The sequence below is a fragment of the Rathayibacter sp. AY1H3 genome (assembly GCF_002932015.1).
In genome coordinates, this window is record NZ_PSUU01000029.1 from 1 (window position 1) to 49,690 (window position 49,690).

Sequence of the window (49,690 nt, forward strand, 5' to 3'; positions counted from 1 at the left end):
GGTCCGGGTGACGGTGTCGGCGAAGCGCGTCGAGGCCGACAGGTAGGCCTGCACCTGCGCCGCCGAGAGGTCGGGGTAGAGGAGGGTTCTCGGGGGCGGTGCAGGAGGAGCGCTGCGGGACGCTCCTCCCCCGGCCCGTCGCGCGGGGGCGCTCCGGGCCGGGTGGAGAGGCGATCAGCTCGCGAAGGTCCAGGTGAGCGGGAGCGAGGCGGACAGGCCCTGGTAGGCGTTGGTGGCCGACGAGTCGAGGGTCACGGCGATGGAGAAGGGGGTGGAGGTGCCGGGGGTGACCGGGGCGGTGTTGAGGGTCTTGACGGCGGAGCCGGCGAGGGTCGCGGCGGTGCCCGTGAAGACGGTGGTCCCGCCGGAGGTGATCACGACGTTGAGCTTGCCGCAGAAGTCGGTGGCGGAGCCGGAGGCGCCGGCCGCGACGTTGTTGCTCTGCGAGCAGGTGGCGCCGGGGGTCAGCGTGAAGGTGTTGGCGGCGACGGTGCCGGTGTTCTTCAGCGTGATCGCGGTGGTGACGGTCTGGCCGGGGACCATCGTGGTCGATCCGCCGAACTTGTTGATGGTCGCGCAGGTCGCGGTGTTGGTGCTGATCGAGCCGCCGTCGGTGCTGAGGCAGGTGATGGGGCTGGCGCCGGTCGACTTCTCCTCCATGACGAGCGAGCCGGAGGCGGCGGTGTTGCCGGTGTTGGAGATGCTCGCGACGAAGCCGGACAGGGTGCCGGACATTGAGACGGAGAGGAGAGCGGCGGCGGCGATGCTCGTCGCGATGGCGAGGGGAGCGAAGCGGACGCGCTTGGACTTGGCGGTGTGGGTCGACATGGCAGGACTCCTGATCGGGTGGGGCGGGCTGATGCTGAAGGGGGAGGGTCCGGCTGGTGGTCCGCCGAACTCGATTGACCGCTAAGTTACTTGACGACCAAGATACATTGCAATCGTTCTTTCACCCCCTGTCCGGGTGACAGGCCGGGACCCCCGAGGGCGACCCGTACGATGACCCCAGCCCTACCCCGAGAAGGACGAATGACCACCGAGAGACCGACCCCGCGCGACGTCGACCAGGACGCGCCCGCCGTGCAGCTGCGGCAGTCGCTCCGCCTGCTCGAGAACGCGCAGCGGCACCTCCGCGCGAGCATCGCCGCGGGCGTGGGCGTGGGCATCTCGGAGCTCACCGCGCTCGAGGTCCTCGGCGAGTCGCCCGACCTCACGCCGAAGTGGCTGGGCCTCGAGCTCTCCCTCTCGACGGGCGCCGTGACCGCGCTCCTCGACCGGCTGGCGACCGCCGGCCACGTCGACCGGCTCGCCAACCCGCAGGACCGCCGCAGCGTCCTCCTGCGCCTCACCGCCTCCGGGGAGCAGCTGCTCGCGCAGGTGGACGAGCGCTACGACGAGGTCAGCGCGGAGGTGCTGAAGGCCTCCCCCGGGCTGAACGGCATGGCGGACGACCTGGCGCGTGCCGCCGCGGTCATCACCGCGCACACGATCCGCTGATCCGCGCCAGTCGCTAGGAGTCCAGCGCCCGGGTCAGGGTCCAGACGTTGCGCCCCTCCGAGCGCTCGTGCTCGAACGTGGTCGTCAGAGCCTGGATGAGAGCGAGCCCGCGGCCCGACTCCGCGAAGACGTCCGGCATCTCCCGCGGCCCCGTGCCGATGTCCGGCGGATCGGCCGTGTCGACCAGCTCCGCGTGGATCGCGTCTCCCTCGACGCGCACGACGAGGCGGCAGACGATCGTCGTCGTCGACGTCGCGTGCTGGATGACGTTGTCGACCAGCTCGACCAGCGCCGTCTCGACGGCCATGCGGTCGCGGGCCGGCAGGTCCGGCCGCTCGCCCCAGAGCCCGGCGAGCATCTCGTGGACGACCTCGGTGTCGTCCGGGGGCGTGCGGAACCCGACGCTGCGCTCAGTCACGGTACGCGTCGCCGGCCGTGTCGAAGAGGGTGAGCACCCGGTCCAGATTGGACAGCTGCAGCACCATCACGACCTGCTCGCTGGGCGCCGCGATCCGCAGGTCGCCGCCCGCCTGCCGCGCGGTCTTGAGAGCGCCGACCAGGGCGCCGAGGCCGGAGGAGTCCATGAACGTCACCGCGCTGAGCTCGACGACGATGCGGGGGCTGCCCTCGTCGATCGCCCGGCGGACGGCCGAGCGCAGCTCCGGAGCCGAGGCCGCGTTGAGCCGCCCCTCCCCCCGCAGCACGGCGATGTCGGGGGCGATCGTCTCGGTCGTGAACGTCATGCGGGGTCCTTCTCGGCGGAGCGGTCGGCGCCCGTGCGGGTCAGCACGAGGGCGGTGATGTCGTCGGACGCGGAGCCGGAGGCGGCGAGCGCCCTCAGCGCCTGCAGGAACTCGGCGGTGTCGGCGGAGTCGCGGGCGAGGTCGACCGCGCGCGCCAGGGACTGCAGGGTCCCGTCGTAGAGGTCGAGGACGCCGTCGGTGAAGGCCAGGAGCGAGTCGCCGACCGCGAGCTCCACGGTCTGGGTGATCCAGCCGCCGTCCTCCGCGATGCCCAGCGGGAGGCCCAGTGCCGCGAGCCGCTGGAACGAGCCGTCGGCGCGGAGGAGGACGGTGAGCCCGTGGCCCGCGTCGACGAAGTCGATCCGGCCGGACGCGGTGTCGAGGCGCCCGTGGAAGAGGGTCGCGAAGGTCTCGGTGGCCGTGAAGTCGTCGTGCAGCTGGGCGCTCACCGCGCTGACGACCGCGTCGGGGTCGCCGCCCAGGCGCGCCCGGAACGCGGAGCGGATCGACGCGGCCACGATCGCCGCCGCCGTCCCCTTGCCCATCACGTCCACGAGGGTCAGGTCGACCGTCTCGTCGTCGCCGCGCCAGCTGTAGAAGTCGCCGGTGATCGTCCACCGCGGCAGCGAGAGCCCCGAGAGCTCGTAGCCGGCGGGGTGGTGGAGGGAGGAGGGAGCCATCTGCGTCTGCATGTCGGCGGCGCGGTCGCGCTCCGCCGTGTCGCGCAGCTCCCGCTCGACCCACTCGCCGAACTCCTCGAGCAGCTGCCGCTCGTCCGGGGTGAGGCTCCGGGGCACGAAGTCGATGAGGCAGAGGGTGCCCAGCTGCAGGTCGCCCTCGACCGACAGCGGCCGCCCGGCGTAGAAGCGGACGTGCGGGTACCCCGCGACGTGCTCGTGCCCGGCCCACGCCTCGTCGGCGCCGAGGTCCGGCACGACGAAGGTGGTGCGCTTCTCGAGCGTCGCGTCGCAGAAGGTGCCGGCGCGCGGGTAGGCGAGCACGGCGTCCGGACGCTGCGGGGACTTCGTGAACAGCGTGGTGTCGTCGAGGAAGTGGATCTCGGCCACGGGCACGCGGAACAGCTCCTCGGCCATCCGTGTGATCCGGTCGAAGCGCTCCTCCGGAGCCGACCCCATCATCTCGAGCGCCTCGAGCGCCACCAGCCGCGGATCCTGCTCGGCCTCGATCATCCGTGCCCCCTTCCCCCTGCGCGCCGCGCCGGGACTCCCCGGAGCGCACACGCACCTCCGACCGTATCGCCCCGCTTGACGGGTGGGGGACCTTAGGCGCCTCTGTACCCCTCACGGGGTACGGCTGTCGCAGATCGCGCGGTCGGGAGCGTCGGCGGTGGCCGATCCCGGCCGTCCTCGCCTCCGCCTCTTGCCGCCGGACGGAGCGGACCCCTACTCTTCACCCGACGCTCCCCCGGCGACCCGCGAGCACCCGAAGCCCGCAGGCTCGTGGGCGTCGCCTCAGGAGCGCCCGTGCCCACCCAGCCGCGTCCCCTCCGCCGATCGCGCGCGGAGACGAACCGACCCTCTCGATCCGACGCGCCCCGGCGCGGGAGCCCGCTCGCTGCGGCGCTCCTGCTCGTGACCGCCCTGATCCTCCCGCTCGCCGCCGCGCCGACAGCGTCCGCCGTCGACTCGGCGGGCGACGAGTACGACGCGATGCGCCTCGCCCTCGTCGCCGATCTGACGGGCACGATCCCGGGAAGCGGGAGCGTCGGCGGCCTCGCCGCGGCGAAGGGCCGCCTCGTCGCCGAGGCCGAGGGCTACTGGTCGACGCTCGAGACCGACGGCGGCGAGCCCTGGCCCGACCTGGTCACGGGCACCTCGGCGGTGGAGGTGTGGGCCGCCTACAAGCGGGTCACCGTCCTCGCGACCGCGCTGAAGACCCCCGGCACCGCCCTCAGCGGCGACCCGGCGCTCCTCCGCGACGTCGTCACGACCGCCGACTGGCTCTCGGCGAACCGCTACAACCGCTCCACCACCGGCACCTCCCGCTGGTGGGAGCAGCAGATCGGCATCCCGCTCGAGCTGAACAGCATCACCGCCCTCCTCTACCCCGACCTCTCGGCGGCGCAGGTGCAGGCCTACCTGTCGGCCTCGACGCGCTTCGCCGACACCGTCACCCGGACCGGCGCCAACCGCGTCTGGACGGCGGCGGTCATCGCCGGGCGGGCGGTGCTGCTGAAGCAGCCGGCGAAGATCGCGGAGGCGGCCGCCGGCATCGACCCGGCGCTGCGGACGGTGGCGTCCGGCGACGGCTTCCACGCCGACGGCTCCTTCGTGCAGCACAGCGTCTTCGCCTACAGCGGCGGGTACGGGCTCTCGATGCTCGACACCCTCGACGACCTCTACGCGCTGCTCGACGGCTCCCGCTGGGAGATCACGAGCCCGGAGGGGCTCGGCGTGTACGACCGGCTCGCCTCCTCCTTCGCCCCCGTCACCTGGTGCGGCGCCGTGATGTCGACGGTCCGCGGCCGCGAGACGGCGCGGGCGGAGTCGGAGGACGGCGACGTCGGCGTCCAGCTGCAGGCGGCGGTGCTGCGCCTCGCCGACAGCGCCCCTCCCTCGGCCAGGACACGGACGAACGCGCTGGCGAAGAGCTGGCTGGCCTGCAACTCCGGCAGCCCCGTGAGCATCGAGACGGCCGGATCCGTCAGCGACGTCGTGCGCGCGCGGCTCGTCCTCGCCGACACGGGCCTGATCGCGACCCCGATCGGCTCGGGCGTCCGGGCCTTCGCCGGGATGGACCGCTTCACGCGGACCACGGCGACCTCGGGCTTCGCCGTCGGCCTGTCGAGCACGCGGATCGCGCGCTACGAGTCGCTCAACGGCGAGAACCGCAGCGGCTGGTACACCGGCGACGGCGCGACCTCGCTCCACCTGGGCAGCGGGCGCCAGTACGACGACGGCTACTGGGCCACGGCGAACCCGTACCGGATGCCCGGCACCACCGAGGACACGATCGTCCGGAGCGCGGGCGAGGGCGCGTCGTCCCGCCCGACGACGACCTTCACCGGGAGCCTCGAGAGCCCGTCGCGGCGGACGGGGATCGCGGCGCTCGACTTCGACGCGGCGTCGGTGAGCCTGGTCGCGAAGAAGGCCTGGTTCACCTTCGACGACGAGATCCTCGCGCTCGGCTCCGGGATCACGGCGACCGACATGTCCGGGACCGGCTGGGACGGGGCGCGCCGGCGCGCGGAGACGGTGATCGACGACCGCCGCGACGTCGCTCCCGATGCGAGGCTCCGCGTCGACGGCGTCCTCCGCGGTGCGGAGGCGACCGCCACGAGCACCGCCCGCTGGGCCTCGATCACCGGCTCCGCGGAGTCGGTGGGCTACGTCTTCCCGTCGCCGATCGCCCTGACCGCGCAGGGACGGACCCGCACCGGAGCCTGGAGCGCCGTGAGCGCCGCCGGTCCGACGGCGCCGGTGACCGGCCACTACTACTCCCTCACGACGAGCCACGGCACGAACCCGACCGGCGCCTCCTACGCGTACACGGTCCTCCCCGGCGCCTCCGAGGCGGCGACCGCCGCGTACGCGGCGGACCCGGACGTGACCGTGCTCAGCAACACACCCCAGCTGAGCGCCGCCCGCGACCGCTCGACCGGCACCGTGAGCGCCGTGTCGTGGAAGGCCGGGACCACGAGCCCCGTCCTCGTCGGAGGCACCCGGGTCGCGAGCATCACCGGCGCCGGACTGGTCTCGATCCGGGAGGACGCGGACACGGTGACCGTCTCGACCGTCGACCCGACGCAGGTCTCGACGAGCGCGCTCACCGTGACGCTCGCGCGGCCGACCGCGGGCACGGTGTCCTCGAGCGCCGCCCTGAGCGTGACGAGCAGGACGAGCACCGCGACGACGATCACGTTCCGGCCGAGCGGGCTGAAGGGAGCGACGGCGTCCATCGTGCTCGCGAAGAGGGCCGCCACTCCGGTGCCGACGGCCACGCCCACGCCGACCGCCACCGCCGCGCCGACCTCGACGCCGACCGCCACCGCGACTCCGCTCGCCGCCGTCGGGGCCGGCACCCACCAGAACGGCTCGCCGGCCGTCGCCGTCACGGGCACCTGGTCCACGACCTCCTCCTCCGCGGACAGCGGCGGAGGCGTCTCCTTCTCGTCGACAGGGGGCGCCTCCGCCACCCTCCGCTTCACCGGCACCGGAGTCTCGTGGGTGAGCCGCCGGTCCAGCACGTCCGGGATCGACGAGGTCCGCCTCGACGGCGTCCTCGTGGCCTCGGTCGACCGCTACAGCGCCACCACCCGCTCCGCCCAGACCGTCTGGACCAGCGGGACCCTGCCCGCCGGCACCCACACCGTCACGATCACCCGCGGCAGCACACGGAATCCGGCGGCGACCGGGGGCAACCTGATCCACGACGCCTTCGTCGTGAGGGGCTGACGGCCCGGCTATCACCGGCCGCGGTGCCTGGCCAGGCCCTCGCCCGGCGGCGGGCGGGCCCGTAGCGTCGCCCGGACCGATCGACCCGCCGGGGTCACGACGAGAGGACGCGCCATGAGCAGCACGAGCGACATGATCCGGAGCCACCCCGAGGAGCTGCGCGGCGTCGATCCGGAGGTCCTGGCCGAGTGCATCGACGCGTGCGGCGCCTGCGCGCTCACCTGCACCGCCTGCGCCGACGCGTGCCTCGGCGAGGAGTCGGTCGCCGAGCTGGTCCACTGCATCCGCACCGACCTCGCCTGCGCCGACGTGTGCGCCGCGACCGGCGCCGTGCTCTCGCGCCGCGGCGTCGTCGGATCCGCGGCCGTCCGCGCCCTCGTCGAGGCCTGCCTCCTGGCCTGCCGCGCCTGCGCCGACGACTGCGAGCAGCACGCCGAAATGCACGAGCACTGCCGGATCTGCGCCGAGGCCTGCCGCCGCTGCGAGCAGGCGTGCGAGAGGCTGCTCGCGCAGCTCTGAGCGCGGGCGCCACCGCGGGACACCTCCCCCACCGGACTCGACGGGCGGCTGTCAACCGTCCTGCCCTGAGCGTCCGGCGCTCCTACGGTCGGTGGCGAGCACGGCGTCGTCGGGGCTCGGAGCGATCGCAGGCGGTCCTTCCGTCCCCGACGATCCGCAGACGCTCGAGATGGAGGACGACCGTGGCCCAGACCAGCACCGAGCGCGACCGCACCGCGCCCGACCCCGACGACTCCCGCAAGCCCGACGGACCGACCGAGGTCACCAAGCGCTCCTGGGGCTACGTCCTCAAGAAGACGCTCCGCGAGTTCGGCGCCGACCAGTGCACCGACATCGCGGCCGGCCTCACCTACTACGCCGTCCTCGCGCTGTTCCCCGGGCTGCTCGCGATCGTCTCGATCCTCGGCCTCTTCGGCCAGGCCGAGACGACGACCTCGACGGTCCTCGACCTGCTCGGCGGTTTCGTCTCCGCCGACGTCCTCGACACGGTCCGCGGCCCCCTGCAGGAGCTCACCTCGGCCCCCGCCGCCGGACTGGCCTTCGTCACCGGTGTCCTCGGCGCCCTCTGGTCCGCCTCCGGCTACGTCGGCGCCTTCGGGCGCGGGATGAACCGCGTCTACGAGATCGACGAGGGCCGCCCGATCTGGAAGCTGCGCCCCACGATGCTCGCCGTCACCCTCGTGACGGTCCTCCTGCTCGTGATCGCCGGGCTGATCCTCGTGCTCAGCGGACCCGTCGCGCAGACCATCGGCGACGCCGTCGGCCTCGGCGAGGTCGCCCTGACCGTGTGGAGCATCGCCAAGTGGCCGGTGCTGATCGCGATCATGGTCGTCATCGTCGCGGTCCTCTACCACTGGTCGCCGAACGTGCGGCAGCCGAAGTTCCGCTGGACCAGCATGGGCTCGATCCTCGCCCTCGTCGTCTGGGCGCTGGCCTCGGCCGGCTTCGCGTTCTACGTCGCCAACTTCAGCAACTACAACAAGACCTACGGCGCGCTCGGCGGCGTGATCGTCTTCCTCCTCTGGCTCTGGATCACGAACCTCGCCCTGCTCTTCGGGGCCGAGTTCGACGCCGAGCTCGAGCGCGGCCGCCAGCTGCAGGCGGGCATCGAAGCCGAGGAGCACATCCAGCTGCCGCCCCGCGACACCCGGCAGAGCGAGAAGAAGGCGGAGAAGCACGCCGAGGACGTCGCCGACGGCCGCGAGCTCCGCGAGAGCGCCGGGCGCCCCGAGCGGTGATCCCGATCGGGCGGGACCTCCCGGCCCATTAGGGGCACCGCCTTCCCAGGGCAACCCTCTTGAGGCCCCGCGGGCGGCGCGCGGAGGCTGGACGCATGCGGAAACTGCACTACTCCAGCGGCCACCTCCTCGTCGGCGACCTGACCTGCAAGGCGGTCCTCCGATACGCCCGGGCCCTCGCGGACGTCAACAAGTCGGACGTCGTCTCGGTGCCTGTCCTGACCGAGGGCGGCGGCCGCGCCTACGCCCACCTGCTGATCGGGCCGGCGAGCCAGCTCTGGTCGCTGCCGATCGACAGCAGCGAGGTGGAGGAGCCGGACGACGCGGAGGTCATCGCCCACATCGAGCTCGAGACGCGCCGCATGCAGCCGGCCCGTCCCTCGTGGAGCGAGGAGATGACGGACATCCCGCCGCTGGACTTCCTCGAGTACACGGACATCGCCGACCTCGAGGACGCCCGGCGCGACCCGACGGACTAGGCCGCCGCCGGCTCCTCGGTGGAGCGGGAGTCGCTGAGGGACAGCGAGCCGATCGTCGCGATCACGCCGACGAGGACCGCCACGACCAGGAAGGCGACCCGCTCACCCGCGAAGAAGCTCCGGACGAGGTCCGCGCTCCACGCGCCCGCCGGGAGGGTGGTCGCCACCAGTGCGGCGATCAGCGTGCCGACGACGGCCGTGCCGATGCTGGTGCCGATCTCCTGGGCCGTGTCGTTGAGCGCCGCACCGATCGACGTGCGGTTCGCGGGCATCGCCTCGACGAGGGCGACGGCGCAGATGGTCATGATCGTCCGCAGGCCCACCGTCATCACGACCATCATCACGGCGATCGCGAGGTAGCCCCGGTCCACCGCCCAGGACATCCCGAGCAGCGCGCCGACCAGGAGCCCGGTGCCGATCAGGCAGGCCGCGCGGTGCCCCAGCTTCGCGGCGAGGCGCTCGGTGACCGGAGTGGCGGCGAGCATCGTGACGATGACGGGCAGGTTCGCGAGGCCGGCGCGCACCGGGCTCCAGCCGTAGGCGTACTGGAAGTGCAGGATCAGGCCGAACAGGACGCTCGCGAAGGCGACCGAGGCGCCGAGCTGCGTGAGCGCCGCTCCCCGCGCGGGGCCGGCGCGGAAGACCGCGAGGTCGATCATGGGCGAGACGGCGCGGCGCTCGCGGACGACGAATCCCGCGACGGCGGCGACGGTGCCCGCGGCGCAGGCGATCGTGAGGAGCGACAGCCAGCCGTTCTCGACTCCGCTGGTGAGCGTGTAGCAGCCGAGCCCCACCGCGGCGACGGTGAGGGCGGTCCCCGGCAGGTCGAGCCGACCGGAGGTGAGGTCGGCGCGCTGGTCCGCGGGGACTCCGAGGCGCACGCCGATCCAGCCCAGCAGCGCGATCGGGGCGTTGACGACGAGCAGCCACTGCCAGCTGACGGTGCTGAGGATCGAGCCGCCGAGGAGGGGGCCGAGGACCATGCCGGACATCCCGACGATCATCACGATCGTGATCGACCGCATGCGGAGCCTCTCGTCGTCGAAGAGCCGGAACACCAGCGACATCGTGACGGGCGCCATGGCGGCCGCGGCGCAGCCGAGCGCCGCGCGGAGGGCGATCAGCTGGCCGATGTCGGTGACGAGGACGACGGCGAGGCTGATCAGCCCGAACGCGGCGAGGCCGGTGAGGAGCACGCGGCGGCGGCCGAACCGGTCGGCGGCGGACCCGGCTGTCAGCAGCAGCCCGCCGAAGGTCAGGGAGTAGGCACCGGTCACCCACTGCAGTCCGGCGGTCGACCCGTCGAGTGAGCGTCCGATCGTCGGGAGGGCGATCGAGAGCAGCGTGTTGTCGACCATCTCGACGAAGAACGCGAGGCAGAGAGCGGCGAGCGGGAGTGCCGCGGAGCGGAGGGAGGTGTGAGCGCGGGACTCGGCGGAGGTGGTCGTCGGAGCGGACATCGAGGCGCCTTCCCATCGAACGCCGTTCGACTCTCGTACGGCGTTCGATAGTATGGAACGCTGTTCGGTAAGATGCAAGCCATGCCTGCAGATCGCCCGACGGAGACCGCTGCCGCGCCCTCCCCCGCCCGGGGCCGCCGCCGAGCGTCGCACTCGCTCGACACCGTGCTGGCCGAGGCGATCGCGATCCTCGACGAGTCCGGGGAGTCGGCCCTCACGTTCCGCGCGCTCGCGGCCCGACTCGGCGGCGGCGTGGCGAGCATCTACTGGTACGTCGGCAGCCGCGACGAGCTGCTGGAGCGGGCGACCGACGAGGTCATGGGTCGGGTCCTCGCAGACAGCGAGCCGCTCACCCACGGGCCGGACCCGATCGACAACGTCCGCGCCGTCGCACTGGCCCTCTTCGACGAGTGCGTCCGCCGACCCTGGTTCGGCCTCTACATGCTCCGCACGACCGGGGTGCAGCCCAACTCGATGGCGATGTACGAGCGCCTCGGGCAGCAGCTCATGGCTCTCGACCTGACGCCCCGGCAGCGGTTCCACGCCGTGTCGTCCATCGTCAGCTACGTCGTCGGAGTCGCGGCCGACCTGGCGCAGCCGCCGCCCCGCGAGTTCCTCGAGAGCGGGATGGAGAGGGGCGAGTTCCTCGAGCACCTGGCCGACCGCTGGCGCGCCCTCGATCCGGAGGAGTTCCCCTTCGGCCACCACGCGGCCGACGTCATGGCGACGCACGACGACCTCGACGTGTTCCGCTCCGGCCTCGACCTGCTGCTGGCCGGGCTCCGGCTGCAGGCGGGGCGGGGCTGAGGCCGGGTCAGCTCCCCGAGGTCCGCCGGATCGCGACCACGGTAACGTCGTCCGCCAGCAGCCCCTCGGCCGCCACGCGGGTGACGCCGGTGACCGCGGCGGCGGCGGTCGCAGGGGCGGCGACGGCCGCGTCGGCCACCCGGTCGAGGGCGGCGAGGGAGCCGTCGAAGAGGTCCAGCACGCCGTCGCTGCAGATCAGCAGCAGGTCGCCGGGGTGGAGCCGGAGGCCGGTCGGCTCCCACTCCTGCGTGCCGAGGAGGCCGAGCGGCAGATGGGCGGAGGGGATGCGCTCGCGCGAGCCGTCGGCGCGGCAGACGATCCCGAGTCCGTGCCCGGCGTCGACGAGCGCGATGTCGCCGGTCGAGGCGCCGAGCCGCAGGTGGAGGAGCGTGACGAACGCGTCGTTCGCCGACAGGTCCGGCTCGACGACCCGGTCGATGAGCGCCATCGTCGCCGCGGGGCCGAGAGCGGGAGGAGTGACGCGCAGGGCGGCGCGGACCGTGGCCGCGATCATCGCGGCGCCGACCCCCTTGCCCATCACGTCGGCGACGGTGACGGCGAGCCCGTCGGGCGTGCAGCGCCAGTCGAAGAAGTCGCCGCTCACCGTCCCGCTCGGCACGCAGGCGCCGGCGACGTCGTAGCCCGGGAGGTCCGGGACCGAGCGGGGCTCGAGCCGCCGCTGCACCCTCTCGCCGTCGGCGAGCTCCTGCCGCGAGCGGGCGGCGCCGGCGGTGAGCATCTGCGCGACCTGCTCGCCGCTGAGCGACGCCATGCTGAACGACACCACGACCAGCAGCACCAGCGTGATCAGCGTGGTGGTCGGGGTCCCGAACCAGGTCGCGAACAGCTCGCTGCGCAGCCCCGCGGCCAGGAACACGGCGAACCGGAGCGCGTAGTAGAGGGAGAGGGCGCCGGAGCTGAGCAGCAGCGGCCAGCGCGTGCGCGAGCGTCCGGCGCCGAGCAGCGCGATCTCGCGGGTCGACAGGCCGATGAGGAGCGCCATCGAGGCGAGGTAGAGCGGCCCTCCCGACCAGTCGTTGACGGCGGGCGAGTCGAGGCTGGACACGCCCGTCACCACCACGGTCGGAGCGACCACCAGCCACCACGGCGTCGGTCGGCCGAGGAGGGAGCGGCTCGCCGCCCAGACCGCGGCGGCGCCGGCCACGATGAGCCCGTTGCCGAGCGGATTCGCCCACACCTGGTCGGCCGTGCCGTCGCGGAGGTAGGCGAGCGAGCCGCCCATGAACAGCGCGAGCGCCGTGCACCACCAGAAGCTGAAGGACGAGCGCGTCGACCGGTAGGTGACCAGCGCGAACAGCAGGAAGAGGGTGAGGGCGGTGACCCCGAAGGCGACGCGGAGGGTCGTGGCATCGAGCAAGGCGGGTCCGTGGCCCTTCCAGGAGACCGAGCGGCGGAGCGGCGGACGGGCGCCGTGATCAAGGGGATCCTGGCACGGCGCGCGGGCCGCTCGGGGCGCGCCGTGGAGGCCGGCCCCGGGGATCCGCGGCAGTGCGGCCCGTCCGCCCACCCGACGGGGGGAGCAGGAGGGGGGGCTCGCACGTTCGAGGAGAGACCACCGCCCTCGCGCTCGATACAGCATCGCGTGTACCGTCGCTCCCGTGCTCGCCACCGCGACCCTCACCCACTCTGCTGCTCTCGCGCGCCTCGGATCCGCCCTGGCCGACGAGACGCGGTCCCGGATCCTGCTCGCGCTGCGAGAGGCTCCGGCCGTCCCCTCCGACCTCGCGGACGCGCTCGGGGTCTCGCGGCAGGTGATGTCGAATCAGCTCACGTGCCTGCGCGGATGCGGGCTGGTCGAGGCCGTGAAGGACGGCCGGTACACCTGGTACCGGCTGGCCGAGACCCGGATCGCCGGGGCGCTCGACCACCTGCTCCGCCTGGCCCTGGTCGTCGATCCGGACTGCTGCTCCGGCGACGACTGCCGCTGCGCATGACCGCCCTGCGCGCTCCGCTCCTCCCCGCCCGCCGCCGCGTGCTGCAGAGGCGCATCCGCTGGATCGTCGGCGCGACGATCGGCTACAACGTGGTGGAGGGGATCGTGGCCCTCGCCGCCGGGACGGTCGCCTCGTCCACCGCGCTCGTCGCCTTCGGCCTCGACTCCGTGGTGGAGGTGCTCTCCGCCGCGGCCGTCGCCTGGCAGTTCTCGGGCCGCGATCCGGAGGCGCGCGAGCGCACCGCGCTGCGGGTGATCGCCGTCTCGTTCCTCGGCCTGGCCGCGTTCGTCGCCGTCGACTCGGTCCGGGCGCTGCTCGGATTCTCGGAGGCCCAGCACTCCCCCGTCGGCATCGTGCTGGCCGCCGTCAGCCTGCTGGTGATGCCCGCGTTCTCCCTGCTCGAGCGCCGGACCGGCCGCGAGCTCGGCTCGGCCTCGGCCGTCGCGGACTCGAAGCAGACGCTCCTCTGCTCGTACCTCTCCGCCGCCGTCCTGGTGGGCCTGCTGCTGAACAGCACGCTCGGATGGACGTGGGCCGACCCCGTCGCCGGCCTCGTGATCGCCGCGGTCGCCGTCCGCGAGGGCCTGGAGGCCTGGCGCGGCGAGTCCTGCACGACGCCGATCTCCGCGCTGACGAGCGAGGACTCCGAGGCCTGCGGCTGCTGCTGACGGGGGCGGGACGGCGCGGCGCACATCGGCGGTGGACGACCTCCGTCAGGACTTCGTCGCGAGGCCGGCGGCCGATCGGACCCGCTCCGGAGCTACCGACGGCCGGCCCGCGCCTCGACGACGTGCCGGCACCCGACCCCGCCGCGCTCCAGCTCCTCGCGCTCGCGGCGGAGCCCGACGCGGACTCGCCGCGCCTCTGCCAGCGGCAGCACCGCCTCCGGATCGACGGTCGCCAGCAGGAGCGCCGCCCGCGACCTCGCCGCCACCCGCACGTCCAGGCACGGCGTCTCCTCGGCGAGCCCGAGCAGCGCGGCCACCAGCAGCTCCAGCTCGACCGCCGTCGCGTGGAGCACCAGCACCCGCGAGGCCGGGCTCGACGGGCGGCGGACCAGGAGCGTCGCTCCGGTCATCGTCGCCGCCCTCCCCTGCCCGGGACCGGTCCGGGACGTCCGCCCCGCCTCGGCCCTCGGCGACCGCCCGCGCGACGTCGGCGTGCACGCATGGGGTTCCTTCTCTCGTCCTGCTGCGGCGCGAACTGCACCGCACCTCCATCACACGACAAGGGCACCCGGGCCGGGGAGAGGGTTGCCACGCGCGCGTCGGCGGGTCAGGAGGCGCCGGGGATGAGAGGGTTGCGCGATGTCCACTGCGAGCGTGCCGTCGCCGCGCGCCGGAGTCCGGACCCGGCGCTTCCGGCGCCTCGCCCGCACGGGCTTCGCCGTCAACGGACTGATCCACCTCCTGATCGGCGGCCTCGCCCTGCGCGTCGCGGTCAGCGACGAGACCTCGCGGGAGGCGGACGCGTCCGGAGCGATCGGGCGCATGGCCGACTCCCCCGTCGGGCTCGTGGTGGTCTGGGCCGCGCTGGTCGGGCTGGTCGCGCTCGGCCTCTGGCAGCTCTCCCTCGGCGGGCGCTCCTCCGCGCCGGGGCTCCCCGCCCGCCTGGGCCGCCGGATCGTCGAGTCGGGCAAAGGCTTCGCCTCGCTCACGCTCGCGGGCACCACGCTCGTCTTCGCGCTCGGCGGCTCGACGAGCTCCTCGGCCACGATCCGCCGCATCAACACCGAGCTGCTGACGAGCACGGTCGGCGTCGTGATCCTCGTGATCGTCGGCGGGATCGTGCTGGGCAGCGGGATCGGCTTCGTCGCGATCGGGATCCGGCGCGGCTTCCGCAAGCTCGTCCGCATCCCCGAGGGCCCGACGGGGACGGCAGTGCTGATCCTCGGCGCGACCGGCTACATCACGAAGGGGCTCGCTCTGGGCCTGGCCGGCGGGATCTTCGTGGTCGCGGCGCTGACCGGCGACGCCCGCCAGGCGACCGGGCTCGACGGGGCCATCCGCTTCCTCGACGTCCCTCCGTACGGCACGATCGCCCTGACCCTCGTCAGCGCGGGACTGGTCATGTACGGGCTGTTCCTCGTCGCCCGGGCGAAGCTCGCGAAGCTCTGAGCCGACGCGGCAGTCGTTCACAGTCGCCACCCATATCGCTGAGTATCGTTCGGAGAAACAGGAGGTCATCATGAACGGATCGTCATCGACCGGCGCGTTCGGCACCGGCACGCCCATCGAGAGCATCTGGCGCGCGATGGAGCAGGCCCGCTCCCGCATGGAGAAGCGCGTCGGCTCCCGGGTCGGCCGCGGGGACGTGCGCACCGCGGTGCTCGCGCTCCTCGCCGAGCAGCCCATGCACGGCTACCAGATCATCCGCGAGATCGAGGAGCGCAGCGGAGGCGACTGGAAGCCGAGCCCCGGCTCGGTCTACCCGACCCTCCAGCTCCTCGCGGACGAGGGCCTCATCACGGCCGACGAGCAGAACGGCCGCAAGACCTACACGCTGACCAACGCCGGCCGCGCGACGGTCGCCGAGCACGGCACCTCGACCCCGTGGAACGACTCCGACCACGTCGACTTCGGCGCCCTGCCCAAGGCGGGCCTCGAGCTCGCCCAGGCCGCGGCCCAGGTCGGACGCTCGGGCACCCCCGAGCAGATCCGGAAGGCCATCGCCGAACTCGAGGACGTGCGCCGCCGCCTGTACGCGATCCTCGCGCAGGACTGACCCGGGTGGCCTCGGTCAGCCCGGGTCCTGCCGCCCCGGGCCACCGAGAGCGGGAGGACCGGCGGCGCTACCGCCGGATCCTCCGCTTCGCCGCGTGGCATCTCGCGGTCACCTGGTTCTTCGACCTGCTCCTGCCGCGGGTGGGGCTCACGCGCGTCGCGCTCCGCACCCGGCCCGGCCGGATGCGCCGCTTCGCCCGCAGCTTCCACGTGCTCGCGGTCGACCTCGGCGGCCTGATGATCAAGGTCGGCCAGTTCATGTCGTCGCGCCTGGACGTGCTGCCGCCCGAGATCACCCGCGAGCTGGAGGGGCTGCAGGACGAGGTCCCGCCCGTCCTGTTCCCGCGGATCCGGGCGCTGGCCGAGTCCGAGCTCGGGCTGCCGCTCGAGCGCGCCTACGCCGGAGTGGACGAGTCGCCCGTCGCCGCCGCCTCTCTCGGGCAGGCCCACCGCGCCCGGCTCTCCCCCGTCGACGCCGAGGACACCGGCTACTCGGCCGCCATCATGAAGGTGCAGCGGCCGGGGATCGACCAGATAGTCGAGGTCGACCTCGCGGCTCTGCGCCGCGTCGGCGGCTGGCTCAGCCACGTGCGCCTCGTCTCGGACCGCGTCGACGCCCCGGCGCTCGTCGAGGAGTTCGCGGTCACCAGTCTCGAGGAGATCGACTACCTGCAGGAGGCGGCCAACTCCGTCCGCTTCGCCGCCGACTTCGCGGGCGACGCCCGGGTGGCCGTCCCGGACGTGGTCTGGGAGCGCTCGACCCGCAAGGTCCTCACGCTCGAGGACGTCACCGCGATCAAGATCACCGACCACGCCGCGCTGCTGGCCGCCGGGATCGACCCGCGGGAGGTCGCTCCGGTCTTCGCGGCCGTGATGTTCGACCAGCTCTTCACCAACGGCTACTTCCACGCGGATCCGCACCCCGGCAACGTCTTCGTCACGCCGACCCCCGGGGGCGAGCTGCCCTGGCGCCTCACCTTCATCGACTTCGGGATGATGGGCGAGGTGCCGCCGAGCACCCGCGCGGGCCTGCGCCGGATGCTGATCGCCGCCGCCTCCCGCGACGGCAAGGGTCTCGTCGACGCGGCCCGCGCGGTCGGCGTCCTCCTCCCCTCGGCCGACTCCCGCGAGCTGGAGCGGGCGCTCACGCAGCTCTTCGCCCGCTTCGGCGGCATGGGCTTCGCCGAGCTGCGGGAGGTGGATCCGCGCGAGTTCCGCGACTTCGCCGTGCAGTTCGGCGACGTCGTGCGCGCTCTGCCGTTCCAGCTCCCCGAGAACTTCCTGCTCGTCATCCGCGCGATGTCGCTGACCTCGGGCGTCTGCAGCGCGCTCGACCCGGCCTTCAACCTGTGGGACTCGGTCGAGCCCTACGCGCAGCAGCTGATCCGCGAGGAGCGCGGCTCCGTCGTGCAGGACGTCGGCAAGCAGGCCGTCGACACGCTCGGCCTGATCTGGCGCCTGCCGCGCCGGCTCGACGAGCTCGTCACGACCCTCGACGACGGCGAGCTCGCGGTCACCGTCCCCACCATCGAGCGCCGGCTGAACCGGCTCGAGGGCACCGTCCGCCGCGTGATCTCGGCCGTGCTGTTCGCGGGCCTGCTGATCGCGGGCGCCGTCGTGCGCCCGGACGACAGCGGCTTCGGGACCGTGCTGATGATCGCGTCGGCGCTTCCGCTGCTGCACGCCCTGCTGGCCCGCGGCCCGCGCGGCTGACGGCCGCCGTCGGACCGCGGCCGCCGCGTCGCATCCGTCACCTCCTCCGCCCACCTCACCGGCGGCGCGGTCGACATCGGCTACACGGACGCGGACAGCTGGCTCGCGCAGCACGGCACCGACTACGGGCTCTGCCAGATCTACGCGAACGAGATCTGGCACTTCGAGCTCGCCACCGAGCCGGGCGGCGACTGCCCGGAGCAGCTGCCCGACGCGAGCGCGACCTGAGCGGCTCTCCCGCGCTCCCGGGATCCGATGCGTCGCGAAAGGTCGTCATCGGAGGCGAAGGGGAGCCGTTCGCGACGCATCGATCGCGCAGGCGGCCGGGCGGCCGGGCTCGGCGGCCGGGCTCAGCGGCTGGTGAGCAGCTCGACGAACTCGTCGGCCATCGCGAGCTGGGCGCTCAGCGCCTCGCGGCGCTCGCGGGCCTGCGCGACGAAGGCGTCGAGCTGCGCGCGGACCTCGGCCGGCGCGTCGTCGCCCTCGGCCTCGAGCGTGTCGATCACGGGGAGCAGCGCGGCCATCTCCTCCAGCGAGAAGCCGAGCGGCTTCATGCGGCGGATGAGGATCAGGCGGTCGTAGTCGGTGGACGTGTAGAGGCGGAAGCCGCCCTCGGTGCGGCCGGACGCCTTCACGAGGCCGATCTCGTCGTAGTGGCGCAGGGTCCGGAGCGAGAGGCCGGTCCGCTCGGCGAGCTCGCCGATGTGCATGGTGCCGATCCTGCTCACCCCTTCAGATCTACCCTTACGTGAGGGTAGGGTTGCCCGTGCTGCTGACACGCCTCTGCAAGCTTGGCATCCCCGCCCGCTTCCGCCGACCCGATGCCGCAGCCCTCCGCGCTCCTCGTCGAGCACCCCTCCCACTCCCTGGAGCCGCCGCGATGGCCCTCGCCTCGAAGACCCCTGCCCGCCCGCACGCCGAGCCCACAGTGATGACGGCGCTGCGCACCCCCCGCATCCTGACCCGCGAGGTCCTCGCCGGCCTCGTGGTCGCGCTCGCGCTCATCCCCGAGGCGATCTCGTTCTCGATCATCGCGGGCGTGGATCCGCGGGTCGGCCTCTTCTCGTCGTTCGTGATGGCCGTGTCGATCGCGTTCCTCGGCGGACGCCCCGCGATGATCACCGCCGCCACGGGCGCCGTCGCCCTGGTGATCGCCCCCGTCGCCCGCGACTACGGGATGGACTACTTCATCGCGACGGTGATCCTCGCGGGCGTGTTCCAGATCGTGCTCGGGCTGCTCGGAGTGGCGAAGCTCATGCGCTTCATCCCCCGCAGCGTGATGGTCGGATTCGTGAACGCGCTGGCGATCCTGATCTTCTCGGCGCAGATCCCCAACCTGATCGGCGTGCCCTGGCTGGTCTACCCGCTGGTCGCCGTCGGCATCGTGATCATGGTGGTGATGCCGCGCCTGACGAAGGCCGTTCCGGCGCCTCTCGTCGCCATCGTCCTCATCACCGCGGCGGTCGTCGTCACGGCGGTCGCCGTCCCCACCGTGGGCGATCAGGGCGAGCTGCCCCGCAGCCTCCCCGAGCTGTTCGTGCCGAACGTACCGCTGACCTGGGAGACCTTCACGACCATCGCGCCGTACGCCGTCGCGATGGCGCTCGTCGGACTCCTGGAGTCGCTGATGACCGCGAAGCTCGTCGACGACATCACCGACACCCCCTCCCGCAAGACCCGCGAGTCGCTCGGGCAGGGCGCCGCGAACGTGCTCTCCGGCCTGTTCGGCGGCATGGGCGGCTGCGCGATGATCGGCCAGACGATGATCAACGTGAAGGCGTCCGGCGCCCGCACCCGCATCTCGACCTTCCTCGCCGGCGTGTTCCTCCTGATCCTCGTTGTCGCGCTCGGCGACCTCGTCGCGATCATCCCGATGGCCGCGCTGGTCGCGGTGATGGTGATGGTCTCGGTGGCGACGTTCGACTGGCACAGCATCCGCCCGTCGACTCTGAAGCGGATGCCCGTGGGCGAGACGGTCGTCATGATCGCCACGGTCGTCGTGGTCGTCCTCACCCACAACCTGGCGATCGGAGTCGTCGTCGGCGTCCTCGCCGCCATGGTCGTCTTCGCCCGCCGGGTCGCCCACTTCGCCACCGTCGAGCGCACCCTCTCGGCCGACGGATCGACGGCCCACTACACGGTCACCGGCGAGCTGTTCTTCGCCTCCAGCAACGACCTCACCACGCAGTTCTCCTACGCGGAGGACCCTGCGCACGTCGTGATCGACCTCTCCGGCTCCCACATCTGGGACGCCTCGACCGTCGCCGCGCTGGACGCCGTCACCACCAAGTACGAGCGCCACGGCACCCGCGCCGTGATCGCGGGCATGAACGACGCCTCCACCCGGATGCACGGCCGCCTCGCCGGGAATCTCGGCGCGGGGCACTGAGGGTCGGGGCTGCGGGACCGCACGCGCAGCCCCTCAGAGCGGCGCGAGCACCAGCGACCAGAGCCAGCGCCCGCCGACGACCCGGTGCACGACCACGAACAGGGCGGTGATCGCGAGTCCGACCGGCAGCAGCACGGCGCCGGCCGCGAGGCGGTCGGCGGGCACGGCGAGCAGCAGGCCGAGCGGCACCGACGCGCAGGCTGTGACCAGCGCCGCGACGAGAGCGGCGCGGCGGTCCCGGGTCGGCTGCGGCACGACGCCGATCCGGCGCCGGACCAGCCAGTGGGCGAGGGCCCACGCGGCCGTGGTCCCGAGGGCGGTGCCGCCCGCGATCGCCGGCACGACGAGTTCGGCAGGCAGGAGGAGCCCGCCGACGAGCGCCCCCACCGCGACGCCGACGGCCGAGACGACCTGGGTCGCCAGCGAGTCGCGGGCCCGACCCAGCGCGAACATCGCCCGGTTGAGGACGTAGGTCTGGCTGAAGCCGACCAGGCTCAGGGCGAGCAGCTGCAGGACTCCGCCGATCACCGGTGTGCCGAAGACGAGCTGCGTGAGCAGTGGCGCCGCCGCGACGAACAGGAGCGTCGCGAGCAGAGTGACGGCGAGCACCGCGTCCTCGGTCCGTCGGAGGTTCACCGCCGCGGCCGCCCGATCGCCGCGGCGCAGGTCCCGGCTGAGCGGCGTGAACATCGCCGTGGCGACGGAGACGACCAGGATGCCGTGCGGCAGCAGGAGCAGCAGCTGCGCGCTCGAGAAGGAGTTGAGGCTCGGCCCGTCGACGCCGGCGCGGTTCATGGCCTGGCCGGCCGCCGTCGCCGCGTTCGAGACGACGATGTACGACACCTCTGCGACGAGGGCGCCGAGGAACACCCAGACCGCATCCCGCGACACTCCGCCGAGCCCGGCGACGCCGCAACGCGGCCGCAGGCGGACGCCGACGGACCGCGAGAACGCGACTGCGATCACCCCCTGTACCACGATCGCCGCGGTGGCAGTGCCGCACAGGAGCGCCACCATCTCCGGCGTCCACTCGTCGGCGGGCGTCGACGCCGCCTCGGGGTGGATCAGGAGGAACACCGCGATCCCGAGCACCGAGATCACGTTCGCGCAGGCGGGCGCCCACGCGCCCGGCCCGTACTTCTCGGCGGAGTTGAGCAGCTGCGAGAAGACGGCGAAGACGATGTAGAAGAAGATCTGCGGCAGGCACCAGTAGGCCATCTGGGTGGCGAGCAGAGCCCAGTCGGCCGACCAGCCCCCGGCGTAGAGCCCGACGATCAGCGGCGCCGCGAGCGTGCAGGCGGCCGTGAGGAGCGCCGCTCCGCCGAGGCACACGGTGAGCAGCCGCTCGAGGGTCCGCACGCCCTCCGGTCCGTCGGCCCGCGCCCGGACCATCTGCGGCACGAGCACCGCGCCGAGCACCCCGCCCGCGATGAGCCCGTACAGGTAGGTGGGCGCGGAGTTCGCGACCTCGAACACCTGCCCGCCGACCGACGCGCTCGTGCCGCCGACCGCCACGACCAGGAGCGCCAGCCGGACGAACCCGAGGATCCGCGAGACGAACGACGCGACCACCATCCCCCCGGTCGCGCTGCGCATCCGGGCAGCATAGGCGGTGCGACCCGGGTCGCCACCGACCGCGGCGCCCGCCGGGGTCGATGCGTCACGAACGGTCGTCACGGGCGCGGGAGAGGGGCCGATCGTGACGCATCGATCTCGGGGAGGGCGGGAGGCGGGAGGGCCCGCGGGCGGCGCTAGACGCGCACGGGTGCGACGGAGGCGCGGCGGATCAGGCGCGTCTCGAGTTCCATGCGGGTGGCCGAGGCGCCCGAGGCGAGCGGAGTCGCCGACCGGTGCGCCTGGTGCAGCATCCGGAAGGCGATGGCGCCCATCTCGCCGATGGGCTGCTGGATCGTGGTCATCGGCGGGGTCGCCCAGGCCGACTCCTCGACGTCGTCGAAGCCGATGACGCTGAGGTCTCGCGGGATGCGGAGGCCGGCGTCGTCGGCGGCCTCGTAGACGCCGAGCGCCATCACGTCGGAGCAGGCGAAGAAGGCGGTCGGCGCGTCCGGCTCGGCGAGCATCAGCCCGGCGGCCTCGCGGGCCAGCTCGCGGTCCCAGTCGCAGTAGGCGACGCGCGGATCCTCGACCCCGGCGGCGCGGAGCGCGGTGGTGAAGCCGTCGATCCGGGCGCTGCTGTAGAGCTGGGTGCGGGTGCCGCCGAGGACGCCGAAGCGGGTGTGGCCGGCGTCGAGGAGGTGCTCGGCGGCCATGCGGCCCCCGTCCCAGTTGGTCGCGCCGACGCTCGCGACGTCGGCCGGCGGCCGCGTGCTGGGGTCGACGACGACGACGGGCAGCTCGGCGGTGGTCAGCAGGTGCAGCTGCGCGGCCGAGACGTTGACCAGCACCACGATGGCGCCGAGCGAGGGGCGGCGGAGGAGGCGGCTGATCCAGGCGCCGTCGTCGCGGGCGCGGGTGAGCACCAGGTCGACCCCGGCGGCGGAGGCCTCGGCCTCGATCCCCTCGAGGACCGGTCCGATCCAGGTGCCGCCGATGTGGCCGACGACGACGTCGACGATCTGGGCGGAGTGCGGATCCTCGACCGGCGGGCGCAGGCGCGGGCGGCGGCGGTAGCCGAGCGCGTGCGCCGCCTCCATCACGCGCAGGCGGGTCGCCTCCGAGACGTCGGTGCCGCCGTTGAGCACCTTCGAGACGGTGGGGACGCTCGTCCCGGCGCGCTCGGCGATGAGCGCCATGGTCGGGCGGGTGGTCGCTCCGGAGACGTCGTCGTGGTCGGGCATGTGCTCACCGTAGCGGATGCCGACTTTCGCAACTAGCCCTGCGGCAGGACGGCTTGCTCCCGCCGGGAACCGCGGTGCATGATGGTCGGACGCTGGGGCTCCCGCGCAGAAGTTGCGCAAGTCCTGTTCGATGACGAACCGCGGAGCGATCCGCCCGCACGTGAGGACGACGATGACCGACCACTCCCCGACCACTCCCGGCAAGACGGCCCTCGTCGTCCGAGGGGGCTGGGACGGCCACCAACCGGTCGAGGCGACCGAGCTGTTCCTGCCGTTCCTCCGCGACAACGGCTACGAGGTGCGCGTCGAGGAGTCGACCGCCGTGTACGCCGACGCGGCGTACATGCGGACCGTCGACCTGATCGTGCAGTCGAACACGATGACCTCCATCCAGTGGGAGGAGTTCCTGGGCCTCCGCGCGGCGGTCGAGCGCGGCACAGGCCTCGCCGGCTGGCACGGCGGGATCGCCGACTCCTACCGCGACAACTCCGACTACCTGCAGCTGATCGGCGGCCAGTTCGCCTCGCACCCCGGCAAGCACCCGGACGAGCGCACCGGCGAGCAGTCGGACAACTACATGCCGCACACGATCGAGATGACGGCCCTCGCCGCCGACCACCCGATCACGCAGGGCATCTCCGACTTCGAGCTGGTCACGGAGCAGTACTGGGTGCTGCACGACGACTACAACGACGTGCTCGCCACGACCACGCAGGCCGTCCGCCCGTGGGACCCGTGGAAGCGCCCCATCACCTCCCCCGCGATCTGGACCCGCCTCTGGGGCGAGGGCCGCATCTTCGTCTCGACGCCGGGCCACCGCGTCGAGATCCTCCAGGACGACAACGTCCGCACGATCATCGAGAGGGGAATGCTGTGGGCGTCCCGCTGAGAGTCGGCATCATCGGCGTCGGGAAGATCAGCGAGCAGTACCTCGCGAACCTCCCGACCTTCCCCGGCCTCCGCCTCGTCGCGGTCGCCGACCTGAACCAGGAGCGGGCGCAGCAGGTCGCCGACGAGCAGGGCGTCCGCGCCCTCACCGTCGACGCGCTGATCGACGACCCGGAGATCGACGCGGTGCTGAACCTCACGATCCCGGCGGCGCACGTCGAGATCGGCACCCGCGCCCTGAAGGCGGGCAAGCACGTCTTCGCCGAGAAGCCGCTCGGGCTGAACCCGGCCGAGGCCGCGCCGATGCTCGACCTCGCGGACGAGCTGGGCCTGCGCTTCGCGAGCGCCCCGGACACGGTGCTCGGGACCGGGGTGCAGACCGCGCGCCTCACCCTCGACTCCGGCGCGATCGGCACCCCGATCGCCGCGCAGGTGCACTGGGCCGCGCCCGGCCACGAGCGCTGGCACCCGGCGCCCGAGTTCTACTACCAGCCCGGCGGCGGCCCGCTGCTGGACATGGGCCCGTACTACCTGACGGCGCTCGTGCACTTCTTCGGGCCGGTCGTCCGCGTCACGGGCCTGGCCACCCGCTCCGACCGCCCGCGCACGATCGAGACCGGGCCGAAGGCGGGCACGCCGATCGAGGTGACGATCGACACGCACATCACCGCGCTGCTCGAGCACGCGAGCGGAGTCGCCACGACCGTCACCGTGAGCTTCGAGGTCTGGCGCAGCCGGGCCCCGAAGTTCGAGGTCTACGGCACCGAGGGCACCATCTCGGTCCCGGATCCGAACATGTTCTCGGACCCGGTCGAGGTCGCCGTCCGCGACGAGGACTGGCGGGTCGTCCCCGACTCCGCCGGCGTGATCGACACCGGTCGCGGAGTGGGACTGGCCGACCTCGCGGAGGCGATCGCGGAGGACCGCCCGCACCGCGCCTCCGGCCGCGTGGCCCTGCACGTGCTCGAGATCATGGACGCCGTGCTCCGCTCGAACGAGGAGAAGGCGGTCGTGACGATCGCGAGCACCGCCGAGAAGCCCGACGTGATGCCGCTGCGCACGGCGGGCTCGATCGGCGCCTGACAGCGCCGGGGGGCGACGACGGGAGGCGGGGGATCGCCGCCAGGGCGTCGCTCCCCGTTCGGGGGTGACGGCGGGGGGCGACGCCGTAGACTCGGCGGATCGACGGTCCTCAGCCGCCGCCGCACGCGGAGGGGGATCGGCCGTGGCAGTCGGCTTCCGGCGGAGCGGTGAGCTCCGTGCCCTCGCGCGCCCCCGGCTCCGGGCGGCCGGCGACCCGCTCTCCCCCGAGGACCACCGCTCCCGGCTGTCCGGTTGGCTCAGCATGCCCGGCGGGCCGGGTCTCGTGCGCCCCTCCGCCCTCGCTCCGGCGCGGGAGGCGCCCCTGCTCCGGCTCGTGCGCGCCGGGGCGCCGGCGGAGGACCTGCACGAGGCGACCACCGGCTCCCCCGAGGGCTCGCGCCTCGCGGCCGTCGTCGAGCTCGTCCGCGACGCCCTGCACTCCGCGGACGACGATCGCGCTCTGCGGCTCACCGGCTGGCTGGTGCGCATCCGCTACGACCCGTCGGCCGACTCCTTCCTCCGCCGCTACGGGATCGCGCTGACCGTCCGCCTGCCGCTGAGCGGCGGCCTCGACGTGGAGGTGCCGCTCGACGCCCCGGCGCTGCGCCTGCTCTACGCCGAGCTGGCAGCACCGATGGATCCGGCTGCAGCGGTCGTGGCGGTCGAGACCCTGGAGCCGTCGACCCTCGCGGCGTCGACGCTCGCCTCCCTCTACTCCGCCCGCCGACGCTGGAGCGACGTGGCCGAGTTCTCGGCGCCCGTCGAGAACGTGGACGCCGCCTCCGCCGCGGTGCTCATCCGCCGCGGCGTCGCTCTCCGCGAGCTCGGCCTGATCGAGGGCGCCCTCGAGGCGTTCGACCGCGTGGTGCGCCCGACCGTCACCAGCGCGCGTCCCGTGGAGCTGCGGGCGGAGGCGCTGCTCGAGCGCGCGAGCACGCTCCTCTCGGACGGGCGCACGGCTCCGGCTCGGCGCGATCTGGAGCGCGTGCTCTCCCGCTACCCGGACAGCGCCGCGGCGCACGAGCTGCTGGCGGTCACCGGGCGCTGACGCGACGGAGGGGCGCACCCTCTGCAGGATGCGCCCCTCCGGGGAGTGCGTCGGCTCAGTGCGTCGGCTCAGTGCGTCGGCTCAGCCCTCGGCCTTCGAGGGCTTGCCCTCGGCGGGCAGGACCTCGTGCGGGGTGTCGCGCTCGTCCTCGCCCTCGGCCTGCGACGGCTTGTCGGACTGGTCGTCCGGGTCCTCGACGGGGCTCGGGGTCTGGTCACTCATCGGAGTCCCTCCGGCTCGTCGGACGTGGCGGACGGCTCGGGGTGCGCCTCGAACTCCATCCAGGCGCGGTCCAGATCGGCCTGCGCCGACTCGGGCTCGCTGGCGAAGTAGCCGTCGTAGATCGCGCGGCCGCCGTGCTCGGGCAGGTCGTCGCGACCGGCGAAGGCCTGCGCGAAGCGGCCGACCTCGTCGTCCCTCTTCTGCTGATCCCGCAACCAGGCGGGGAAGGTCTGCGTCATGGTGACACCTCTCTCTCCTGCCCTCCAGCCAATCGCCCGCCGCGGATCCGGGCAAGCCCTTCCGCCGCGGGCCCCGAGGGGCCAGGCTCCGCCCTGGAGGGCCCGGGCTCCGCCCTGGAGGAGCGGCGCTCCGCCCTCTAGAGGACATGTCCGCTACAGGGCGCCCCCGCCCCCGCCGCGGAGGAGAGCCGGCCCCTAGCGTGAGCCCGTGACCGACCCCGCTTCTCCGCGCCCCGCCCGCACCGCCGCGGGCCTGCGCCGCACTCTGCTCGCTCTGACCGCGACCGTCGCGCTGCTCGCCGGCACCGCGGCTCCCCTCGCCTCCGCCGAGCCGGACCCGGTGCCGGTCGGGAACGACCACCTCGCCAACGGCGTCGCCGCCTGGGGGCGCTACCTCAACGGGGAGTGGGACGTGCCGGTGGGCATGTCCGATCTCACGGACATCGCGAGCAGCTACAGCCACACCCTCGCGCTCCACACCGACGGCACCGTCGAGGCCTGGGGAGCGGATCTGGAGGGCGAGCGGGACGTGCCGGCCGGGCTCCGCGAGGTGACGGCGATCTCGACCGGGTACCTCCACAGCATCGCCCTCACGATGGAGGGGACGGTCGTCGCGTGGGGCGACGACCGCCAGGGCCAGACCGACGTCCCGGCCGGACTCGGCGGCGTGACCGCCGTCGCCGCGGGCAGCTACCACACCCTCGGGCTGCGGGGCGACGGGACCGTGGCGGCCTGGGGCTCCGATCAGTTCGGAGCGACCGACGTGCCGGCGGGTCTCTCCGGAGTGGTCGCGATCGCCGCGGGCGGCTGGAACAGCCTCGCGCTGCGCGCCGACGGGACCGTCGTGGCGTGGGGCGGCGACGACAGGGGCGCGTACACCGCCCCGGCAGGGCTCCGCGACGTCGTCGCCGTGTCGGTCAGCTACTCCCACAGCCTCGCCCTGAAGCGGGACGGCACCGTCGTCACCTGGGGCGACCCCGCCGACTCCGGCTTGCCGCGGGTCCCCGCCGATCTCGGCGGCATCACCGCGATCGCCGCCGGCATCGGCTTCAGCGTCCTGCTGACGTCCGACGGCACCGTCGTCTCCCTGCACCCCGACGGCGACACAGAGCTGGACGTCCCGGCCGGGATCACCGGCGCCACCGGCATCGCGGTCGGCTTCAACCACGCCTTCGCGATCGGCCCGCTGCCGACCCTCACCGCCGACACCGCCGAGACGCTCGTCACGACCGGGACCCGCTACTCCGCGACCTTCACGGCGTCCGGCCCGGCCGCGACCTTCGAGGTCTCGTCCGGCGCCCTTCCCGCGGGGGTGACCCTCTCGCCGGAGGGCGTCGTCTCGGGCAGGCCGACCACCGCAGGCGACTCCACCTTCACGGTGAGCGCGCGGAACGCGTACGGCACCACGGCCGGCGTGCCGCACACGGTCACCGTGGTCCCCGCGAACACCCCGCCCGTCGTGACGGTCGCCTCCGCCACCGACGGCGCCTCCTACGAGAAGGGCTCGGAGCCGAGGGCCGCCTGCGCGATCACGGATGCGGAGAGCGGAACGTTCAGCGAGGAGGCCGTCGTCACCGGCACGCTCGTGAACGGCCTCGGCACCCGCACGGCGACCTGCACCTGGACCGACCCCGGAGGACTGACCACGACCGCCACCGCGACCTACCGGATCATCGACACCGGCGTCCCCACCATCGCCGCGACGACCACGCCGACGGCTCCGAACGCCGCGGGCTGGTTCCGCTCCCCCGTCTCCGTCGGCTTCTCCTGCGCCGACGGCAGCGGCTCCGGGATCCGCAGCTGCACCCCCGCGCGGATCCTGCGCGAGGGCCCCGGCCAGAGCGTCACCGGCACCGCCGTCGACAACGCGGGCAACCGCGCCACGACGACCCGCAGCGGCATCGCCATCGACACCACGAAGCCGCAGCTCTCGTTCACGTCGAGGCCCGAGGGGTCCTACCCCTACGGCACGGTGCTCCCGGAGGCGCGCTGCCTCGCGGACGACGCGCTCTCGGGCCTCACCGGCGACTGCGTGATCACGGGCGGCGGCCGCTCCGTCGGACCGCATGTGTACCGGGCGACCGCGACCGACCGGGCGGGCAACGTCTCGACCCTCACCGCGTCCTACACCGTGACCCCGTGGGCGATCTTCGGGCTCAGCACCTCGGTGAAGAGCGTGACCGCCGGAGCCGCGACCGGCATGACGTTCCAGGTGACGTCCACGTCGTCCGCGGGCACGTTCCGCCACTCCGCCCTCGCCGACGTGCGCAGCGTCACGCAGAGGCAGACCTCCTGCACCGCCGGCGCCGTCCTCACCGGAGCGCCGACGACCACCCTGACCGGACGCCTCCGCTACGACACCGCGACGAACCGCTACGTGAAGGCGTGGACGGTGCCCGCGAAGCGGGGCACCTGCTGGACGCTGACGGTCACGACGGCGGACGGCAGCACGGGGAGCGCCCGGTACTCGGTGAAGTAGCGGCGCCGGACGGCCGCCGCGGTCCGGTCAGGCTCCCGCCGCGGCGTACCGCTCCGCGAGCACGCGGAACGCGGCGGCCAGCTCGGGCGGCTCGGCCCCGGCCATCGGAGCGTCGAACCGGCCGAACGACGCGGCGAGCGCCTCCCACGACCAGGCGCCGAGGGCGAGTCGGCAGCCCGCGTCGCCGAGGTCCTCCACCTCCCCGTCGCCCGCGTAGGGCAGGACTTCGGCGGCGGGCGCCGTCAGCACGACCGAGCCGCGGCACGGCCACCCCTCCCCGGGCGCTCCGCCGCGGAACCGCGCCTCCAGGAACTCGGCGGGACTCCCGCCCGGCAGCACCCGGCGGCGGAAGCGAGCCCCGCGGGGCGAGCGCGGCTCGAGCCGGTCGACGCGGAACACCCGCCAGTCGTCGCGGTCGAGGTCGAAGCCGATGAGGTACCAGCGGCCCTGACGCGCGACCAGGTGGTGGGGCTCGACGCGGCGCACCGCCTCCGCGTACGCGAAGCGGAGCACCTCCGAGGCCCGGACGGCCGCCGCGACCGCGACCAGCCGCTCCGGAGGGACTGCGGGGGCCGGCGCCGCCGCGACCGTGAAGCGCAGCGCATCAGCTCGGGGCCGGAGCCGGGCGGGCAGGACCTGCCGCACCGTCGCCAGCGCACGGGCCGACGCCTCCTCGAGCCCCGCGATCGGCGCGCGCAGGGCGGCGGTGAGGGCGAGCACCTGCTCGTCGTCGAAGAGCAGCGGCGGGAGCTCGGCGCCGGCCTCGAGCCGGTACCCGCCGTCGGGGCCCTTCGCCGCGTCGATCCGGTAGCCCATCGTGCGGAGCCGGTCGACGTCGCGACGCACCGTGCGCGGCGCGATCCCCAGGCGCTCGGCGAGCACTCCGCCCGGCCAGTCGCGGCGGGTCTGCAGGAGGGAGAGGAGCAGGAGGAGCCGCTCGGTCGTCGTGGGCACGTCCCGAGGGTATTCCGAGAAGAGGACCGTCACCGTCCTCTTCTCCTGGGAGCGTCGGGGCACCGGGTGATCGACCCGGCACGACTGCGAGGAGCGCACCATGAGCATCACCACGACGACCCACCTCAACTTCCGCGGACAGGCCCGCGAGGCACTGGAGTTCTACGCCTCGGTCACGGGAGGCCGGGTCGACGCGATGTCCTACGCGGACGCGAACGCTGTCACCGCGCCCGACGAGGCCGACCAGCTGATGTGGGGCCAGGTCGTCTCCGAGGCCGGCTTCCGCGTCATGGCGTACGACGTCCCCGCGCACACGGCTTACGACCCGGGCACGATCCCGGTGTTCGTGTCGCTGCGCGGCTCCGACGCCGACGAGCTGCACCGCCTCTGGGACGGCCTCTCGGAGGGGGCGGCGGTCGTCGTGCCCCTGGCCCCGGCGGCCTGGTCGCCCCTCTACGGGATGCTGCGCGACCGCTTCGGAGTGACGTTCGTCGTCGACCTCGAGGTCGCCTGGGGCTGAGGCCCGCGGGCTCGGCGGCGGGGCGCGTCCCACTGCGGACGCGCCGGCCGCCGACTCGGTACGCTCAGCACCGGATCCGGTCGGAGGGACGCTGCATGCTGGAGACGATCTCCGAGGCTCTCTCGCTGGTCACTCTCCCCCTCGGCGTGCTGTTCCTGCTCGCCGCGTTCGTCGCGGCGCTGATCGACGGACGCTGGCTGACGACGACCGCCTACCTCGAGGAGGGTCCGCCCCTCGCGCTGCACTGGGTGACCCGGGCCGGCGAGGTGCGATCGCGTCCGCTGTCCGCCGGGGACCCGCTGACGCCGACGCGGTCGGACCAGCGGGAGGTGCACTACCGCGAGGAGGATCCGCACCGCATCCGCCTGCACCGGTGGAGCGACGCGGTGCGGGCGCTGCGCCTGACCGGCATGATCCTGCTCGGGGCGGGCGTCGTCCTCGGGATCCTGTCGACGGCGCTGGCGGTCCTCGCCTAGGCGGCGCTCCGTGCGCGAGGATCGGACCCGTGGATGCGGAACGGGTTCTCGGTGACGGTCGGGCCGACGGGGTGTGGTGCCGGCTCGGGGAGCCGCTGACGGTCGCGCAGATCGCTCGCGGCGGGCCCGCGTGGCTGTGCCTGGACGCGCAGCACGGCGCGTTCGACGACGCCGCGGTCCTCGCTTCCCTGCGCGCGCTCGGCGCCGTGAGCGGGAGGCCGCCCGTCGGCGTCCGGGTCGCGGGAATCTCCGACGCGCTGATCGGCAGGGCGCTCGACGCCGGAGCGGACATCGTGGTCGTCCCGATGATCGAGACGGTCGAGGAGGCGCTCGCGGCCGTCCGCGCCGCGCTCTACCCGCCGCTCGGCCGCCGCAGCTGGGGGCCGATGTCCGATCTCTGGGGCGCCGCTCCCCCGTCGGCCGCCGAGGCGCGCACCGCGCTCTGGGTCATGATCGAGACGCAGGCCGGCCTCGACGCCGTCGATCGGATCCTCGCGGTGCCGGGCGTGAGCGGAGTGTTCGTCGGCCCGTTCGACCTCGCGATCGGCCTCGGACGGGACCTGTCCGACCTGCTCGCCGCGGACGGACCGGACGACCCGCTGCCGAGGATCGCCGCGGCGGCCCGGCGCGCGGGCAAGGGCGCCGGGGCCTACGCGGGCGACCGCGAGCGCGCCGGGCTGCTGCGAGCGCTCGGCTTCCCGAGGGTCGCGGTCGCGACGGATCAGTCGCTGATCGCGCTCGGCACCGCGGCGGCGCTCGACGCGGACGCCGCCGACTCCGGCTGCTGAGCCCGGGGCCGGCCGCCGGTCACCGGCGAGCGCTCCCGCCGGGGGGATGCACGGACTCCGGCGGCTCGGGGACGAAGCGGAGGCCGCCGGCGGAGTTCGCGAGATCGGTGAGCGCCGAGATCCAGGCGGGGTTGATGCGGGGCATGCGGCCGCCGGCGTAGGTGTAGCGGAGCGTGTGCGAGGGGTGCAGCCAGATCGCGCTGCGGCCGTCGCTCATCCCGTTCTCGTCGCGCCAGGTGAGCAGGCACGACTCCCCCCGGCGCAGCTTCGCGGTGAGGACGATCTGCAGGTGGGCGAGCACCCGGTCCTCGACGTCGATCTCGACCGATCCGACGTAGTGCAGCTTCCCCATCGGCGTCTCCCGGCCTCGTCCTCGGAGGACGGGCGCGCCTCCGGCCCACCATCCTCGGGTGTCGTCCAGTGACCAGTTCGGGGCGGCGACAACCGGCGGATCAGCTGGTATCGGCGGATCCGCTGGTCTCGACGGGGCGGGGCTCAGGCCGGCGGGTTCGCCGCCATGAAGTCGCGCATCGGCAGCAGGTTCTGGAGGGGCGCGAAGTACCCGAAGCGGGGCAGGTCGAAGACCACTCCCGCGACTCCGGAGGATCCCATCGCCGCGATCCACTCGAGCGCGGCCGGCATCGGCACCTTCAGCACGCGTGACGCGTCCTCGTCGGAGAGGCCGGCGTGCAGCGCCCCGGCGCGGGCGCGCTCCCCCGTGGTGAAGGCGAAGACCATCGGCCCCGACTCCAGGCCGCCGACGAAGGGGGTGGGCGCGTCGTCCGGCCCCCGCGCGATGAAGCACCACATCGGCAGGGCGTAGACGCTGCGCCAGAGCGCGTCCATCGCGGCGAAGCTCTCGGGGTCGGCGCGCAGGGCCTCCGCCCGGGCGTCGATCTCGACGGTCTGATCCATGGGGCTCCCCTCGGCGCCGGCGATCGGCGCGGACCTCCACGCTAACGATGCTCCCGCTGGGCCGCACCCGCGATCGATCCGTCAGCAGCGGCCCGTCCCCGCGGCGGGCACGGGCCGCAGACGACGGATCGATGCGGCCGCGGCCCGCTCAGGCCGTCGCGTGCAGCGCGGCGTACGCGCCGCCCGTCGCGAGCAGCTCATCGTGCGTCCCCTGCTCCACGACGCGCCCCTCGCTGAGCACCACGATCCGGTCGGCCGTGCGGACGGTGCTCAGGCGGTGGGCGACGATCAGCGTCGTGCGCCCCTCGCGCAGCCGGTCGAGGGCGAGCCGGACCTCGCGCTCGGTGCGCGGATCGAGTGCGGCGGTCGCCTCGTCGAGCACGAGCAGACGGGGGTCGCGGATCAGGGCCCGCGCGATCGCGAGGCGCTGGCGCTGGCCTCCCGACAGCAGGGCGCCCCGCTCCCCCACGACCGTGTCCCAGCCGTCGGGCAGCTCGAGGACGAACTCCGCGTTCGCCGCCCGCAGCGCCGCCTCGAGCCGGTGGTTGTCGGCGTCCGCTGTTCCGTAGAGCACGTTGTCGCGGATGCTGCCGCGGAAGAGCACCGACTCCTGCGGCACGACCGAGACGAAGCGGCGGGCCGTGCGCATGTCGAGGGCGGCGATGTCACGGCCGTCGAGCAGCACGCGGCCCTGCGAGGGGCGGACGAATCCGAGGACCACCCGGGTCAGCGTCGACTTCCCCGAGCCGGAGGGGCCGACGAAGGCCACGGTCTCCCCCGGGGCGATCCGGAGCGACACGTCGTGCAGCACGCGCCGGTCGCCGTAGTCGACGCTCACCCGGTCGAGCTCGACTCCTCCGGCGAGGGCGTCGACGACCGGCTCGCCCTCGTTGTGCTCCACGTCGGGGTCCGCCAGGACCTCGGCGATCGAGCGGCGCGACTCGAGGCCGCGGGTGACCAGCGGAGCAGTCTGGAACGCCGCCGTGATCGTCCCGGTGAGCAGCGCGAAGTAGGAGCTCAGCAGCACGACCTCGCCGACCGTCACCGGCAGGACGCCCGTCATCGCGATGACGGATGCGCCGAAGAGCGAGCCGAGCGTGATGAGCTGGTAGCTGCTCCACGACAGCGCCCCGAAGCGCCCGTTCAGGCGGTCGAGGGCGACGCCCGCCCGCTCGACGCGGCGGGCGGCCTCCACCACCCGCTGGACCGAGACCTTCTCGAGGCCGTGGGCGCGGGTGACCTCGAGGAGCGCGGACATCTCGCCGACGGTGCCGGACATCGTCTCGACGTGGCGCCGGAACGCCTCGTTGCCGGCCGCTGTCCGCCGACGGAGCCAGAGCACGAGTGCGGCCGCGAGCGGGACGGTCAGCGCGAACACCAGCAGGAACTGCGGCACCCTCGTGCCCGTCGCCACTCCGGCTCCGACGAGCACCACCAGCGCTGTCAGCACCGGCCCGAAGGCCTGCTGCAGCATCAGCTCGAGGTTCTCGACGTCGCGCACCACCTTCGTCTGGGCGATGGAGGCGCTGCCTCGCGAGTGGTAGTCGAGCGAGAGGCTCTGCAGCCGCTCGGCGAGCGCCTCCCGCAGCCGCAGGCCCAGCGCGCGGACGGCGGACGAGGAGAGCCGCACGTAGACCGCGTTCGCCCCGATGTTCGCGAGGATCGTCGCCGCGGCGGCCGCGGCCGGCACGACGAGCGCCGATGGCGACCGGCCGTCGACGAGGGCGTCGACCACGGCGGCGGTGACGAGCGGCAGGATCCACAGCGGGCTGTCCTTGACGACGTAGGCGAGCGCCGCCCCGACGACCCGGTGCCGCGACGGGCGCAGGGCCGAGCGGAGCGGATGCTCGGAGGAGATGCCGCTCACGGCACGAGGGCGGGCTCGCGCGCCGCCGCCGTCGATCGGAGGATCAGGGCGGCCGCGCCGATCAGAGGCCCCTCCCCGCCGAGCCCGGACGGGCGGACGTCGAGACCGCGGGCGTAGTCCAGGACAGCGTGCTCCCGGGCGCTCGCCTGCACGAGGTGGAGGTAGTCGCGGGTCACGCCCGCGAAACCGCCGCCGACGGCGAAGTCGTGCACGTCGAGCAGGGTCGCCGCGCCCGCGATCGCCGTGCCGACGGCCTCGGCGGAGCGGCGGACCGCGGACAGGGCCACGGCGTCGCCGTCCGCGGCCGCGCGCCCGAGCTCCTCCCCGGTGCTCCCGGCGAAGCCCCGGCGCCGGGCCCAGGCGACGGTGCTCGGTCCGGAGGCGATGCTCTCGAGCGTCCCGTCGCTCCCCTCCTCGGGGTCGGCGTCGGCGACGTGCACCTGGCCCAGGTGGCCGGCGTTGCCGGAGCGGCCCGCCAGCACCCGGCCGTCGAGGACGATCCCGCCGCCGATCCCGGTCGACACGACGAGGCTCACCGAGGAGACGGCGCCCCGGTTGGCCCCGTACCAGTGCTCGGCGAGGGCGATGCAGGTCCCGTCGAGGCGCAGCTCGACCGGCCGACCGGGCACGAGCCGCTCGAGCGCCTCCCGGAGCGGGACGCCGTGGAGCAGCGGGAGGTTCTTCGGTCGGATCCGGCCGCCGTCGAGGTCGATCGGCCCCGCGGATCCGGCGCCGACGCCGACGACGTCCGCCCCGGCCGTCGAGGCGGCGACGCACTCCGCGAGCGCCCGCTCGAACTCCTCAGGAGTCAGGGCGGGGCCGGTCGCGCGCCGGTGCCGCGTGCCGGGCACGAGCCCGCCCCCGGCGTCGACGAGGGCGGTCTCGATCTTCGTGCCGCCGACGTCGACGGCCAGGGCGGGCTGCGTGCTCACCGCGGATCAGGCCCAGTCGGCGACGAGCTGGTTGGCCGTGCGCAGCACGCTCGGCGACACCAGCGCCTCGGTGTCGAGACCGGAGCCGCGCACCGTGAAGACGACGCTCTCGCCCGGCAGCAGCGTGACCAGCTGGTCGTCGACGACGGCGGACGGGTCCACCTTGTCGACCAGGAGGGTGACGTCGCGCACGAGGTTCTCGGCGGTGACGGTCACCTGCACTCCGCCCTCGACGGGGGCGGCGCTCGTGCGCAGGCGCGCGGCCTCCAGGGCGGAGTCGCGGTACTCGGCGAAGAACCAGAACGCGCGCGTCCCAGCGAAGTCGACGACGAGCAGCTCGGCGGCGGCGTCCTCGGGCGTCGCCACGCCGGACCCGATCGGCAGGGTGCGCACCGAGCGCGCCCCGACCGCGAGCTCCTGCCGCTCCTCCGCCAGCACCGTCCCGTCGAACGCCAGGCGGCGCACGACGCACTCGCCGGCCCACTCCTCGGGGGAGTCGCCCACGGCGACCACGGCGAGCCCCTCCCCGCGCGGCTGCACGGTGAGCAGACGGTCCTCGAAGACGTGCTTGAGCGCGTAGAGGAGCGGCTTGGCGGTGCCGTCGCCGTCCACCGCGGCCCACGAGGTGACCGGCCAGCAGTCGTTGAGCTGCCAGACGATCGAGCCCATGCAGCGCGGGCTCTCGGAGCGCTGGTGCTCGATCGCGAGCGTCACCGCGAGCGCCTGGTTGAGCGACATCGCCCAGTGCCAGTCCTCCGTGTCGTCGGGCAGCGGGAGGTGAGCGACGAGACCGTCGGTCAGCTTGTCGTTGCCGTCGGTCGCCTTCTGGTGGTGGATCATCCCGGGCGACTCGGGAGTCAGCGGCGAGTCCGAGATCGAGCGCTGGATGGTCGACCACGACGCCGGCCCCTGCCAGCCGAACTCGGCGACGAATCGCGCGTGGGCGTCCCGGTAGGCGGGGTAGTCGACGCGGTTCCACAGCTCCCAGAGGTGCACGGAGCCGTGGTCGAGGTCGTTCGCGAAGATCTGCGGGTCGCCCGACCAGGGGCTCCCGGGCGTGTACGAGCGCGCCGGGTCGAGCTCGGCGACCAGGCGCGGGAGGAGATCGAGGTAGTAGCCCAGGCCCCAGGTGCGGCCCTGGAGGCGCTTCTCCCAGCCCCACTCCTCGAAGCCCCAGATGTTCTCGTTGTTGCCGTTCCAGAGTGCGAGGCTCGGGTGCGGCATGATCCGCGTGACGTTGTCGCGGACCTCCGCCTCGACCTCGCTGCGGAGCGGCTCCTCCTCCGCGTAGGCCGCGCAGGCGAAGAGGAAGTCCTGCCAGACGAGGATGCCGCGCTCGTCGCAGAGGTCGTAGAAGTCGTCGGACTCGAAGTAGCCGCCGCCCCAGATGCGGAGGAGGTTGAGGTTCGCGGACTCGGCCTGGTCCATCCTGCGGGCGAGGCGCTCGCGGTCGACCCGGGTGATGAAGGCGTCGTCCGGGATCCAGTTGGCTCCGCGGATCCAGACGGGCTCGCCGTTGACGACGAAGCGGAACGAGGTGCCCTCGTCGTCGCGGTCGAGCTGCACCTCCAGGGTCCGGAAGCCGATCCGCTGGGAGCGCTCGTCGATGACGGCTCCGCCCTGCAGGAGCGCGACCTCGAGGTCGTGGAGCGGCTGCCCGCCGAAGCCCCGCGGCCACCACAGGGCCACCTCGGCCGCCTCGAGGTGGAGGACCGCGGTGCGCTCGCCACCGGGGACGCTCGCCACGGCCTCCGCGCCGGCGACGGAGGCGCGCACCTCCACCTCGGCGTCCGAGGCCCGGTCGAGCCCCACGTGCAGCTCGACGCGGCCTGTCGTCCCGTCGACCGTGACCACGGGGCGCACCGAGGCGAGGCGCGCACCGCTCCAGGCCTGGAGGGTCACCGGCTTCCAGATGCCGGCGGAGGCGGCGTCCAGCCCCCAGTCCCAGCCGAAGTTGCAGGCGGCCTTCCGCAGGGCGTTGAAGGGGTGGGAGTAGGTGTGCGGCCGGTAGCCGATCTCGAGGCTCGCTCGGTCGGCCTCGGCGACGGGCGAGGCGAAGGCGACGACCAGCTCGTTCGCCCCCTCCTGCAGAGCCTCGTCGACGCGGATCCGGTAGGTGCGGTGCTGGTTGCGGGTGCGGGCGATCTCGCGCCCGTTCAGCGTGACGACGGCCACCGTGTCCAGGCCCTCGAAGACGAGCTCGTGCACGTCGCGGCCGTCGGGGGCCCAGTCGAACGAGGAGGAGTACTCCCAGTCCGTCTCGCCGATCCAGGTGACCTTCTTCTCGTTCTGGTCGAGATACGGGTCGGGGATCAGCCCGGCCGCGAGCAGATCGGTGTGGACGAGGCCGGGGACCACCGCGGGGACGACGGCCGAGACCAGCTCGGCGGGGATCGGCCCGCGGGTCGCGCGGACACTCCAGCCGTCGTGCAGCGGACGGCTGGTGGCCGCCGCGGTGCGAGGAGTGGTGTCGAGGGTGTGGGTCACTTCGTAGCTCCTGATGTCAGTCCGTTGTAGATGAAGCGCTGGAGGAAGAAGAACGCGATCAACGTCGGGACGATCACGAGGATCGTGCCGGCGGCGATGACCTCCCACTGCGCCCCGAAGGGCCCCATGAAGCGGAAGAGGGAGGTCGAGATCACGCCGAGGTCGCGCGAGGGCATGTAGAGGAAGGGGATGTAGAACTCGTTGTAGACCGCGATCCCCTTGATGATCACCACGGTCGCGATCGCGGGCTTCAGCAGCGGGAGCACGATCCGCCAGTACACGGTGAAGCGGCTCGCTCCGTCGAGCATCGCGGCCTCGTCCAGCGAGACCGGGATCGACTGCATGAACTGCAGGAAGATGTAGATCGCGACGATGTCGGTGCCCGTGAACAGCAGGATCGCCGACCATCGGGTGTTGAAGAGGTCGAGGGCGTTGATCACCTGGAACGTCGCCACCTGCGTGGTGACGGAGGGGACCAGCGTCGCGAGCAGGAAGAGCCCGGTCACCAGGCTCCGCCCGCGGAAGCGGAACCGGTCGATCGCGTAGGCGGCCATCGTGCCGATCAGCACGGTGCCCACGATCGAGACGACGAGGATGATCCCGGTGTTGAGGAACCCGGTGACCATCCCGCCCTGCGTGAAGGCGATGGCGAAGTTCTCGAGGTTGAACCAGTTCGAGGGCGGCGTGAGCGGTCCGGTGCCCCGGTACTCCGCCGAGGTCTTGAACGCGAGCATCACGATCGTGACGATCGGCACGAGAGCGAAGAGGCAGGCCACGATCAGCGAGCCGTACTTCCCGATCGAGCCGAGGACGGATCCCGCCGACCGGCGGGTGCGCCGCTCCTTCACGGCCGCCTGCCGCGTCACCGGGAGACCGGTGACCGCCGGGGGGCGCTGCTGGGTGCTGGTCATTCCTGGCTCGCCTTCTCGTCGGGGAACACGCGCCGCTGCACGGCCGTGATGATCAGCACGATCGCCAGCAGCACCACGGCCATCGCCGACGCGAGGCCGACCTTGGAGTAGCGGAAGGCGGTGTCGACGGTCTGGATCACGAAGGTCTCGGACCCGTTCGCGCCGCCGGTCATGATGTAGGGCATCTCGAAGGCCGAGAGCGCCCCGGCGATCGCGAGGATGAAGGACAGCCCGAGGATGCGCCGGATGCTCGGCACGATGATGTAGCGGAACTTGTCGAACGCGCTCGCGCCGTCGAGATCCGCCGCCTCGTACTGCTCCTCCGGGACCGACTGGATCGCACCGAGGAACAGCACGAAGTTCAGCCCCATGTAACGCCAGACCGAGGTGGCCGCGAGGGACACGTTGACGACGGAGGGGTCGCCGAGCCACTGCGGGGTGTTCTGCACGCCGAAGACGCCGAGCACCGCGTCGAGCGTTCCGTCCGGGCGGAAGAAGTAGAGGAACATCAGCCCGATGGCGACGCCGTTGATCAGGTAGGGGAAGAAGATGACGCCCTTGAAGAAGTTGCGGAACCGGGTGCGGAAGCTCAGCAGCGTCGCGAAGAAGAGGGCGAGGCCGAGCTGCGCGATCGCGCCGGCGAGGTAGAACAGGCTGACGAAGAAGACGCGGAAGATCTCGGGCCGGGTGAAGATCTCGACGTAGTTCTCGAGGCCGACGAAGGTCTTGTCGGGGTCCAGGCCGTCCCAGTCGGTGACGCTGTACCAGAACATGTTCGCGACCGGGATGTACGTCAGCACGACCAGGAACGCCAGCGGGACCGCCAGGAAGAGCCAGGGGGTGATGCGCCTGCCGGTGAGGCGCTGCCGGCGGCGGGGCCGGATCCGCTTGCTCGCTCCGACCTCGATGGGCGGAGCGTCGGTGATCGCCATGGTCGATCCTTCCGTCGTTCGGGGGTGCAGGAGCCGTGGAGCTCCGGAGGGAGGGGGCGGGCGGCCGCGGGAGGCGGCCGCCCGCGGGGACTACTCGGCGACGTCGGCGCGGGCCGCGGCCCAGCGCGAGTTGAGGTCGGCGAACAGCGACTCCTTGTCGCCGGCGCCCGCACCGCGCGCGGCGTCGATCAGCTCCTGGCGGTAGGCGTTGCCGAACAGGTCGATCTCGGCCTCGTTGGCGATGTCGTTGATGACCGCCTCCTTGCCGACCGGGTCCGGGGCGAGCTCGAGGTACTGCACACCGAGCGCGTCGAAGTCCGCGAGGGTGTCGGGAGCGGGGTCGCTGATCACGGGGCTGATCGCACCCTGGCTCTCGGCGTAGCCGGACTCGTTCGTGAACCAGTCGATCCACGCGCGGGCGGTGGCCTTGTTGTCCGAGTTCTTGTTGATCGCGAGGAACTTGTCCGAGGCGGTCACCGAGGTGAAGGTCCCGTCCTGCGCCCACGGCATCGGCCAGAAGCCGATGACGTCGCGGGACTTCCCGGCCTTCTCGGCCGCGTCCTGCATCTGCGAGACGGCCCAGGAGCCGAGCACCATCGAGCCGATCTCCCCGCTCGCGAGGAGGTCCTTCGACTCCTCCCAGTTCGTGGTGGTCGGGTCCGCCTCGCTGAGGCCCTGCGCGACCGTGTCGTAGAGCAGGCCGTCGATGTTGTACTGGTCGTTGCCCTCGGTCCAGGGCGCGTCGTCCGCGATCATCTCGGTGCGGACGTCCGCCCCCTGCACCGTGCCGAGGTTGCCCTCGATCGTCGCGAGGGGCCACCCGTCCTTGTAGTTCGTGTAATTGGGGACGACGCCGTCGGCCTTGATCTTCTCGAGGTCGGCGAGGTACTCCTCCTCCGTGGCGGGCGGGTCGGTGATGCCCGCCGCGGTCCAGACGTCGCGGTTGAACACGTAGCCCATGGCCGAGCCGAAGGTCGAGACTCCGTAGGCGGTGCCGTCGAACGAGCCCTCGTTGGTGAAGCGGTAGGTCTTCGACAGCTCCTCCGTCGAGCCCAGCGGCTCGAAGTAGTCGGAGTAGTCGTCCTTGGTGACGTTGGAGCTCGGGATGAGCAGCACGTCGCCGTAGTCCTTCGAGTTCAGGCGGATCTTGGTGTCGCCCTCGTAGTCGGTCAGGGCCTCGAACTTCACTGTCGTCCCGGGGTACTTCCCCTCGAACGTCGTCGCGTAGTCGGCGAAGGTCGTGTCGACCAGGTCGGTGCGGTTGGTCAGCACAGTGATCTCGCCGGCCGGCTCGCCGGAGTCGTTCCCCGCCGATCCGCCGGAGCAGCCGGCGAGCGCGAGGGAGGACGTGACGGCGACGGCGACGATGCCGATCAGCGTGGTCCTGCGGTTTCTGGTGGGTCGTTGCACGGGTGTTCTCCTCGGTAGGGCGTCGCGGTGCGACGGTGAGTGCAGTGGGTGCGGGACGGAGGTCAGTGACGGGCCTGCCACCAGTGCCGGATCGTCGGGAGGTACTGGCGCACCAGCGACTCCAGCCACGACGGCACGTGGGGGTGGGGCGAGGGTCCGGCCGTCGGCGGCGCGGTGGGAGTCGTCGGCGGTGCGGTGGGCGTCGTCGTCGTCGGGGTGGTCGGCGTCGGCGTCGGGGCGGGCCCGGCGGCGACCACCGTCGCCACGTCGTCGACGGTGAGGACTCCGATCCCCGATCCGTTCACGTAGAGGGCGTACTGGGTCACCGAGGTCAGGTCGAGATCGGCCTCCGGGGCCCACGACGGCGGAGCGAAGGCTGAGAAGGGGACGACGGTCGGCCCCTCCGTCGCCGGGGTGACGGAGGCCTCCCAGTAGGCGCCGTTCGCGACGAACTGCACCGAGAACGGGGCCGCGGCGTCCACGTCGAGGGTCAGCCCGGAGTAGCCCCACCAGTTCTGCGGAGCATCGAACGTCTTCACGACGCCCGCGTAGCCGGCCGTGCCCGTGTCGTAGTCGAAGCGCGCGGCGCTGCCGGCGCCGGAGGGCACCAGCGTCGGCGCGATGGTGCCGCCCCCGCTGTTCCGGACGTAGGCCTCGCGGACCGCCGCGTCGTCGGCGTAGCCCTCGAAGTCGTCGACCACGACGGGCTCCGTCGGCACGGCCGAGGTCTCGAACGAGCGGACCTCGGACACGGTGGAGCCGACGCCGTTCACGGCGGTCACCCGCCAGGAGTAGCGCGTCTCGGGGGCGAGGTCGACGTCCGGGCGGACGGTGGTCGCGGTGAGCCCGGTCGTCTCCACGATCGGTTCGGAGAGGTCCTCCGATGCCGAGAGGGTGAAGCGGTAGAACGCGGCGTCGGCGGCGGGCTCCCACGAGAACGCGGGGGTCGCGGTGATCCCGTCGGCGCCGGCGGCCGGCGCGACGAGCGCGGGGGCGGCCGGGGCGCCGAGCGGAGCGGCGTTCGGCGAGAAGAGGTTCACGGAGCCGATCTGCGGCGTCCACGCCTCGCCCGGGCCCTGCGGCCACGAGACGCGCAGCTGGTTCACGCCGGAGAGGCCGCGCACCGACAGCGTGTACTGCTTCCAGTTCCCGGTGCCGCCGCGGGTGTCGACCGCGATCGGCGCCCACGTCGCACCGTCGGCCGAGCCCTCCACGGTGAGCGGGGCGACCGGCTGGTCGGGCCAGTACCAGGCCGTCACGTCGGCGCCGCTGATGTCGTCGAAGCTCCAGGTGAGGCTCGCCGGATCGGTGCTCTCGCGCTTCACGCGGGAGACGTCTCCGCCGAACTGCGCGGGCGAGCCGGAGTCGATCGCGAGGCTGCCCGTGCGGGCCGACACCTTCGAGAAGTCGTCGAGCGGGTCGGCGAGGGCCACCGCCTCCGCCGCGCTCGTGACGGTGGCGCGCTCGAGGGTGGCGCTGCCGCTCCAGGAGAGGCGGACGGCGTCGCCGTCGAGGCCGACCGCCCGGAGGGCGCCGCCGTCGACCGTGGTCGCGGCCGGAGTCCAGGTCGTCCCGTCGGTGCTCGTCGAGACGGTCGCGGCCGAGGGGTCCGAGAGGAGGAACTCGGCGGCGGTCACGCCGTCGCGCTGCCAGGTGATGCTCGCAGCGCCCGTCGCGGCGACGACTCCGCCGGCCGGCGTCGGCTCGAGCCGCGCGTTCTCGTGTGCCGAGCTGAGGGTCCAGGTCTGCAGCGGATCGACGAGCACCGTGCCGGCCTCGGGCGCGGCCACGGGGTCGGAGGCGGGGCCGGGGCGATCGCCCTCGCCGACCGCGACCACGCGGTAGCGCGCTCCGTCGGGCGAGTCGTAGTCGGTGACCGGGGAGGCGGAGGCGGAGACGGCGCCGTCGGTCACGTCGCTCCAGGCACCGCCGTCGACCGAGCGCTGCACGAGATAGCCCTGCGCTCCCGCGGTCCCGCGCCACGAGACGGTGGTGATGCCGTACACCTGGTCGAGGGCCGTGACGAGCGGGGCGCCGAGCTCGTGCCGGCCGGGCGTGCTGCCGACGGCCGCGCTGTAGCGCTCGACCGCGTCCACGCTCTCCCGCTCCCGCGCCGAATCGCCCGGGTAGTGGAGGGTGAAGCCGTCGTCGTGCGGGACGAAGCCCCCGCGGTCGTTGTTCCCGAACAGCGACCAGAAGAACATGCCCGAGACGTTCCGGTCGGCCGCGGCCGCGTCGAGCAGCGTGGCGGAGGCGGCCGTCGAGGCGTACTCCCCCGCGATGTAGACCTTGCCCGCGTCCGCGACGGTCCGCGCGTCGGCCGAGACCCGCTCGGCGGTCGGCGGGTAGTAGTGGACGTCGACGATGTCGAGGTCCGGCGACGCGAGGGTGTCGGGATCGATGTCGAAGCGGCGGCCGGCGGCGACGAGCTGCTCCGGGGCCTTCTCCTTCAGGTGCGCGACCTGGGCGTCGATCCACTCGCGGGTCATGCCCTCGAGCTCGTTGCCCAGCTCCCACGCCATGATCGTCGGGTCGTCGACGAAGCGCGTCCCGGTGATCGTGTTCGTGTGGTCGAGCACGTGGTCGACGTAGTCCTGGTATGCCGCGATCGCGGCCGGATCGGTGTAGAAGTCGTCCGACTCGAGGCCGAGCGGAGTCGTGAAGTCGCGGTGACCGCCGTGGTAGTACTCCCACTGGTCGGTGAGCGGCAGCACCAGGCGGATGCCGAGAGTGCCCGCGTAGGCGACCGCGAAGTCGATGGTGCGGAACGCCTCCTCGTTGTACTCGCCGAGCCGCGGCATCAGCGCGAGCGGGTCGGCGTCGTCCTGGCTGGTCGACGTCATCATGTGCGAGCGCACGACGGTGACACCGAGCCCGGCCGCCGTGTCGAGGGCGTCCTTGATGCGGAAGTAGGTCGGGTAGTCGATCCCGCCGACGTTCTCGTCGAGGCCGAGCCAGTAGATGTTCGTCCCGCTGGCACGGAAGCGCTCGCCGTCGAGGGTGAGGGCGCTGCCGTCGCGCTGGACGAACGCGGTGTTGGCGCTGGTCCAGTCGGCCGGCGCGGCCTGGGCGGAGGACGCGGTCGCGACGAGGGTCGAGGCGACGACGGCGGCGATCGCTCCGCCGGCGAGGGCCGAGCGGAGGCGGGAGCGCCTCGGGGCGGGCGGTGCTGCGGCACGGGTCATGTGTGTTCCAGGGCTCCTTCGACCGGGGTGGAGGACCGGCTCGCGTCGTTCCGCTCTCGGGAGCGGGGCTCGTCGCCCCGCCCTCGTCGGCCGGTCCTCGGACAGACTCCCCTGTCCTCCCCGTCGAGGTCAATATCAAAAGTAAATAATTTATGTAACGAATCGAGACGGCAGTGCGAGCACGCGGGGCGTGGCGACGGCCGTCGACCGGCGGTCGGAGATGCTCAGGCCGCCGGCGCGCCCGTGGATCCGCGCGGGACGATCACGACGGCGGGGCTGCTGATCGCACGGCTCTCGCCACCCGCGATGCCGGCCAGGAGCTCCCGGCCGGCGAGCATCCCGATGACCTGCACGTCGTGCGAGACCGCCGAGAGCGGGGGCTCGCTGAGCTGGCACTGCGCGGAGTCGTCCCAGGCGAGGAGCGAGAGCTCGCCCGGGACGGCGAGACCGCGATCGCGGGCCTCGTCGAGTCCGCCGAGCGCCATCAGGTCGCTGTCGAAGACGACCGCCGTCGGCCGCTCGTCGCCGTCGAGCAGGGCCGCCAGAGCACGGGCCCCGGAGGCCCGCGAGTAGTCGCCCCCGGCCGTCGGTCCGGACACTCCGTGCCGCGCGCACTCCTGCGCGAACGTCTCCTCGCGGATGCGCGTGTGCAGCAGCTCCGCGGGTCCGGCGACGCGGCCGAGCCGGGAGTGGCCCTGACCGGCGAGGAAGTCGACGGCCGCGCGCATCGCGTTGTCGTCGTCCGTCCACACCGCGCGGAAGCCGACGGCGGCGCTCGGCGGGCCGATCACGACGGCGGGGAGGCCGAGGCCGCGCACGAACTCCGGCCGCGGATCCCCGTCCTCGAGGTCGACCAGGATCACGCCGCTCACCTCGCCGTCCTCGCTCCACCGCCGATAGGTCGCGAGCTCGGCGTCGGCGTCGGGCAGGACGTTGAGGAGCACCGAGTAGCCCGAAGGGCGGACCGCCCGCTCGACACCGGCGATGAACTCGTGGAAGTACGGCTCCGCGCCCATGATCTCGGTCGCCCGCACCAGGGCCAGGCCGATCGGTCTCGTCCGCGTCATCGCCACCGCCCTTCGTCGCCCGTCCAGAGTAGGGGGCCGATCGGCGGCGGAGCCGTCCCGTACGCTGACGAGCGGAACGGGAGGTGACGGCATGGCACGGCGCGAATCGACACCCGCGGCCCCCGGGAGCCGCGCCCTCGTCGTGGACCTGATCCGCTCCTCCGGGCCGATCAGCCGCGTCGAGCTGACCGCCGCGACCGGCCTCACCCAGCCCGCCATCTCGATGATCGTGCGCAAGCTCCTCACCGACGGCATCGTCCGCCAGACCGGCTCGACCTCGACCGGGGGCAAGCCGCGGCAGCTGCTCGAGATCAACGCGCGGGCGAGGATCGCCATCGGCCTGCAGCTCGGCTTCGAGTCGATCACCCTGGTCGCGACCGACACGGGCGGAGGCGTGATCGCACGCCAGCAGATCGACGGCGCCGCGCTCGCCTCCCCGGAGGAGGTCACCGCGCGCCTGGTCCGGGCCTACGACGACTTCATCCGCGGGACCGGGATCGACCGCGGCTCGATCGCGGGCGTGGCGGTCGTCGCTCCCGGCCCGATCGACCAGGCCGCGGGCCGCGTCCTCGGCCCGCCGACGCTGCACCACTGGCGCGACCACCCGCTCCGCCAGGAGCTCGGCGCCGGTCTGGGCGCGCCGATCCTGCTCGACAACGACGCCGCCGCCGCCGCGATCGGCGAGTTCTGGAGCCGCGGCGTCTCGCGGCACCGCACCTTCGGGAGCATCTACGTCGGCACCGGCATCGGGGCCGGCGTCGTCCTCGACGGCGCACTGCTGCGCGGGGCGAGCTCGAACGCGGTCGAGATCGGCCACGTCACGATCGTGCCGGGCGGGCGCGAGTGCTTCTGCGGCAACGTCGGCTGCCTCGAGCGGTACGCCTCGCCGACGGTGGTCGTGGAGGAGGCGCGCTCCGACCGCGCCGCGTTCGCCGACCTCGACCTCGCCTTCCGCGCCGAGGAGCACGCCCGCGACTTCGACGTGCTCAGCCTGGCGGCGATCAACGGCCATCCGGCGGCCCTCGCCCTGATCGAGCGCGCGGCCGGGCACCTGGCCGACGGCGCTCTGATCCTGGCCAACCTGTTCGACCTCGACGAGCTGGTCCTCACCGGCCCCGGAGTCGCCATCGCCGGCTCGATCCACACCCGCGCGATCCGCGCCCGCCTCGACGAGCGCCGCTTCGCCCGCCGGGCCCACCCGATCGAGGTCGAGCTCTCGAGCAACCCGCGCGACGCGGCCGCCGTCGGAGCGTCCTCCCTCGTGCTGCAGAGCACCCTCTCGCCCGGGCACGGGCCGGTGCTCCTGCAGCCCGGAGGGCGCGATGGCTGAGGCCGTCGTCTCCGCCGGCCGGCTGCTCGGGCGGACCGTCGAGACGCCGGACGGAGCGGCGCACGCGTTCCTCGGGGTGCCCTACGCGGGCGACCCCCGGCGCTTCCTCCCGGCTCCGCCGCTCGAGGCCTGGAGCGGACGGCGCGAGGCGCTGGAGCCCGGACCGCGGGCTCCGCAGACGTCGGGTGGAAGCGAGACCGGCTGCCTGACCGTGAACGTCTGGACGCCGGAGGCAGCCGAGGCCTGCCCGGTGATCGTCTGGATCCACGGGGGGCTGCACGTCGCCGGCTCCCCCTCCGAGCCCTTCTGCGACGGAGCACGGCTCGCCGCCCGGACCGGCACCGTCGTCGTGGCGCTCGGCCACCGGCTCGGCGCGCTCGGATTCCTCACCGTGGACCACCTCCTCGGCCACGAGTACCGCGACTCCGCGAACGCGGGCCTGCACGACACCGTCGCCGCGCTCGAGTGGGTCCGCGACGAGATCGCGGCGTTCGGAGGAGACCCCGGTCGGATCACGCTGGCCGGCCAGTCCGCCGGCGCGACGTCGGCCGCGATGCTGCTCGCAGCGCCCCGCGCCGAGCGCCTCTTCGCGCGAGCAGTGCTGCAGAGCGCGAACCCCGAGCGCGTCGGGTCCCGCGAGTACGGCGAGGAGGCGACGGCGGAGCTGCTCGACCTGCTCGGCGCGCCGCCGGAGCGGCTCCTCGACCTGCCCTGGCCTCGCCTGATCGAGGCGCAGGACCGCCTGCTCGCCCGCCGCTCGGCCGCGGGTCCGAACACCGTCGCCGTGTTCCGGGCGGGCCTCGACGGCCGCTTGCTGACCCGCGACCCGGTGTCCGCCGTCGCGGAGGGAGCCTCGAGCGGAGTGGATCTCGTCGTGACGACGAACGTCAACGAGGGCTCGGGCTCCGTCGACCTCCGGGCTCCCGACTCCGTCGAGCTGCGCGCACAGCTCGACCGGCACGTCGCCGACCTGCTTCCGGGAGGGGACGCGGGGGCCTATCGAGAGGCTCTGGCGGCCGACCTGGGCCGCACCCCCTCGGACGCCGAGGCCCTGGAGGCGTGCCTCGCCGACGAGATCTACCGGCAGCCGAGTCTGCGGCTGCTCGACGCCCGGGCCGCAGCGACCGGATCGACGCGCGCCGCCCTGTTCGCCTGGCGCGCCGACGACTCCCGCGGCGCGACCCACTCCCTCGAGCTGCCCTTCCTCTTCCGCAGCCTCGACGACGCCCGTGGCACGATCGGGCCCGCCCCGCAGCGCCTCAGCGACGAGGTCTCGTCGCGCTGGGCCGCCTTCGCGGCGACGGGCGACGCCGGCTGGCCCGAGTACGGATCCGAGCGCACAACGCTCGTGCTCGACGACCCCGTCCGGATCGTCGACGCTCCCCGCGAGCACCTGCGCCGCCTGGTCGCGTCCCACCGCCGCTGATCCCACCGGCCACTGGCCCCGTCCAGGCGGTTAGGTTAGGTTAACCTTCGCAACCCCCACCACCCCCTTCGAAGGATCGCCGTGCCCGCCACTCGCACCCCCCTCCGCCTGACCGCCGTCGCCTCGCTCGGCCTCGCCGCGCTGCTGCTCACCGCCTGCTCGGGAGGAGCCGACGCCGGCTCCGAGGGCACGTCCGAGAGCAGCGCCGCCGAGAGCGGCGAGGGCTTCCCCGTCACCGTCGACCACGCCTTCGGCAGCACCACCGTCGAGTCGGCCGACCGCGTCGTCGCGACGAGCTGGACCAACCAGGACGTGGCGCTCGCGCTGGGTGTGACCCCGGTCGGCTTCACCCGCGCCTCCTACGGCGACGAGGACGGCGACGGCCTGCTGGTGTGGACGAAGGAGGCGCTCGACGCCTCCGGCGCCGAGACCCCGACCCTGTTCGACGAGACCGACGGCGTGCCCTTCGAGGCGATCTCGGACCTCAGCCCGACCGTGATCCTCTCGGCCTACTCCGGCATCACCCGGCAGGACTACGACACCCTCAGCCAGATCGCCCCCACAGTCGCCTACCCGGGCCTGCCCTGGGGCACGACCTGGCAGGACTCCGCGAAGCTCGACGGCGCCGCGCTGGGCCTCGAGGACGAGGCCGTCGCGAAGGTCGGCGAGATCGAGAGCGACATCACGCAGACCACCGCGTCCTACCCGCAGCTCGCGGGCACCACGTTCATGTACGGCTGGTACGACCCGACCGACGCGAGCACCTTCACCTACTACACGCCGAACGACGCGCGCGTGAAGTTCGTCGAGGACCTGGGGCTGGACGTCGCCCCGAGCGTCGCCGAGCTCTCCGGCGACTCGGAGGCGTTCAGCGGCACGATCAGCTCCGAGAACGCCGACCAGCTCGACGCCGACGTGCTCGTCGTCTACGGCGACGACACGACCCTCGCCGCACTGCAGGCCGACCCGCTGCTCTCCAAGATTCCGGCCGTCGAGCGCGGCTCCGTCTACGTGCTGGAGGACGGCTCCTCCGCCGCCATGGCCACCTCGTCGCCGAACCTGCTCAGCATCCCGTGGGTGCTCGACGAGTACACCGCCGGCCTCGCCGCGGCCGCCGACAAGGTGTCGTGACCCGCACCGCACCCACCCGGAAGACGAGGGCGACCGCGCTGGCGGTCGCCCTCGTCGCGCTGGCCGTCGCCTCGGTCCTCTCGCTCGTGTACGGCTCCCGCGAGATCCCGCTCGGCGAGGTCTGGCCGGCGCTGACCTCGCCCGATCCGGCGTCCATCGTCGACGCGGCGGTGCAGGGGCGGGTGCCGCGGACGGTCCTCGCGATCCTGGTCGGCGCCGCGCTCGGGCTCGCCGGAGCCGTGATGCAGGGGCTGACCCGCAACCCGCTCGCCGATCCGGGCATCCTCGGCCTCAACTCGGGCGCCTCGCTCGCGGTCGTGCTCGGGATCGCCGGGGTCGGCGCGACGAGCCTGCCGCAGTTCATCTGGCTCGCGTTCCTCGGAGCCGCCGCCGCCGGGGCGTTCGTCTACGCGGTCGCGTCGCTCGGCCGCGAGGGCGCCACTCCGCTGAAGCTCGCCCTCGCCGGAGCCGCGACCGCCGCCGCGCTCACCTCCCTCATCAGCGCGGTCCTGCTCACGCAGGAGACCACGCTGAACCGCTTCCGCTTCTGGCAGGTCGGCGGAGTCGGCGGCGCCGAGACCGCGAGCATCCTGCAGGTCCTCCCGTTCCTCGCGGTCGGCGCGGTGCTGGCTCTGTCCAGCGCGCGGGGGCTCGACGCCCTGGC

Annotated in this window: 46 protein-coding genes; 23 read left to right on the plus strand and 23 right to left on the minus strand. The window is 73.3% G+C overall.

From position 1 onward, the window contains the following. Positions 1–174 precede the first annotated feature (174 nt). The gene (locus C5C33_RS18560; RefSeq protein WP_104234050.1) at positions 175–828 is read right to left on the minus strand and encodes a hypothetical protein; all 654 of its coding nucleotides are present in this window, start codon (positions 826–828) and stop codon (positions 175–177) included. Positions 829–1,029: 201 nt separating this feature from the next. Between C5C33_RS18560 and C5C33_RS11925 the strand changes: the two genes are divergently transcribed. Beyond that, a complete protein-coding gene (locus C5C33_RS11925; RefSeq protein WP_104224277.1) occupies positions 1,030–1,497 on the plus strand; it encodes a MarR family transcriptional regulator in 468 nt (155 codons plus the stop codon). Between the two features lie 13 nt (positions 1,498–1,510). Here the strand turns inward: C5C33_RS11925 and C5C33_RS11930 are convergent, their stop codons facing one another. From C5C33_RS11930 to C5C33_RS11940, 3 genes are read right to left on the minus strand one after another with little or no spacing between them, the layout of a single operon-like run. Beyond that, entirely contained in the window at positions 1,511–1,915 is a 405-nt protein-coding gene (locus C5C33_RS11930; protein ID WP_104227126.1) for an ATP-binding protein, read from the minus strand. After that, on the minus strand, positions 1,908–2,240 hold the full coding sequence (locus C5C33_RS11935) for an STAS domain-containing protein (RefSeq protein ID WP_104224279.1): 333 nt from the start codon (positions 2,238–2,240) through the stop codon (positions 1,908–1,910). The genes C5C33_RS11930 and C5C33_RS11935 overlap by 8 nt, the downstream gene beginning before the upstream one ends. Then, positions 2,237–3,430 (minus strand): PP2C family protein-serine/threonine phosphatase, encoded by a 1,194-nt coding sequence (locus tag C5C33_RS11940; RefSeq protein ID WP_104224280.1) that lies wholly within the window; start codon positions 3,428–3,430, stop codon positions 2,237–2,239. Before C5C33_RS11940 ends, C5C33_RS11935 begins: the two co-directional genes overlap by 4 nt. Before the next feature lie 402 nt (positions 3,431–3,832). On the opposite strand from C5C33_RS11940, the gene C5C33_RS11945 reads away from it, so the two are divergent. The 4 genes from C5C33_RS11945 to C5C33_RS11960 all read left to right on the plus strand — a co-directional run bounded on the left by C5C33_RS11945 (position 3,833) and on the right by C5C33_RS11960 (position 8,891). After that, complete coding sequence (locus C5C33_RS11945) at positions 3,833–6,655, plus strand: polysaccharide lyase 8 family protein (RefSeq protein ID WP_146085778.1); 2,823 nt, start codon at positions 3,833–3,835, stop codon at positions 6,653–6,655. A 114-nt stretch (positions 6,656–6,769) separates the two neighbouring features. Then, positions 6,770–7,174, plus strand: a complete 405-nt coding sequence (locus C5C33_RS11950; RefSeq protein WP_104227130.1) for a four-helix bundle copper-binding protein — start codon at positions 6,770–6,772, stop codon at positions 7,172–7,174. A gap of 182 nt (positions 7,175–7,356) precedes the next feature. Continuing rightward, complete coding sequence (locus C5C33_RS11955; RefSeq protein WP_104261203.1) at positions 7,357–8,412, plus strand: YihY/virulence factor BrkB family protein; 1,056 nt, start codon at positions 7,357–7,359, stop codon at positions 8,410–8,412. Between the two features lie 95 nt (positions 8,413–8,507). Beyond that, entirely contained in the window at positions 8,508–8,891 is a 384-nt protein-coding gene (locus C5C33_RS11960) for a hypothetical protein (protein WP_104261204.1), read from the plus strand. On the opposite strand, the gene C5C33_RS11965 is transcribed toward C5C33_RS11960, so the two are convergent. Next, complete coding sequence (locus C5C33_RS11965) at positions 8,888–10,351, minus strand: MFS transporter (RefSeq protein WP_104261205.1); 1,464 nt, start codon at positions 10,349–10,351, stop codon at positions 8,888–8,890. The genes C5C33_RS11960 and C5C33_RS11965 overlap by 4 nt on opposite strands. Positions 10,352–10,432: 81 nt before the next feature. On the opposite strand from C5C33_RS11965, the gene C5C33_RS11970 reads away from it, so the two are divergent. Continuing rightward, positions 10,433–11,158: a TetR/AcrR family transcriptional regulator gene (locus C5C33_RS11970; protein WP_219812210.1), complete on the plus strand. Its 726-nt coding sequence runs from the start codon at positions 10,433–10,435 to the stop codon at positions 11,156–11,158. A 7-nt stretch (positions 11,159–11,165) separates the two neighbouring features. Here C5C33_RS11970 and C5C33_RS11975 read toward each other — a convergent pair whose 3' ends face one another. Continuing rightward, positions 11,166–12,536 (minus strand): PP2C family protein-serine/threonine phosphatase, encoded by a 1,371-nt coding sequence (locus tag C5C33_RS11975; protein WP_181136240.1) that lies wholly within the window; start codon positions 12,534–12,536, stop codon positions 11,166–11,168. Positions 12,537–12,777: 241 nt separating this feature from the next. Between C5C33_RS11975 and C5C33_RS11980 the strand changes: the two genes are divergently transcribed. Then, complete coding sequence (locus C5C33_RS11980; protein WP_104261207.1) at positions 12,778–13,113, plus strand: helix-turn-helix transcriptional regulator; 336 nt, start codon at positions 12,778–12,780, stop codon at positions 13,111–13,113. Next, positions 13,110–13,781, plus strand: a complete 672-nt coding sequence (locus C5C33_RS11985) for a cation diffusion facilitator family transporter (protein ID WP_104261208.1) — start codon at positions 13,110–13,112, stop codon at positions 13,779–13,781. Before C5C33_RS11980 ends, C5C33_RS11985 begins: the two co-directional genes overlap by 4 nt. A 92-nt stretch (positions 13,782–13,873) precedes the next feature. Here the strand turns inward: C5C33_RS11985 and C5C33_RS11990 are convergent, their stop codons facing one another. Further along, positions 13,874–14,191, minus strand: a complete 318-nt coding sequence (locus tag C5C33_RS11990) for a hypothetical protein (RefSeq protein WP_104261209.1) — start codon at positions 14,189–14,191, stop codon at positions 13,874–13,876. A gap of 229 nt (positions 14,192–14,420) precedes the next feature. Between C5C33_RS11990 and C5C33_RS11995 the strand changes: the two genes are divergently transcribed. From C5C33_RS11995 to C5C33_RS12005, 3 genes are all read left to right on the plus strand, one after another. Further along, positions 14,421–15,230 carry a DUF1206 domain-containing protein gene (locus C5C33_RS11995; protein ID WP_104227140.1) on the plus strand — a complete coding sequence of 270 codons (810 nt, stop codon included), beginning with the start codon at positions 14,421–14,423 and terminating at the stop codon, positions 15,228–15,230. 70 nt (positions 15,231–15,300) lie between these two features. After that, entirely contained in the window at positions 15,301–15,837 is a 537-nt protein-coding gene (locus tag C5C33_RS12000) for a PadR family transcriptional regulator (RefSeq protein ID WP_104261210.1), read from the plus strand. 5 nt (positions 15,838–15,842) lie between these two features. Beyond that, positions 15,843–17,549 carry an AarF/ABC1/UbiB kinase family protein gene (locus C5C33_RS12005; protein ID WP_104261211.1) on the plus strand — a complete coding sequence of 569 codons (1,707 nt, stop codon included), beginning with the start codon at positions 15,843–15,845 and terminating at the stop codon, positions 17,547–17,549. A gap of 350 nt (positions 17,550–17,899) precedes the next feature. On the opposite strand, the gene C5C33_RS12010 is transcribed toward C5C33_RS12005, so the two are convergent. Beyond that, complete coding sequence (locus C5C33_RS12010) at positions 17,900–18,259, minus strand: MerR family DNA-binding transcriptional regulator (protein ID WP_104261212.1); 360 nt, start codon at positions 18,257–18,259, stop codon at positions 17,900–17,902. A gap of 170 nt (positions 18,260–18,429) precedes the next feature. Between C5C33_RS12010 and C5C33_RS12015 the strand changes: the two genes are divergently transcribed. After that, the gene (locus C5C33_RS12015; RefSeq protein ID WP_104261213.1) at positions 18,430–19,938 is read left to right on the plus strand and encodes a SulP family inorganic anion transporter; all 1,509 of its coding nucleotides are present in this window, start codon (positions 18,430–18,432) and stop codon (positions 19,936–19,938) included. 33 nt (positions 19,939–19,971) lie between these two features. On the opposite strand, the gene murJ is transcribed toward C5C33_RS12015, so the two are convergent. After that, complete coding sequence (murJ, locus tag C5C33_RS12020) at positions 19,972–21,534, minus strand: murein biosynthesis integral membrane protein MurJ (RefSeq protein WP_104261214.1); 1,563 nt, start codon at positions 21,532–21,534, stop codon at positions 19,972–19,974. Between the two features lie 155 nt (positions 21,535–21,689). Next, positions 21,690–22,736: a LacI family DNA-binding transcriptional regulator gene (locus tag C5C33_RS12025; RefSeq protein ID WP_104224297.1), complete on the minus strand. Its 1,047-nt coding sequence runs from the start codon at positions 22,734–22,736 to the stop codon at positions 21,690–21,692. A 172-nt stretch (positions 22,737–22,908) separates the two neighbouring features. On the opposite strand from C5C33_RS12025, the gene C5C33_RS12030 reads away from it, so the two are divergent. The 3 genes from C5C33_RS12030 (at position 22,909) to C5C33_RS12040 (ending at position 25,755) form a co-directional block, all read left to right on the plus strand. Beyond that, entirely contained in the window at positions 22,909–23,625 is a 717-nt protein-coding gene (locus C5C33_RS12030) for a ThuA domain-containing protein (RefSeq protein WP_104261226.1), read from the plus strand. Then, a complete protein-coding gene (locus tag C5C33_RS12035; RefSeq protein WP_104255953.1) occupies positions 23,610–24,707 on the plus strand; it encodes a Gfo/Idh/MocA family protein in 1,098 nt (365 codons plus the stop codon). Before C5C33_RS12030 ends, C5C33_RS12035 begins: the two co-directional genes overlap by 16 nt. Before the next feature lie 142 nt (positions 24,708–24,849). Beyond that, on the plus strand, positions 24,850–25,755 hold the full coding sequence (locus tag C5C33_RS12040; protein WP_104261215.1) for a tol-pal system YbgF family protein: 906 nt from the start codon (positions 24,850–24,852) through the stop codon (positions 25,753–25,755). An 81-nt stretch (positions 25,756–25,836) separates the two neighbouring features. On the opposite strand, the gene C5C33_RS18565 is transcribed toward C5C33_RS12040, so the two are convergent. Together C5C33_RS18565 and C5C33_RS12045 are read right to left on the minus strand one after the other, a co-directional pair. Continuing rightward, complete coding sequence (locus C5C33_RS18565) at positions 25,837–25,977, minus strand: hypothetical protein (protein WP_159940045.1); 141 nt, start codon at positions 25,975–25,977, stop codon at positions 25,837–25,839. Next, positions 25,974–26,216, minus strand: coding sequence for a hypothetical protein (locus C5C33_RS12045; RefSeq protein WP_104261216.1), 243 nt, complete (start codon positions 26,214–26,216; stop codon positions 25,974–25,976). The genes C5C33_RS18565 and C5C33_RS12045 overlap by 4 nt, the downstream gene beginning before the upstream one ends. A 208-nt stretch (positions 26,217–26,424) precedes the next feature. Here C5C33_RS12045 and C5C33_RS12050 point away from each other — a divergent pair, with 208 nt between their 5' ends. Then, positions 26,425–28,695, plus strand: a complete 2,271-nt coding sequence (locus tag C5C33_RS12050) for a PxKF domain-containing protein (RefSeq protein ID WP_104261217.1) — start codon at positions 26,425–26,427, stop codon at positions 28,693–28,695. Between the two features lie 27 nt (positions 28,696–28,722). On the opposite strand, the gene C5C33_RS12055 is transcribed toward C5C33_RS12050, so the two are convergent. After that, a complete protein-coding gene (locus C5C33_RS12055) occupies positions 28,723–29,649 on the minus strand; it encodes a YafY family protein (protein WP_258069231.1) in 927 nt (308 codons plus the stop codon). Between the two features lie 100 nt (positions 29,650–29,749). Between C5C33_RS12055 and C5C33_RS12060 the strand changes: the two genes are divergently transcribed. The 3 genes from C5C33_RS12060 (at position 29,750) to C5C33_RS18575 (ending at position 31,433) form a co-directional block, all read left to right on the plus strand. Next, positions 29,750–30,169, plus strand: a complete 420-nt coding sequence (locus C5C33_RS12060; RefSeq protein ID WP_104224302.1) for a VOC family protein — start codon at positions 29,750–29,752, stop codon at positions 30,167–30,169. Positions 30,170–30,264: 95 nt separating this feature from the next. Then, positions 30,265–30,645, plus strand: a complete 381-nt coding sequence (locus C5C33_RS18570; protein WP_181136241.1) for a hypothetical protein — start codon at positions 30,265–30,267, stop codon at positions 30,643–30,645. Positions 30,646–30,674: 29 nt separating this feature from the next. Further along, complete coding sequence (locus C5C33_RS18575) at positions 30,675–31,433, plus strand: HpcH/HpaI aldolase/citrate lyase family protein (RefSeq protein ID WP_181136242.1); 759 nt, start codon at positions 30,675–30,677, stop codon at positions 31,431–31,433. Between the two features lie 19 nt (positions 31,434–31,452). Here the strand turns inward: C5C33_RS18575 and C5C33_RS12070 are convergent, their stop codons facing one another. From C5C33_RS12070 to C5C33_RS12115, 10 genes are all read right to left on the minus strand, one after another. Then, positions 31,453–31,785, minus strand: a complete 333-nt coding sequence (locus tag C5C33_RS12070; protein ID WP_104261220.1) for an ATP-dependent DNA ligase — start codon at positions 31,783–31,785, stop codon at positions 31,453–31,455. 143 nt (positions 31,786–31,928) lie between these two features. Beyond that, positions 31,929–32,348 carry a hypothetical protein gene (locus C5C33_RS12075; RefSeq protein WP_104224305.1) on the minus strand — a complete coding sequence of 140 codons (420 nt, stop codon included), beginning with the start codon at positions 32,346–32,348 and terminating at the stop codon, positions 31,929–31,931. A gap of 148 nt (positions 32,349–32,496) precedes the next feature. Then, a complete protein-coding gene (locus C5C33_RS12080) occupies positions 32,497–34,215 on the minus strand; it encodes an ABC transporter ATP-binding protein (RefSeq protein WP_104261221.1) in 1,719 nt (572 codons plus the stop codon). Further along, positions 34,212–35,147: an ROK family protein gene (locus C5C33_RS12085; RefSeq protein WP_104238483.1), complete on the minus strand. Its 936-nt coding sequence runs from the start codon at positions 35,145–35,147 to the stop codon at positions 34,212–34,214. Before C5C33_RS12085 ends, C5C33_RS12080 begins: the two co-directional genes overlap by 4 nt. A 6-nt stretch (positions 35,148–35,153) precedes the next feature. Beyond that, positions 35,154–37,634 carry a glycoside hydrolase family 2 protein gene (locus C5C33_RS12090; RefSeq protein ID WP_181136243.1) on the minus strand — a complete coding sequence of 827 codons (2,481 nt, stop codon included), beginning with the start codon at positions 37,632–37,634 and terminating at the stop codon, positions 35,154–35,156. Continuing rightward, the gene (locus tag C5C33_RS12095) at positions 37,631–38,545 is read right to left on the minus strand and encodes a carbohydrate ABC transporter permease (protein WP_104261222.1); all 915 of its coding nucleotides are present in this window, start codon (positions 38,543–38,545) and stop codon (positions 37,631–37,633) included. Before C5C33_RS12095 ends, C5C33_RS12090 begins: the two co-directional genes overlap by 4 nt. Beyond that, entirely contained in the window at positions 38,542–39,477 is a 936-nt protein-coding gene (locus C5C33_RS12100; protein WP_104258021.1) for a carbohydrate ABC transporter permease, read from the minus strand. The genes C5C33_RS12095 and C5C33_RS12100 overlap by 4 nt, the downstream gene beginning before the upstream one ends. A gap of 90 nt (positions 39,478–39,567) precedes the next feature. Beyond that, positions 39,568–40,887, minus strand: coding sequence for an ABC transporter substrate-binding protein (locus tag C5C33_RS12105; RefSeq protein WP_104261223.1), 1,320 nt, complete (start codon positions 40,885–40,887; stop codon positions 39,568–39,570). Between the two features lie 62 nt (positions 40,888–40,949). Then, positions 40,950–44,072: a cellulase family glycosylhydrolase gene (locus C5C33_RS12110; protein ID WP_104261224.1), complete on the minus strand. Its 3,123-nt coding sequence runs from the start codon at positions 44,070–44,072 to the stop codon at positions 40,950–40,952. A 224-nt stretch (positions 44,073–44,296) separates the two neighbouring features. After that, a complete protein-coding gene (locus C5C33_RS12115) occupies positions 44,297–45,139 on the minus strand; it encodes a LacI family DNA-binding transcriptional regulator (RefSeq protein ID WP_208543581.1) in 843 nt (280 codons plus the stop codon). Between the two features lie 91 nt (positions 45,140–45,230). Between C5C33_RS12115 and C5C33_RS12120 the strand changes: the two genes are divergently transcribed. The 4 genes from C5C33_RS12120 to C5C33_RS12135 all read left to right on the plus strand — a co-directional run. Further along, positions 45,231–46,469, plus strand: coding sequence for an ROK family transcriptional regulator (locus tag C5C33_RS12120; RefSeq protein ID WP_104234022.1), 1,239 nt, complete (start codon positions 45,231–45,233; stop codon positions 46,467–46,469). Continuing rightward, positions 46,462–47,895 carry a carboxylesterase/lipase family protein gene (locus tag C5C33_RS12125; protein WP_104261225.1) on the plus strand — a complete coding sequence of 478 codons (1,434 nt, stop codon included), beginning with the start codon at positions 46,462–46,464 and terminating at the stop codon, positions 47,893–47,895. Before C5C33_RS12120 ends, C5C33_RS12125 begins: the two co-directional genes overlap by 8 nt. A gap of 81 nt (positions 47,896–47,976) precedes the next feature. Further along, complete coding sequence (locus C5C33_RS12130; RefSeq protein WP_104329680.1) at positions 47,977–49,026, plus strand: iron-siderophore ABC transporter substrate-binding protein; 1,050 nt, start codon at positions 47,977–47,979, stop codon at positions 49,024–49,026. Further along, positions 49,023–49,690: iron ABC transporter permease (locus tag C5C33_RS12135; protein ID WP_258069232.1), on the plus strand; the 668-nt coding region annotated here is incomplete at its 3' end. The genes C5C33_RS12130 and C5C33_RS12135, both read left to right, overlap by 4 nt.

Excerpts from the sequence above, each read along its gene's own strand:
- C5C33_RS18560 (WP_104234050.1), bottom strand. The coding sequence starts at position 828 with ATGTCGACCCACACCGCCAAGTCCAAGCGCGTCCGCTTCGCTCCCCTC.
- C5C33_RS11925 (WP_104224277.1), top strand. The coding sequence starts at position 1,030 with ATGACCACCGAGAGACCGACCCCGCGCGACGTCGACCAGGACGCGCCC.
- C5C33_RS11935 (WP_104224279.1), bottom strand. The coding sequence starts at position 2,240 with ATGACGTTCACGACCGAGACGATCGCCCCCGACATCGCCGTGCTGCGG.
- C5C33_RS11940 (WP_104224280.1), bottom strand. The coding sequence starts at position 3,430 with ATGATCGAGGCCGAGCAGGATCCGCGGCTGGTGGCGCTCGAGGCGCTC.
- C5C33_RS11950 (WP_104227130.1), top strand. The coding sequence starts at position 6,770 with ATGAGCAGCACGAGCGACATGATCCGGAGCCACCCCGAGGAGCTGCGC.
- C5C33_RS11960 (WP_104261204.1), top strand. The coding sequence starts at position 8,508 with ATGCGGAAACTGCACTACTCCAGCGGCCACCTCCTCGTCGGCGACCTG.
- C5C33_RS11965 (WP_104261205.1), bottom strand. The coding sequence starts at position 10,351 with ATGTCCGCTCCGACGACCACCTCCGCCGAGTCCCGCGCTCACACCTCC.
- C5C33_RS11970 (WP_219812210.1), top strand. The coding sequence starts at position 10,433 with ATGCCTGCAGATCGCCCGACGGAGACCGCTGCCGCGCCCTCCCCCGCC.
- C5C33_RS11985 (WP_104261208.1), top strand. The coding sequence starts at position 13,110 with ATGACCGCCCTGCGCGCTCCGCTCCTCCCCGCCCGCCGCCGCGTGCTG.
- C5C33_RS11990 (WP_104261209.1), bottom strand. The coding sequence starts at position 14,191 with ATGACCGGAGCGACGCTCCTGGTCCGCCGCCCGTCGAGCCCGGCCTCG.
- C5C33_RS11995 (WP_104227140.1), top strand. The coding sequence starts at position 14,421 with ATGTCCACTGCGAGCGTGCCGTCGCCGCGCGCCGGAGTCCGGACCCGG.
- C5C33_RS12000 (WP_104261210.1), top strand. The coding sequence starts at position 15,301 with ATGAACGGATCGTCATCGACCGGCGCGTTCGGCACCGGCACGCCCATC.
- C5C33_RS12010 (WP_104261212.1), bottom strand. The coding sequence starts at position 18,259 with ATGCACATCGGCGAGCTCGCCGAGCGGACCGGCCTCTCGCTCCGGACC.
- C5C33_RS12015 (WP_104261213.1), top strand. The coding sequence starts at position 18,430 with ATGGCCCTCGCCTCGAAGACCCCTGCCCGCCCGCACGCCGAGCCCACA.
- murJ (WP_104261214.1), bottom strand. The coding sequence starts at position 21,534 with ATGCGCAGCGCGACCGGGGGGATGGTGGTCGCGTCGTTCGTCTCGCGG.
- C5C33_RS12025 (WP_104224297.1), bottom strand. The coding sequence starts at position 22,736 with ATGCCCGACCACGACGACGTCTCCGGAGCGACCACCCGCCCGACCATG.
- C5C33_RS12030 (WP_104261226.1), top strand. The coding sequence starts at position 22,909 with ATGACCGACCACTCCCCGACCACTCCCGGCAAGACGGCCCTCGTCGTC.
- C5C33_RS18565 (WP_159940045.1), bottom strand. The coding sequence starts at position 25,977 with ATGAGTGACCAGACCCCGAGCCCCGTCGAGGACCCGGACGACCAGTCC.
- C5C33_RS12045 (WP_104261216.1), bottom strand. The coding sequence starts at position 26,216 with ATGACGCAGACCTTCCCCGCCTGGTTGCGGGATCAGCAGAAGAGGGAC.
- C5C33_RS12060 (WP_104224302.1), top strand. The coding sequence starts at position 29,750 with ATGAGCATCACCACGACGACCCACCTCAACTTCCGCGGACAGGCCCGC.
- C5C33_RS18570 (WP_181136241.1), top strand. The coding sequence starts at position 30,265 with ATGCTGGAGACGATCTCCGAGGCTCTCTCGCTGGTCACTCTCCCCCTC.
- C5C33_RS12070 (WP_104261220.1), bottom strand. The coding sequence starts at position 31,785 with ATGGGGAAGCTGCACTACGTCGGATCGGTCGAGATCGACGTCGAGGAC.
- C5C33_RS12075 (WP_104224305.1), bottom strand. The coding sequence starts at position 32,348 with ATGGATCAGACCGTCGAGATCGACGCCCGGGCGGAGGCCCTGCGCGCC.
- C5C33_RS12095 (WP_104261222.1), bottom strand. The coding sequence starts at position 38,545 with ATGACCAGCACCCAGCAGCGCCCCCCGGCGGTCACCGGTCTCCCGGTG.
- C5C33_RS12100 (WP_104258021.1), bottom strand. The coding sequence starts at position 39,477 with ATGGCGATCACCGACGCTCCGCCCATCGAGGTCGGAGCGAGCAAGCGG.
- C5C33_RS12110 (WP_104261224.1), bottom strand. The coding sequence starts at position 44,072 with ATGACCCGTGCCGCAGCACCGCCCGCCCCGAGGCGCTCCCGCCTCCGC.
- C5C33_RS12115 (WP_208543581.1), bottom strand. The coding sequence starts at position 45,139 with ATGACGCGGACGAGACCGATCGGCCTGGCCCTGGTGCGGGCGACCGAG.
- C5C33_RS12120 (WP_104234022.1), top strand. The coding sequence starts at position 45,231 with ATGGCACGGCGCGAATCGACACCCGCGGCCCCCGGGAGCCGCGCCCTC.
- C5C33_RS12125 (WP_104261225.1), top strand. The coding sequence starts at position 46,462 with ATGGCTGAGGCCGTCGTCTCCGCCGGCCGGCTGCTCGGGCGGACCGTC.